At 57.7% G+C, this 57060-nt stretch carries 57 protein-coding genes (2 of these 57 running past the window's edge); 27 read left to right on the top strand and 30 right to left on the bottom strand.

The annotated features are described in order from the left end of the window. On the bottom strand, positions 1 to 219 hold the start of the coding sequence (locus ATO67_RS15275) for a TRAP transporter substrate-binding protein (RefSeq protein ID WP_067650993.1). It extends 888 nt beyond the left edge of the window; 219 of the gene's 1107 nt are visible here — the first part of the coding sequence; it begins with the start codon at positions 217 to 219; the stop codon falls past the left edge of the window. A gap of 223 nt (positions 220 to 442) precedes the next feature. Here ATO67_RS15275 and ATO67_RS15280 point away from each other — a divergent pair, with 223 nt between their 5' ends. Next, positions 443 to 1198 (top strand): gamma-glutamyl-gamma-aminobutyrate hydrolase family protein, encoded by a 756-nt coding sequence (locus tag ATO67_RS15280; RefSeq protein WP_067650995.1) that lies wholly within the window; start codon positions 443 to 445, stop codon positions 1196 to 1198. 73 nt (positions 1199 to 1271) lie between these two features. On the opposite strand, the gene ATO67_RS15285 is transcribed toward ATO67_RS15280, so the two are convergent. From ATO67_RS15285 to ATO67_RS15295, 3 genes are all read right to left on the bottom strand, one after another. After that, complete coding sequence (locus tag ATO67_RS15285) at positions 1272 to 2234, bottom strand: 2-hydroxyacid dehydrogenase (RefSeq protein ID WP_067650999.1); 963 nt, start codon at positions 2232 to 2234, stop codon at positions 1272 to 1274. A 69-nt stretch (positions 2235 to 2303) separates the two neighbouring features. Next, positions 2304 to 3326, bottom strand: a complete 1023-nt coding sequence (locus ATO67_RS15290; RefSeq protein WP_067651002.1) for a LacI family DNA-binding transcriptional regulator — start codon at positions 3324 to 3326, stop codon at positions 2304 to 2306. A 121-nt stretch (positions 3327 to 3447) separates the two neighbouring features. Continuing rightward, a complete protein-coding gene (locus ATO67_RS15295) occupies positions 3448 to 3957 on the bottom strand; it encodes a MarR family winged helix-turn-helix transcriptional regulator (RefSeq protein ID WP_067651005.1) in 510 nt (169 codons plus the stop codon). 78 nt (positions 3958 to 4035) lie between these two features. On the opposite strand from ATO67_RS15295, the gene ATO67_RS15300 reads away from it, so the two are divergent. From ATO67_RS15300 to ATO67_RS15315, 4 genes are all read left to right on the top strand, one after another. Continuing rightward, positions 4036 to 4860 (top strand): creatininase family protein, encoded by an 825-nt coding sequence (locus tag ATO67_RS15300; protein ID WP_067651009.1) that lies wholly within the window; start codon positions 4036 to 4038, stop codon positions 4858 to 4860. Between the two features lie 78 nt (positions 4861 to 4938). After that, entirely contained in the window at positions 4939 to 6033 is a 1095-nt protein-coding gene (locus ATO67_RS15305; RefSeq protein WP_067651012.1) for a CobW family GTP-binding protein, read from the top strand. 222 nt (positions 6034 to 6255) lie between these two features. Continuing rightward, positions 6256 to 7248, top strand: a complete 993-nt coding sequence (locus ATO67_RS15310; RefSeq protein WP_067651015.1) for a WD40 repeat domain-containing protein — start codon at positions 6256 to 6258, stop codon at positions 7246 to 7248. A 78-nt stretch (positions 7249 to 7326) separates the two neighbouring features. Further along, positions 7327 to 7710: a VOC family protein gene (locus ATO67_RS15315; protein ID WP_082760293.1), complete on the top strand. Its 384-nt coding sequence runs from the start codon at positions 7327 to 7329 to the stop codon at positions 7708 to 7710. Positions 7711 to 7757: 47 nt separating this feature from the next. On the opposite strand, the gene ATO67_RS15320 is transcribed toward ATO67_RS15315, so the two are convergent. Beyond that, entirely contained in the window at positions 7758 to 8057 is a 300-nt protein-coding gene (locus tag ATO67_RS15320) for a hypothetical protein (protein WP_067651021.1), read from the bottom strand. A 260-nt stretch (positions 8058 to 8317) separates the two neighbouring features. On the opposite strand from ATO67_RS15320, the gene ATO67_RS15325 reads away from it, so the two are divergent. After that, entirely contained in the window at positions 8318 to 9481 is a 1164-nt protein-coding gene (locus tag ATO67_RS15325; RefSeq protein WP_067651024.1) for a hypothetical protein, read from the top strand. Positions 9482 to 9866: 385 nt separating this feature from the next. Next, positions 9867 to 11684, top strand: coding sequence for a methyl-accepting chemotaxis protein (locus tag ATO67_RS15330; protein WP_067651027.1), 1818 nt, complete (start codon positions 9867 to 9869; stop codon positions 11682 to 11684). A gap of 100 nt (positions 11685 to 11784) precedes the next feature. On the opposite strand, the gene ATO67_RS15335 is transcribed toward ATO67_RS15330, so the two are convergent. Further along, positions 11785 to 12351, bottom strand: a complete 567-nt coding sequence (locus ATO67_RS15335) for a GNAT family N-acetyltransferase (RefSeq protein WP_067651030.1) — start codon at positions 12349 to 12351, stop codon at positions 11785 to 11787. A gap of 252 nt (positions 12352 to 12603) precedes the next feature. After that, entirely contained in the window at positions 12604 to 13737 is a 1134-nt protein-coding gene (gene odc2 / locus ATO67_RS15340; protein ID WP_067651033.1) for an ornithine/lysine decarboxylase, read from the bottom strand. Positions 13738 to 14279: 542 nt separating this feature from the next. Here odc2 and ATO67_RS15345 point away from each other — a divergent pair. From ATO67_RS15345 to ATO67_RS15355, 3 genes are all read left to right on the top strand, one after another. Next, positions 14280 to 15173, top strand: coding sequence for a LysR family transcriptional regulator (locus ATO67_RS15345; protein WP_067651036.1), 894 nt, complete (start codon positions 14280 to 14282; stop codon positions 15171 to 15173). Positions 15174 to 15264: 91 nt separating this feature from the next. Further along, positions 15265 to 15912 carry a DUF1007 family protein gene (locus ATO67_RS15350; RefSeq protein WP_067651039.1) on the top strand — a complete coding sequence of 216 codons (648 nt, stop codon included), beginning with the start codon at positions 15265 to 15267 and terminating at the stop codon, positions 15910 to 15912. A gap of 278 nt (positions 15913 to 16190) precedes the next feature. Next, positions 16191 to 17222 (top strand): nickel/cobalt transporter, encoded by a 1032-nt coding sequence (locus ATO67_RS15355; protein WP_067651386.1) that lies wholly within the window; start codon positions 16191 to 16193, stop codon positions 17220 to 17222. Positions 17223 to 17231: 9 nt separating this feature from the next. On the opposite strand, the gene ATO67_RS15360 is transcribed toward ATO67_RS15355, so the two are convergent. The 5 genes from ATO67_RS15360 to ATO67_RS15380 all read right to left on the bottom strand — a co-directional run bounded on the left by ATO67_RS15360 (position 17232) and on the right by ATO67_RS15380 (position 20686). After that, a complete protein-coding gene (locus ATO67_RS15360) occupies positions 17232 to 18047 on the bottom strand; it encodes a suppressor of fused domain protein (protein WP_067651042.1) in 816 nt (271 codons plus the stop codon). Positions 18048 to 18080: 33 nt separating this feature from the next. Next, on the bottom strand, positions 18081 to 18290 hold the full coding sequence (locus ATO67_RS15365; RefSeq protein ID WP_067651045.1) for a hypothetical protein: 210 nt from the start codon (positions 18288 to 18290) through the stop codon (positions 18081 to 18083). Continuing rightward, on the bottom strand, positions 18287 to 18970 hold the full coding sequence (locus tag ATO67_RS15370) for a GNAT family N-acetyltransferase (protein ID WP_067651049.1): 684 nt from the start codon (positions 18968 to 18970) through the stop codon (positions 18287 to 18289). Before ATO67_RS15370 ends, ATO67_RS15365 begins: the two co-directional genes overlap by 4 nt. A gap of 280 nt (positions 18971 to 19250) precedes the next feature. Next, positions 19251 to 19952: a tellurite resistance TerB family protein gene (locus ATO67_RS15375; RefSeq protein ID WP_067651052.1), complete on the bottom strand. Its 702-nt coding sequence runs from the start codon at positions 19950 to 19952 to the stop codon at positions 19251 to 19253. A 95-nt stretch (positions 19953 to 20047) separates the two neighbouring features. Then, positions 20048 to 20686: a 2-dehydro-3-deoxy-phosphogluconate aldolase gene (locus tag ATO67_RS15380; RefSeq protein ID WP_067651054.1), complete on the bottom strand. Its 639-nt coding sequence runs from the start codon at positions 20684 to 20686 to the stop codon at positions 20048 to 20050. Between the two features lie 151 nt (positions 20687 to 20837). Here ATO67_RS15380 and ATO67_RS15385 point away from each other — a divergent pair, with 151 nt between their 5' ends. The 3 genes from ATO67_RS15385 (at position 20838) to trhO (ending at position 23256) form a co-directional block, all read left to right on the top strand. Further along, positions 20838 to 21326 (top strand): CYTH domain-containing protein, encoded by a 489-nt coding sequence (locus tag ATO67_RS15385; protein ID WP_067651057.1) that lies wholly within the window; start codon positions 20838 to 20840, stop codon positions 21324 to 21326. After that, positions 21310 to 22218, top strand: coding sequence for a CHAD domain-containing protein (locus tag ATO67_RS15390; RefSeq protein WP_067651059.1), 909 nt, complete (start codon positions 21310 to 21312; stop codon positions 22216 to 22218). Before ATO67_RS15385 ends, ATO67_RS15390 begins: the two co-directional genes overlap by 17 nt. A gap of 93 nt (positions 22219 to 22311) precedes the next feature. Beyond that, complete coding sequence (trhO, locus tag ATO67_RS15395; protein ID WP_067651062.1) at positions 22312 to 23256, top strand: oxygen-dependent tRNA uridine(34) hydroxylase TrhO; 945 nt, start codon at positions 22312 to 22314, stop codon at positions 23254 to 23256. A 216-nt stretch (positions 23257 to 23472) separates the two neighbouring features. Here trhO and ATO67_RS15400 read toward each other — a convergent pair whose 3' ends face one another. The 10 genes from ATO67_RS15400 to ATO67_RS15450 all read right to left on the bottom strand — a co-directional run bounded on the left by ATO67_RS15400 (position 23473) and on the right by ATO67_RS15450 (position 37227). Next, complete coding sequence (locus ATO67_RS15400) at positions 23473 to 25662, bottom strand: bifunctional diguanylate cyclase/phosphodiesterase (protein WP_067651065.1); 2190 nt, start codon at positions 25660 to 25662, stop codon at positions 23473 to 23475. Between the two features lie 200 nt (positions 25663 to 25862). Further along, positions 25863 to 26639, bottom strand: coding sequence for a MetQ/NlpA family ABC transporter substrate-binding protein (locus tag ATO67_RS15405; RefSeq protein WP_067651068.1), 777 nt, complete (start codon positions 26637 to 26639; stop codon positions 25863 to 25865). 38 nt (positions 26640 to 26677) lie between these two features. After that, complete coding sequence (locus tag ATO67_RS15410) at positions 26678 to 27346, bottom strand: methionine ABC transporter permease (RefSeq protein ID WP_067651071.1); 669 nt, start codon at positions 27344 to 27346, stop codon at positions 26678 to 26680. Continuing rightward, positions 27336 to 28436, bottom strand: coding sequence for a methionine ABC transporter ATP-binding protein (locus tag ATO67_RS15415; RefSeq protein ID WP_067651074.1), 1101 nt, complete (start codon positions 28434 to 28436; stop codon positions 27336 to 27338). Before ATO67_RS15415 ends, ATO67_RS15410 begins: the two co-directional genes overlap by 11 nt. 244 nt (positions 28437 to 28680) lie before the next feature. Then, positions 28681 to 29313, bottom strand: a complete 633-nt coding sequence (locus ATO67_RS15420) for an NAD(P)H-dependent oxidoreductase (protein ID WP_067651077.1) — start codon at positions 29311 to 29313, stop codon at positions 28681 to 28683. 667 nt (positions 29314 to 29980) lie between these two features. Beyond that, positions 29981 to 31291 (bottom strand): xylose isomerase, encoded by a 1311-nt coding sequence (gene xylA / locus ATO67_RS15430; RefSeq protein WP_067651083.1) that lies wholly within the window; start codon positions 31289 to 31291, stop codon positions 29981 to 29983. A gap of 255 nt (positions 31292 to 31546) precedes the next feature. Beyond that, positions 31547 to 33001: a xylulokinase gene (gene xylB / locus ATO67_RS15435; protein ID WP_067651086.1), complete on the bottom strand. Its 1455-nt coding sequence runs from the start codon at positions 32999 to 33001 to the stop codon at positions 31547 to 31549. A 26-nt stretch (positions 33002 to 33027) separates the two neighbouring features. Beyond that, complete coding sequence (locus ATO67_RS15440; RefSeq protein WP_067651090.1) at positions 33028 to 34053, bottom strand: LacI family DNA-binding transcriptional regulator; 1026 nt, start codon at positions 34051 to 34053, stop codon at positions 33028 to 33030. 369 nt (positions 34054 to 34422) lie between these two features. Then, the gene (locus tag ATO67_RS15445) at positions 34423 to 36006 is read right to left on the bottom strand and encodes a DHA2 family efflux MFS transporter permease subunit (protein WP_067651093.1); all 1584 of its coding nucleotides are present in this window, start codon (positions 36004 to 36006) and stop codon (positions 34423 to 34425) included. Positions 36007 to 36027: 21 nt separating this feature from the next. After that, positions 36028 to 37227: an HlyD family secretion protein gene (locus tag ATO67_RS15450; protein ID WP_067651095.1), complete on the bottom strand. Its 1200-nt coding sequence runs from the start codon at positions 37225 to 37227 to the stop codon at positions 36028 to 36030. 169 nt (positions 37228 to 37396) lie between these two features. On the opposite strand from ATO67_RS15450, the gene ATO67_RS15455 reads away from it, so the two are divergent. The 5 genes from ATO67_RS15455 to lysS all read left to right on the top strand — a co-directional run bounded on the left by ATO67_RS15455 (position 37397) and on the right by lysS (position 44114). Then, on the top strand, positions 37397 to 38050 hold the full coding sequence (locus tag ATO67_RS15455) for a TetR/AcrR family transcriptional regulator (RefSeq protein WP_067651098.1): 654 nt from the start codon (positions 37397 to 37399) through the stop codon (positions 38048 to 38050). 154 nt (positions 38051 to 38204) lie between these two features. Beyond that, the gene (locus ATO67_RS15460) at positions 38205 to 38954 is read left to right on the top strand and encodes a TerC family protein (protein ID WP_067651100.1); all 750 of its coding nucleotides are present in this window, start codon (positions 38205 to 38207) and stop codon (positions 38952 to 38954) included. Positions 38955 to 39138: 184 nt separating this feature from the next. Beyond that, on the top strand, positions 39139 to 40908 hold the full coding sequence (locus ATO67_RS15465) for an SLC13 family permease (protein WP_067651103.1): 1770 nt from the start codon (positions 39139 to 39141) through the stop codon (positions 40906 to 40908). A gap of 196 nt (positions 40909 to 41104) precedes the next feature. Beyond that, positions 41105 to 42559, top strand: a complete 1455-nt coding sequence (gene gltX, locus ATO67_RS15470; RefSeq protein ID WP_067651107.1) for a glutamate--tRNA ligase — start codon at positions 41105 to 41107, stop codon at positions 42557 to 42559. A gap of 64 nt (positions 42560 to 42623) precedes the next feature. Beyond that, positions 42624 to 44114: a lysine--tRNA ligase gene (gene lysS, locus ATO67_RS15475; RefSeq protein ID WP_067651389.1), complete on the top strand. Its 1491-nt coding sequence runs from the start codon at positions 42624 to 42626 to the stop codon at positions 44112 to 44114. 100 nt (positions 44115 to 44214) lie between these two features. Here the strand turns inward: lysS and ATO67_RS15480 are convergent, their stop codons facing one another. After that, on the bottom strand, positions 44215 to 45138 hold the full coding sequence (locus ATO67_RS15480) for a hypothetical protein (protein WP_067651392.1): 924 nt from the start codon (positions 45136 to 45138) through the stop codon (positions 44215 to 44217). A 334-nt stretch (positions 45139 to 45472) separates the two neighbouring features. Between ATO67_RS15480 and ATO67_RS15485 the strand changes: the two genes are divergently transcribed. From ATO67_RS15485 to ATO67_RS22495, 5 genes are all read left to right on the top strand, one after another. Then, on the top strand, positions 45473 to 46363 hold the full coding sequence (locus ATO67_RS15485) for a metal ABC transporter substrate-binding protein (protein ID WP_067651110.1): 891 nt from the start codon (positions 45473 to 45475) through the stop codon (positions 46361 to 46363). Further along, positions 46363 to 47250, top strand: a complete 888-nt coding sequence (locus ATO67_RS15490) for a manganese/iron ABC transporter ATP-binding protein (RefSeq protein ID WP_425352222.1) — start codon at positions 46363 to 46365, stop codon at positions 47248 to 47250. The genes ATO67_RS15485 and ATO67_RS15490 overlap by 1 nt, the downstream gene beginning before the upstream one ends. Further along, positions 47243 to 48103, top strand: a complete 861-nt coding sequence (locus ATO67_RS15495; protein WP_067651116.1) for a metal ABC transporter permease — start codon at positions 47243 to 47245, stop codon at positions 48101 to 48103. Before ATO67_RS15490 ends, ATO67_RS15495 begins: the two co-directional genes overlap by 8 nt. After that, entirely contained in the window at positions 48100 to 48951 is an 852-nt protein-coding gene (locus ATO67_RS15500) for a metal ABC transporter permease (protein WP_067651119.1), read from the top strand. Before ATO67_RS15495 ends, ATO67_RS15500 begins: the two co-directional genes overlap by 4 nt. A gap of 128 nt (positions 48952 to 49079) precedes the next feature. Next, entirely contained in the window at positions 49080 to 49253 is a 174-nt protein-coding gene (locus tag ATO67_RS22495) for a DUF1328 domain-containing protein (RefSeq protein ID WP_077105863.1), read from the top strand. 61 nt (positions 49254 to 49314) lie between these two features. On the opposite strand, the gene ATO67_RS15505 is transcribed toward ATO67_RS22495, so the two are convergent. Next, the gene (locus ATO67_RS15505; protein ID WP_067651122.1) at positions 49315 to 50046 is read right to left on the bottom strand and encodes an SDR family oxidoreductase; all 732 of its coding nucleotides are present in this window, start codon (positions 50044 to 50046) and stop codon (positions 49315 to 49317) included. 136 nt (positions 50047 to 50182) lie between these two features. Here ATO67_RS15505 and ATO67_RS15510 point away from each other — a divergent pair, with 136 nt between their 5' ends. Further along, complete coding sequence (locus ATO67_RS15510) at positions 50183 to 50950, top strand: IclR family transcriptional regulator (RefSeq protein WP_067651125.1); 768 nt, start codon at positions 50183 to 50185, stop codon at positions 50948 to 50950. Between the two features lie 92 nt (positions 50951 to 51042). On the opposite strand, the gene tal is transcribed toward ATO67_RS15510, so the two are convergent. Then, positions 51043 to 51999 carry a transaldolase gene (gene tal / locus ATO67_RS15515; RefSeq protein ID WP_067651129.1) on the bottom strand — a complete coding sequence of 319 codons (957 nt, stop codon included), beginning with the start codon at positions 51997 to 51999 and terminating at the stop codon, positions 51043 to 51045. A 207-nt stretch (positions 52000 to 52206) separates the two neighbouring features. Here tal and ATO67_RS15520 point away from each other — a divergent pair, with 207 nt between their 5' ends. Further along, positions 52207 to 53190 (top strand): sugar-binding transcriptional regulator, encoded by a 984-nt coding sequence (locus ATO67_RS15520; RefSeq protein ID WP_067651132.1) that lies wholly within the window; start codon positions 52207 to 52209, stop codon positions 53188 to 53190. Between the two features lie 6 nt (positions 53191 to 53196). Here ATO67_RS15520 and ATO67_RS15525 read toward each other — a convergent pair whose 3' ends face one another. The 4 genes from ATO67_RS15525 to ATO67_RS15540 all read right to left on the bottom strand — a co-directional run bounded on the left by ATO67_RS15525 (position 53197) and on the right by ATO67_RS15540 (position 55226). Further along, positions 53197 to 53490 (bottom strand): type II toxin-antitoxin system RelE/ParE family toxin, encoded by a 294-nt coding sequence (locus ATO67_RS15525; RefSeq protein WP_067651395.1) that lies wholly within the window; start codon positions 53488 to 53490, stop codon positions 53197 to 53199. A 6-nt stretch (positions 53491 to 53496) separates the two neighbouring features. Continuing rightward, entirely contained in the window at positions 53497 to 53733 is a 237-nt protein-coding gene (locus tag ATO67_RS15530) for a CopG family ribbon-helix-helix protein (RefSeq protein WP_067651135.1), read from the bottom strand. A gap of 68 nt (positions 53734 to 53801) precedes the next feature. Beyond that, positions 53802 to 54674, bottom strand: coding sequence for a methylated-DNA--[protein]-cysteine S-methyltransferase (locus ATO67_RS15535; protein ID WP_067651138.1), 873 nt, complete (start codon positions 54672 to 54674; stop codon positions 53802 to 53804). Between the two features lie 69 nt (positions 54675 to 54743). Beyond that, positions 54744 to 55226, bottom strand: a complete 483-nt coding sequence (locus tag ATO67_RS15540) for a DUF2244 domain-containing protein (protein ID WP_103089148.1) — start codon at positions 55224 to 55226, stop codon at positions 54744 to 54746. A gap of 36 nt (positions 55227 to 55262) precedes the next feature. On the opposite strand from ATO67_RS15540, the gene nth reads away from it, so the two are divergent. Continuing rightward, entirely contained in the window at positions 55263 to 56033 is a 771-nt protein-coding gene (gene nth, locus ATO67_RS15545; protein WP_067651141.1) for an endonuclease III, read from the top strand. Here nth and ATO67_RS15550 read toward each other — a convergent pair. Beyond that, a complete protein-coding gene (locus tag ATO67_RS15550; protein WP_067651144.1) occupies positions 56007 to 56732 on the bottom strand; it encodes a sulfate transporter family protein in 726 nt (241 codons plus the stop codon). The genes nth and ATO67_RS15550 overlap by 27 nt on opposite strands. Positions 56733 to 57047: 315 nt before the next feature. On the opposite strand from ATO67_RS15550, the gene ATO67_RS15555 reads away from it, so the two are divergent. Next, a protein-coding gene (locus ATO67_RS15555; protein WP_173645945.1) for a MurR/RpiR family transcriptional regulator crosses the window boundary here: on the top strand, positions 57048 to 57060 show its start. The gene runs 809 nt beyond the window's last position; 13 of the gene's 822 nt are visible here — the first part of the coding sequence; it begins with the start codon at positions 57048 to 57050; its stop codon lies beyond the right edge, outside the window.

Raw genomic sequence — 57060 nt, forward strand, 5'->3', positions numbered from 1 at the left:
AACCTGAATGTTGAAATTGCCATCCGTCGCTGCCGAAACATGGCTGGCCACGTCCTGCGCCCCGCCGAAAATCGTATCCAGCGATTTCGGAAACGAAGAGGTCAGACGCCATGTGATCTTGGTATTCTGTTGCGCGATGGCAGGTGCTGCCAGAACGGTTGCGGCAGCGGCTCCAGCACCGGAAACGGCACCTTTTTTGATGAATGAACGACGATCCATAAATATCCTCCCAGATACGAATCTTGTGCCTCAGCCGAATTCCCCTCCGCTATCAGGCATATCGGGAGCAAAGCACGGGTCTTTGGCCCTGACAAGCATGTCATCCAAGAATAAGTCGCGCCTTATACTTTAGAATAAAGAGATGGGCGCAAATCACGAACGCAAAGCTTGACGAATCCCCCTGCGGGGCTTCACAAGAAATGACATCGACTTCGGAGCCATCATGTCCAGACCCATCATCGCCATTCCCGCCGACATCAGATTTCTCGATGGTGCGGAGTGGCACGCCGCGCAAACCCAATATCTGTCGTCGGCTCTCAATGTGGCCGACGTCATGTCCTTCATCATCCCCGCTTTCGAGCAGGGAAATGATATCGATGCCATTCTGGACCGCGTCGATGGCCTTCTCGTTTCCGGCTCCGCAACCAACGTTCATCCATCGCTCTATGGCGTCGAAGCCAAAGACAGCGATGGCCCGTTCGATCCCGGTCGCGATGCCACCAGCCTGCCGCTCATCCGCCGCGCGATAGAGCGCGGCATTCCGATGCTGGCCATCTGCCGTGGCATTCAGGAACTGAACGTGGCGCTGGGCGGCACGCTTGCCAGTGAAATTCAGGAACAACCCGGCAATTGGGACCACCGCAAGCCCGCAGACGTCGATCGCGACGCAGCCTTCGCCATCCGCCAGCCCGTCTTCATCCGAGAGGGCTCCTGCATTGCTCAACATCTGGGCTTGGCGGGTGAAGTGCAGATCAACTCCCTCCACCGCCAGGCCATTGCACAGACGGCTCCACTGCTTCAGGTAGAAGCAACGGCGGAAGACGGAACTATCGAGGCGGTATCGGTCATCGATGCCAAGGGCTTCGCCGTCGGCGTTCAGTGGCACCCGGAATACTGGGCGCAGACCGATGCGCCATCGCGGGCGCTGTTTGAGGCGTTTGGTAGGGCAGTGCGGGAGTATCGGGCTGGAAAGGTGTGATTGAGCTAGGAGCGTGCGGCTGGGTACCTCTCCCATAAGGGGAGAGATAATCCCGCGCCCCGTTGTCCCAAACTCACCCCTTAACAGGCGTCTCAGCCACCGGCGTCACCACTTTCCGCTCGCTCAACCATCCCAGCACATTGTCTGCCACCAGATCGGCCATGGCATTGCGCGTTGGCACCGAAGCCGATGCCACATGCGGCAGCAGGGTCACGTTCGGCAGCGACAAGAAGCCTTCCGGCACTTTCGGCTCTTCATAGAACACATCGAGACCCGCAGCACCAAGCGTTCCATCCTGAAGCGCCGTCAGCAGCGCATCTTCATCCACGCTGGAGCCACGCCCGACATTGATGAAAACGCCGTTGGAACCTAGCGCCGCAAGGATATCGGCATTGATGGCCTTATGCGTTGCTGGTGTTCCCGGCACGATGCAGATCAGGACATCGACGGCCTCCGCCATTTCTTTCAGCGAGCCGTAATAGGTGTAGGAAAGCTCCGACTTGCGGCTGCGCGTATGATAGCCGATCTCCACCTTGAACGGCTCCAGACGCTTGGCGATTTCCTGGCCGATGCGGCCCATGCCGAACAGGCCGACCTTGCGGCCGCGCAACGAAAAGGGCGAGAGCGCAAACGGCCCTTCGGACAACCATTTGCCGTCGCGAAGATGCTTTTCCGCCTCGTAGAGGCGCCTGACAGTGTTGATCAGCAGTGCAATCGTCGTGTCTGCCACCTCGTCGTTCAAAACGTCCGGCGTATTGGAGACGATGATGCCGCGAGAGGCCGCATGTTTCACGTCCACGCCATCATAGCCGACACCAAAATTGGCGATGACCTCGAGATTCGGCAGCGCATCCATCCACCTGGCATTAAAGCCACCGGACACGGCAACGGCAGTAATCCGCTGGGCATCATCGGCAGATAACGATGGCTCAGGTCCTGCCGGTGCCTTGATGACCTCCACCTTGCCTTCGAAGCGCTCGAGAACACGTGGGTGGATTTTTCCCGGAACGAGAACGACGGCTTTGCTATCTGACATGCTTGTGTATCCTCCTGCGATGCATGAGGCCAAGCTAGCCGATAGGCTTACAAAGCGGAACCCAAAAAGCTACTTGCGCGGAACGCACGGGCTGGTGGATTGGCGAATGCGCATTTCCGGCTTGATCAGGTGAATACCGTCAGGCTCATGGCTGCCCGCAAGCCTGTCCAGCAGCGCACGGGCCGCCAGTCGCCCGACTTCCGCCTGCCCGTTGGACACCGTCGTCAGCGCAGGCGTGGCAATGGCCGCCTCTTCCAGATCGTCATAACCGGTCACCGAAATATCCTTGCCGGGCACGAAACCAGCGCGGGAAATACCGTTCATAAGGCCGATGGCGACGAGGTCGTTCCAGCACACCGCAGCGGTCGGCTTTTGCGGCAGGGACAGAAAGTTCACCGCCGCCTCAAACCCGCCCTGCTTGGAGCGCGCACCGGGAATGCGCAAATTGGGGTCTACCTCGATCCCCGCCTTGCGCAGCGCATTGACGTAACCCTGATAGCGGTCACGGCCTGTCGAGGTCTGGTCGGTTCCCCCCACCATGGCAATGGTGCGGTGGCCAAGGCTGATCAAGTGGTTGGTGGCAAGCGAGATGCCATAGCTGTCATCGCCACGAAACGTCGGCATATCCACGCCGTCCATGGAACGGGCCACGAGAATGGCGGGCATGCCGTTTTCCTCGGCCAGCGTCATATCCTCCAGCGGTGTGCCGATGGCGGGCGACATGATGATGCCGTCACTGCCCAGTTGCAGCAGCGTCTCGATGAAGGTGCGCTGCTTCTCGACGGAATCATAGTGGTTGGACAGAATGAAGGTCTGGCGGCTGCGGTCCAGCTCACTTTCGATGGCTTTGAGAATTTCCCCGTAAAACGGGTTCATCACATCGTGGAAGACGACGCCGATAATGCCGGAGCGAGAGGTGCGCAGACTGGCTGCACGACGGTTGTAGATGTAGCCCAGAGCGCGGGCTTGGATCTTGATTTTTTCCCGCGTATCCCCTGCCACAAGCGGGCTGTCCCGCAGCGCAAGTGAAATCGTCGCGGTGGAAAGCCCAAGACTTTCAGCAATGGTCGATAATTTGATCTTTTGCGCCACAGTTGCCTCCCCCGGTCACGCAGGCCGCCTCCGCAACCTTTAAATTGTGACTAAACAATTTAAATAAACCGCGCAACAATTTTAAGGGATTCAAAGCGACCGATCAGAGAAATTCAAAATTTTAATCGATTGATTCAAAAGATTGCAAATTCGCATCGATGGCGCGCAGCAATTTGACCACGGTTTTTACCTCTTTGGCAGATAATCCATCCACGGCGCGAGCATTGCAATCCGCCAGTGACGTGTTGATGTGCTCGACGCTTTTCAGACCCGCCTCGGTCAGTTTCACCATGGTCAGTCGCCCGTCGCCGTCATCGGCGCTGCGTTCAACAAACCCCTGCGCCTCCATGCGACCGATGGTGCGCGTCATCGTCGGTGCCTTGACGCCAAGCTTCTGGGCAATCTGCCCCGGCGTCATGCTGCCTTCCTGCGCCAGCGCCAGGATCACGCCATCCTGACCCGCATAGAGACCGCTGGCCGAAAGGTTGTGGCTGAGTGCCGTGCGCATGGAGCGGGCGGCCTGCGTAATGGACTGGGCCAGCTCTTCCGCATTGAACGGCAAATCCTTCTTTTTGCCGGACTTGGCTTTCTTCTCGGACTTGTTCTTTTTAGCCAGCTTATCCTTGCTCATCAGCAAATGCCTTTCCTGAAGTCCCGGACGACGATATGTTCTTGGTAACACTTAACGAATGCAGGCGCAGATCGCCAGATGTCTGACACATATACGCATATTCACGACAATAACGTAACAGCCGCTTTACACGCGCGAAACGAGATCATTGCCGTGCTGCCTTTGGGGGCGCATGAGCAGCATGGACCGCATCTGCCGTTTGAGACGGATACGCTGATCGCACAAGGCATCGTGGACCGGTTGAAACAGGCGCTCGCCCCCAGCGCACCCATTCATTTTCTGCCCACAGAACCAGTCGGCTACTCCATCGAACATATGGATGTATCAGGCACGAAGACCCTTGCTTTCGATGAGGCCGTCAACCGTTGGCTTGAAATCGCCGAGGCCCAGCACATCAAAGGCATCCGAAAATTCGTGATGCTGAATGCCCATGGCGGCAATTCCCCGTTGATGATAGTCGTCGCCACGGAAGCCCGAGTGAGGTTCGGTATGCTGGCCGTCGCCACCAGCTGGACCCGCTTCGGCATGCCGCAAGGCGTGATGTCACCTGAAGAGAAAGCCATCGATATCCACGGTGGCGATATCGAAACCTCTGTCATGCTGGCGCTGCACCCGGAACTGGTACAGATGGAGAAGGCCGAAAACTTCGCGTCGAAACAGTCCCAATTCGCCCAAGACTTTAAACAGCTGCGCGCCTATGGCCCACACGCCTTCGGCTGGCGCATGTCGGATTTGAACACACAGGGCGTTGCGGGCAACGCCGCCAATGCGACCGCCGAAAAGGGCGAGACGATCATCGCCCATGCGGTAGCAGGCTTGCTGGAGCTTTTGGAAGACGTATCGGCCTTTGACATGAATTTGCTTGAAAGCTCGGTTCAAAAAACTTCGGCAAATTCTCTTTGAACTCACTTCGCCACACGCCTATATGAACGGCAACGCTTTCAAAGCCGCGTCGCGGCCCATTACCTTCAGAGGTTTCTCATGACCGAAGCAGCAACAACCATCAAGCCGATCCCCGTTACAGTGTTGACGGGCTATCTGGGCGCGGGCAAAACCACGCTTCTCAACCGCATCCTGTCGGAAAATCACGGCAAGAAATACGCCGTCATCGTCAATGAATTTGGCGAAATCGGCATCGATAACGATCTGATCGTGGAATCGGACGAAGAAATCTACGAAATGAACAATGGCTGCGTCTGCTGCACCGTGCGCGGAGACCTTATTCGCGTGGTGGAAGGCCTGATGCGCCGCCCCGGCCGTTTTGATGGCATCATCGTTGAGACCACCGGCCTTGCCGACCCCGTTCCCGTCGCCCAGACCTTCTTCATGGATGACGATGTGCGCGCCAAGACAGAACTTGATGCCGTCATCGCGCTGGTGGATGCCAAGCACCTGCCGCTGCGCCTGAAGGACAGCCGCGAAGCCGAAGACCAGATTGCCTTTGCCGATGTCATCGTCATCAACAAGACCGACCTCGTGACGCCGCAGGAACTGGCCGTCATCGAAGACGTCGTTCGCGCCATCAACCCGTCCGCCCGCGTCCACAAGACCAGCCGCTCCGGCGTCGATCTCGCCCATGTGCTCAACCAGGGCGCGTTCAACCTGGAACGTGCGCTGGAAAACGACCCGCATTTCCTCGAGCAGGAACATGACGACCACGTCTGTGGCCCCGATTGCGGACATGACCATAGCCATGATCACCATCATCATGACCATGACCATAGCCACGGGCATGATCATGGACACCACCACCACGCCCCCTCGCCTATCCACGACGTGACGGTCCAGTCCGTTTCACTGCGCGGTGGCGAAATGAATGCCGAGCGTTTCTTCCCATGGATTCAGAAGGTCACGCAGACCGACGGCCCGAAAATCCTGCGCCTCAAGGGCATTATCGCCTTCAAGGATGATGCCGAACGTTACGTCGTTCAGGGCGTTCATATGATCATCGAAGGCGATCACCAGCGCCCATGGAAAGACGGCGAAAAGCGCGAAAGCCGCCTCGTCTTCATCGGCCGCGATCTGGACCGCGAAAAGCTGGAAAATAGCTTTAAGGCGTGTATCGCTGCGGCTTGATAGACCGGTCGTCGTAATGCCGCGTACAATCATGCACGGCGACGCGGCCTTAAAATGAAGACCCACCACCACACTCTCCGTCATCCTCGGGCTTGACCCGAGGATTTACTGCCGCAAACTGTGGATGGTCGGGTCAAGCCCGACCATGACGACGGATAGGGAAACAAAATCCCGACGCGGCCATTGTTACCCATAACCCATACACGGAAAGACCCTTTACCCATGCCCACCGTTGCTCCTCTTGACCTTGAAGGCCACGTCGTCGCGACGCATTTTCTGGGCGATATCCCACTTTTTGCCACGGCAGCTGGCAACATCCATCGGCTGGATGGCGGCGAGAAGGTCATCGAGGCGCATCAGGGCCTGCTGACCTGTATCCGCGATCCGCATAGCGCCACACTTCTGACCGGCGGCGAAGACGGCAAGGTGCTGCGCGTCGGCCATGACGGCACGGTGACAGAGCTTGCCCATGTGCCGCGCAAATGGATCAGCGTTGTCGCAGGCGGCCCGCAGAATGCCATTGCCTATGGTGTCGGCAAGTCCAGCTTCGTTCGTCTGGGTGATGGCACTATTAAGGAATTCAAGGAAGAACGCACGGTCGAGGCCATCGCCTTTGCGCCAAAGGGTCTGCGCATCGCCGCGGCCCGCTACAATGGCGTGACGCTGCATTGGGTAGCAACCGCTGGCGACCCCATCGATCTGGACTGGAAGGGCGCCCACACCGGCGTCACTTTCTCCGCAGATGGCAAGTTCCTCGTCACCACCATGCAGGAAAACGCCCTGCATGGCTGGAAGCTGGACGCGGCCAAGGGTGGCACGGATGCGCGCCACATGCGCATGACCGGATATCCCGCCAAGGTCAAATCGATATCATGGTCCGTCAAATGCAAATGGCTGGCCTCTTCAGGCGCACCGGCTGCCATCGTCTGGCCCTTCGCCGGCAAAGATGGCCCGATGGGCAAGGCACCGCTGGAACTCGGCACCCGCTCCGATATCATGGTCACCAACGTCGCGTTCCACCCGCTGGAAGAAGTGCTGGCCATCGGCTTTGCCGACGGCATGATCCTCGGCGTTCGCTTGGCCGACCAGAAGGAAGCCCTGCTGCGCCGCCCCGGAAAAGGCGCCATCACCTCCATGTCCTGGAGCAACACCGGCAAACTTCTGGCCTTCGCCTCCGAAGCCGGTGATTGCGGGATCGTCGATATCACGGCGTAAAGCCACGTGGCAATTTCGTTCGCCATAGTTACGATCTGAAGTTACAGTTATCTCCGGTTGCAGTACCGGAGAACACCAATGAACAGACCGAGATTATGCGTGGAGCTCTTTGTAGCCGATATCGCCACGTCGAAGGGCTTTTATACAAACGTGCTTGAGTTCGTCGCGGGACCACAGGGTCATGGAGGGTATACGCCCCTGTCCCTGGGCGACATTCATCTCTCTCTGAACAACAATAATTCTCTGCCAGAAGACCACCCGACAAAAGTGTTGGCGGGTGAAAGAGCAGGTCGTGGCGTGGAAATCGTCATTGAGGTTGAAGATCTTCAATCCGCCTATGACAGGGCAAGAGCCAGCGGGTGGCCGATCTCAGGTAATCTCACCACACATCCCTGGGGCGTAACCGATTTCCGCATCGTTGATCCCGACGGCTATTATTTGCGGCTGTCGAAGACACGATAAAGGGGGCGCCATGCCCCCTCCATCATGCCTGTTATCGTAGAAAATCCCTAGTGGCGGCGCTTCTTCTTGGAATAACCGCGGTCGTGATCATTGCCGCTCCCGATGGCATCGACCGATGTCTTGTTGCCGTTGAGAATGCCGCTCAAAAGGCCGGTCTTGTTGCCGTTCAGAATACCGTTGCCGGACAGGATGTTGCCGATGCCGAGGTTGATACCGGGCGAGACATTGACAAGACCACCCTTGTTGCTGTTGCCCGAAAGAAGGCCACCCAGCAGTCCACCGGCATGGGCAGGAGCCATGGAAGCAATGGTAAGAGCGATCGTAGCACATGCGATTTTCGTAAGCATTTCTCTCTCCTCTGATCTTTGAAACAACGCCGTCCGGCGTGACCAGACAGTACAATTAGTACGATCTAATGCAAGCATATGCTAATGTTATAATAAACCGTTAATATTAACATTTTTAATTTGAATAAAATTCACATCAAAATCGCCTACATCTCGAATCCCGCCGACAATACTTCGACCGCAGGCCCCGCCTGACATCTGCAAAATATTATTAACCCTCTATCTATAAGATATACCTCAATTAGATATTGAGGATAATCATGATGCGTTGCGTCATCGTTGCGTTGCTCGTCTGCGGTGCTTGCGCGCACAATGCCAGCGCCGAGCCACGCCTCATCTACGACGTGGAAACGACATACGACACGAATTATTTCAGCGATATCAACAAGATCGCCGTTCTCAGCCTGCGGACGAGCATCGGCGTCGAAGGCGAGATCGAGCGAGAGGGAACCAAATTCGGATATTCCTTCAACCATCAGGAGGTCAGCGTCCCGCGCTATGGCTTTGCCAAAGAACACAATAGCTGGGTCAATTTCACGCTATCGCGCACAATCTCCGACAAACTGGAATGGAGCGCTCAGATCCGCGGCACGCGCAGCGATGCGGGCGACATTTTTCTCAAGCTGCCGGATGAGGTGATCGGCTTTCGCCGTCTTGATCATAAGCTCGATGTCTCGACCGCAGCCACGCTCGAGGCCTTCGGCGGCAAGAATACGCTGACAGTCAGTTACACCGGCCTGATGAAGGGCACATCGCATTTTCGCCCCAGCTATTTCCTGCCCGCAAGGCTGGAGGCCAATGAAGCCTTGCTCGGTTTGAAGGCCAATCACATCCGCGCATTGGCAGGCGGTGAAGTTGGCGTAACGGTCGCCTACAACGCCAGCCTTATCCCCGATAACCAGCAGCAAATCTATGAGCGCTTCCCCGCCACCAACCTGCGCGGCTCGCTCGCCTACGGCCGCAAATTCGGTACCAACCTCGCGGTTTTGATGGAAGCAGGTCTGACGACGATCTCGGGAGACGAGGTCAGCAATCAGGTCAAACGTGCCAGACCTTATCTGCGCGCCGAAGCGGAATGGGCCGTGAACGACCGGTTATCCTTTGGCGCAGCCTTCTCGCAGGATTACGCACTCTACGATCTGGACGATCCCCTGGGCGAATTTCAACGTCGCTGGAAGGCCGTGATGAAAACCAAACTCACCAAGTCCCTGGGTTTCGACCTTGCCGTTGAAAGAACCCACAAGGACTGGGTTTATTACGATTACGACAGCAGCGAAAGGCGACTTGTCGCAACGCTAGCGCTCGACACCGGCAAGGACCGCAAGCTGGAACTGGAATTTTCCCGCCTGCTGCACGACGAGGATGACGAAACCGCCGCCTATCGCGGCAGTGCCATTTCCTCCCGCTTCAGTGGTCGTTTCTAACCACACCTCACACATCATCCAGCGTCGAAGGCGTCAGTAACAACAGGCGTCAATAAAGACGTTTGAGCCGGAATGGCAATGACACGCTAACGTGTTCATCCATCTGGAAAGAAACCGGCGACAAAATGTTAGAAAATTCGACAATTATAATAATAATCGATGAAAAATTCTATTAATGGAAAATCAACATATTCAAGTAAAAGATGAGAAAATACAGGTGCAGAAGAACAAAATTAACAACTTTATCGATTATAAATAAGAATACTTTGTTCGGATGTTCACTCAGCCGCCTCTTGCGTCCGGTTTTCCACGGCATGCGATACCAGCCGGTCTCCGGCACATAAGTTTACGACCCTTTCCCTCGTCTCCGTTCCGGACTTTCGCAATGAAGCTGTCGATCTCTGCACTCGTCACCGCAACCGGCGTCGCCTTGGCAACCGGCGTCATCCTCACCCTTCTGACGGGGGCTTACGCGCTCGATACGCTCAAGGTGAATGGCCCGATCTATCAGGAAATCATCGACAGCAAGGATCTGATCGCAGACATCCTGCCGCCGCCGCTCTATCTCATAGAGACCTACGCCCTGACCAACGAGGCGGCCCTTCACCCGGACCGAATGGCGAAAAACATCGAACGGATCGAGGTGCTGAAAGGTCAGTATCAGGAAAGGCGCGAATATTGGAAGACGACGACGCTTCCCGACACCCTGAAGCAGAAGTTGCAGAATGACGTGCTGATCAAGGGCGATGCGTTCTGGACCGTGTTGGAAACCGACACACTGCCCACGCTTGCCGCGGCAGATGCGGCAGATGCGGCAAAGATTACCACATCGCTGGATGTCCTCAGTGCAAAATTCCACGACCATGAAGATGCCGTCAATCAGCTGGTCGACATGGGCACGGTGTATGGCAAAGCCAAGGAAAACGAGGCGGCTTTGCAAACCACCTTCCTGCAGAACACCAATTACACGCTGGGTGGCCTGCTGATCATGCTCAGCATCTCGACAACCATCTTCCTGCGCCGCCGGGCCATCGCGCCCATCAAGCAGATCACCGAGACGATGACCCATATGGCCAAGGGCCATCTGGAAGAAGCGCCGCCACACCTCAAGCGTCACGATGAAATCGGTGCCATGGCGCGCGCGTTGGCAATCTTTCGGGATGCGGGCCTGGCAAAACGCCAGCTTGAAGGCGAGGCCGAGCAATCGCGGTTGGCCACCAATGAAGAGCGCGAAAACCGCGAAAAAGAACGCGTCGCGGAAGCAAACGCCCTGCGTTTTGCCATCGAACAGCTGGGAGGCGGCCTCAACAATCTCTCCAATTGCGACCTGAGTTCAACGCTCGATCGCAGCTTCGATGCCAAGTTCGAAACCCTGCGCGGGGATTTCAATGCCTCGGTCCTCACCCTTCAGTCCACGCTTGGAAAAATCCTCGGCGAGACGGATCACCTGCGCAAGCAGGGCCATGAGATGAACAGCGCGGCCAACGATCTCTCCCGTCGCACCGAACAGCAGGCCGCAGCGCTGGAAGAGACAGCAGCCGCGCTCGAGCAGGTCGCCTCAACCGTCAAGACATCGACTGTCCGCGTCAACGAAACCCGCGATCTGGTCAAGGAAGCACGCCGTTCCGCCACCCAGTCTTCCGGCGTCGTCAATGAAGCGATCTGCGCCATGCAGCGTATCGAAAGCGCATCCGGTGAGATCAAGTCCATCATCAGCGTCATTGATGAAATCGCCTTCCAGACCAACCTCTTGGCGCTGAACGCCGGTGTGGAGGCAGCCCGTGCGGGTGAAGCAGGCAAGGGCTTTGCCGTCGTCGCGCAGGAAGTGCGCGAACTGGCGCAGCGCTCGGCAAAGGCGTCGAAGGAAATTCGAGATCTCATCGGCAAATCCGGAGAGCAGGTCACGAACGGCGTGACGCTGGTTCAATCCACCGGAAGCGCCCTTACCCAGATCGAAGACTTCGTCACCCGCATTGACAGCAACATCGACAGCATCGCCACCGCCGCGCGTGAGCAGTCCGTCGGCCTTCAGGAGATCAGCACCAGCGTCAATACGCTGGACCAGATGACCCAGCAGAACGCCGCCATGGTGGAAGAAACCAACGCCGTCAGCCAAACGATCGCCGAAGCCACCACCGCGCTTTCGGCCATGGTGGGTGCGTTCAAGCTCAATCGCGCCGAAGCTCTGCGGCGCGTTGCCTAGCTGCAATTTTGATGAGTCGTGATGGAGTGTGGGGTGTACCCCCACGCTTCGTTACCTAACGTCTACCAACCGACCGCCTGAAATCCAGGCAACCAGGCTCTCAAGAAAACTTGCGGCCACTCGCGACCAGCATACCGGCGGCACCATCAAGCCAGCCCTTTTTCAGCTCCAGCGCAAGAAAGCGCGAACGCTCGAACGGGCCGGGCATGACAAGGTGCTGGGTATGGCTGGCAAAGAAGCCGAAGCGCTCGTAATAAGGCGCATCACCGACCAGCAGGACAGCGCCGTGATCGCGCTTTCCAGCCTCGGCAATGGCGGCACGCATCAAGGCTGAGCCGATGCCCTTGCCTTCATGGGCGCAATCCACCGCAAGCGGTCCCAACAGGAGGGCAGATATGGGGCCGCCTTCACGGGTTACGCCAGCCTGAACATTCCACAGGCGAACGGTACCGATGACGTGGCCGTCCTGATCACGCGCCACAAGCGCCAGACCTTCGGCAGGCACGCGACCTGCGCGCAGCTTTTCGGAAGACTTGCGACGACGGCCTGCGCCCATGACACGGTCGAGCAGATTTTCACGGGCGACGACATCACCCGGATTTTCAGCGTCGATATGAAATGTCTGCGGTGTGAAAAATGCACGTACAGAATTGAGAACAGCGGCCATCCCGGCCTCCCGTCACCAAGCCGCCCACGAAAGCGGCACCCTAAAATGAAAGCATGTCGCGCAAAAGTGTTGAACGGTTTTGCGAGAACGACATGCGATAATAATGTGAAACCGTTCCGGCCCGCCAGACGACGCCTTATCCTCGGCTTGACAGAGGTGCGGCAAGCAGGGTTTGCGCTTGAGCGCGAATGAGCAAGCCGGAACGGTAGGATCCTAAAGACTGACGTCTGCCCCCAGACAGACGTCAGACATTCAGATCACATAGGACTTCAGCGGCTCGAAACCGTTGAATGCGACCGCCGAATAGGTGGTCGTGTAGGCGCCCGTACCTTCGATAAGAACTTCGTCGCCAATGGTCAGAGAGACCGGCAGCGGGTACATGTTCTTCTCGTACAGCACGTCGGCGCTATCGCAGGTCGGGCCAGCCAGAACGCAAAGCTCCATCGCATCTTCGTCGCGCTCGGTGCGGATCGGGTAGCGAATGGCTTCGTCCATGGTTTCGGCCAGACCGCCGAACTTGCCGATATCGAGGAACACCCAGCGGTGGTTGTCGTTGTCGGACTTGCGCGAAACAAGCACGACTTCCGCCTTGATGACACCGGCATTGCCGACCATGCCGCGACCCGGCTCGATGATGGTCTTCGGAATCTGATTGCCGAAGTGCTTGCGCAGCGCCGTGTCGATGGCATGACCATATTCTTCGGCAGCAGGAACGTCACGCAGATACTTCGTCGGGAAGCCACCGCCCATGTTGACCATCTGCAGGTGGATGCCTTGCTTGGCGAGCGATGCGAAAACGCGCTTTGCATCGCCAAGAGCCGCGTCCCATGCGTCGAGGTTCATCATCTGCGAACCGACGTGGAAGGAAACGCCGTAGGATTCCAGACCCATCTGATGGGCATAGACCAGAACATCGACAGCCATCTGCGGTACGCAGCCGAACTTGCGCGACAGCGGCCATTCGGCGCCTTCACCATCGGTCAGAACGCGGCAGAATACACGGGCGCCGGGGGCGGCGCGGGCAACCTTTTCCACTTCTTCATGGCTATCCACGGCGAAGAGATCGATGCCCAGCGCAAATGCGCGTGCAACATCGCGTTCCTTCTTGATGGTGTTGCCGAAGGAGATACGGTCGGAGGTCGCACCGGCATCAAGCGCCATCTGGATTTCAGCCACGGAGGCGCAATCGAAGTTGGAGCCCATGCCGGCCAGCAGCGTGAGAATTTCAGGAGCAGGATTGGCCTTGACGGCATAATAGATCGCACTGTTTGGCAGAGCGTGCCGGAACGCATGGAAATTATCGCGCACAACATCAAGGTCGACCACCAGGCAAGGGCCTTCTGGGCGGCGGGTCTTGATGAAGTCAATGATGCGTGCAGTCGTCATCGTTGTATTCCCTAAAATGTTCCGACCCCGGTAAATTCCGGAGGACAAAGGGCGCTCAAGATATGCAGAACGATCCGCCGGTGGAGACGCGGAATCAATCGCATACGCTCAAGGCGCAAATGTGAACAACGCCCTGCCAGGAGCATTATTCGGCTTTGTCTGCCATGGGATTGGAGGGAATCATACCCAACCGCACTTACGGCAATGATGGTGTGCCTCTTTAGTACCCCGGCTGATGGAAAGCCGGCAGAGAACCAGAAAGGCCCGCACCGTCGTTGCTTCGTATGTCCTCGCATTTCCCGGTTGGCCGGAATAGCGACTGGAGGGGTTAATTCCAGGTACCTTACCAAACTCCTCACCACATCGAGGGTCCGGCGGACACACATGGGCACGTGCGACTTTGGGCAACCGGGAGATAAGAATATTCGCTGTAACAATCAAGGGAATTTTTCATCATAATGCGGATTTTTTCGGCACCGGATTTTTATTCTTGAACGACAGGGCGCGCGCGTTCAAGAATGTGGAACAAACAGGAGCCATTAATGGACACTCTCACCCGCATCAGGGCCTTTATCGACGTGGTCGAAGCGGAAGGGTTTTCCGCCGCCGCCCGCAAGACCGGGCGCTCCAAGGCGCTTCTGTCCAAATATGTCCGTGAATTGGAAGACGATCTCGGCGCATTGCTTCTCAACCGCACCACCCGCCAGTTTTCCATGACGGAAGCAGGCCATACCTATTACCGCACCGCCGCCGATATCTTGAAGGAAATCGATAATCTCGCCGATCTCGTGCGCGAGAAGAACGCCGATCTGAAAGGCAAGCTGCGCATCTCCGTACCGCGCACTTTCATCGACGCGGAAATCGGCCAGAGCCTGATCGATTTCGCCAAGGAGAACCCGGAACTGGTTCTGGAAATCGTGGCGGAAGACCGGTTCGTGGACCTGATCGAGGAAAGTTTCGACCTGGCTGTGCGAATCACCAAGCTGGAAGATTCCGGCATGATCGCCAAGAAACTGGCAGACTTTCGCGTTTATGCGGTCGCGACCCCTGAATTCGTCGACCGTTACGGCCCGCTGAATTCGCCGCAGGATTTGGCCAAGGTTCCCTGCATCGTGGATACGAACTCCCGCTTCCACAACCACATCCGCTATTTCGAACCCGGCGGCGGCACCAATTCCGTGGCGATTACAGGTCCTATCGAGGTCAACAGCCCGCAGGCTACGCTCCGCGCCGCCCGCACCGGCCTCGGCGTCGCCATCGTGCCGGATTTTATCGCCAAACCGCACATTCTCTCTGGTGAACTCGTGACCCTGTTCGATGACTATATATCCCGCGATCGCGGCATCTACGCCGTCTATCCGCACCGGCGTTATCTGCCCGCCAAGGTGCGTAGCTTCGTGGACTATCTGGCGAACTGGTTCAAGAATTACAGCTGAGTTCGAAGTTCATCTTCAGGCAAGCCGAAATTCGGTCCCATTTGCCGGTAGAATCAAAACCATATTGAAGCGTCGAGACAGACAGGCATCCATGAAAAACGTGATCGTACCGCTGGCTGCATGCCTGTCCGCCTGTCTTGCGCCGTTCAGCGCCATGGCGCACCCGCATATTTTTGCCGAAGCGCGGATGGAAATCATCGAGGGCGCGGATGGAAATATTTCGGAAGTGCGCAACATCTGGCGCTTCGATGAAATGTTTTCCGCAAGCGTCGTCCTGGACTATGACAAGAACAGCGATGCCAAGCTGGACAAGGAAGAACTGGCCGAAATCGGCAAGACAGTCCATGAATCACTCGCCGAGTTTTCCTACTACACCTTCGTCACCGAAAACGGGAAACCGGTCGATCTGGGCAAGCCCGATGCTATCCATGTCGATTATAAGGACAATCAGGTGCTGATGTTCTTTTCCATGAAGCCGCAAAAGCCGCTCCCTGTAAAAGGAACATTGACCTTCGGCGCATGGGACCCGACGCTCTACACGGCAATAGACTTCGCCAAGGACACCGACATCGTCGTCAAGGGTACGCATCTGGCGGTCTGCAAACACAAGGTCGTGCGTCCCGACCCGGATGAGATCATCTCCCAGAACCAGAACAATCTGACAGACGCCTTTTTCAACGACCCGACCGGCACCGACATGACCAAGCTGTTTGCCACGCGACTGGAGCTGAAATGCTGAGGGAAACGAGTTCATCGCGGGCGGAAATGTCTGAGCTTGCCGCTTACCCCCCTCTGCCCTGCCGGGCATCTCCCCCTCAAGGGGGGAGATCAGCAAGACGCCCGCTCTTCGCTTCATCCGCAACGCCTGAGACGGACGAGCGGGTAACCACATGTCAATCTCCCCCCTTGAGGGGGAGATGCCCGGCAGGGCAGAGGGGGGTAAGCGGCACCCTCCACCGCATCATAACTATTGCCCGTCCTCAAAAACAGAAAAACCCTACCGCCACTCGCTTCCTCATTCTTTGCGCCATCTTCCTCGCCACCCTCTCCACTGCCCACGCCCAGTCGCCGCTCGGCATCGGCTCGGCAGAGCCATCCATCTCCATCGGTGGACCGCTCGCCCCCCTCTTCCAGTGGATCAATGTCCATCAGCAATCCTTCTACCGCGCCTTGACCGGCGCGCTGAAAGCCATGCGGGAAGACCCGTGGGCGCTGACCTCGCTGATCGGTCTGTCCTTTGCCTATGGCGTGTTCCACGCCGCCGGCCCCGGCCACGGCAAGGCGGTCATTTCGTCCTATATGATTGCCAACGAGACGCAGCTGAAACGCGGCATCGTCATCTCCTTCATTTCAGCGGTACTGCAAGGCGCAGTCGCCATCGCTCTGGTGGGCGCTGCCTATCTGGTGCTGCGCGGCACCTCGATCACCATGACCAAGGCAACGCAGGCGATGGAAATCGCCAGCTTCGCCATGGTCGCCCTGTTCGGCGCATGGCTTTTGTTTCGCAAGCTCCGCAGCCTCATGGTGAAGGTCGAACCCGCGCCAGCGCTGGCCGTTGCCGGCCCCTCGCCCGTCGCAGTTGGACCCGTAAGAACAGGAATGGGAACCGGCCTTCGCTTCCAAGGCAAACCCGTCTTCGCCGATCATGCCCAGAGCGGCAGCGGCGACCTCTGCACCACCTGCGGCAACGCCCACGCGCCGGACCCATCCATACTGCGCGCAAAAGATTTCAGCCTGCATGAAGCATGGTCGGCCATCATCGCCGTTGGCCTTCGCCCCTGCTCCGGCGCGATCATCGTCATGAGCTTTTCCGTGCTGAACGGCCTGCTGATGGGCGGCGTCCTCTCGGTCCTCGCAATGTCCATCGGCACCGCCATCACCGTCTCGCTCCTGGCCTGCCTCGCCGTCAAAGCAAAAGACATAGCCGTCCGCTTCGCCGGCACCGGCAGCACCAAGGCATCACGCATCACCCATGGCATAGAGATCGCGGGTGCCGTGTTCGTGCTGCTGATGGGGCTTGGCTTGCTGGGTGCATCATTGCAGGTTTGAGGCAAGCCCTTAGATCATATCCGGTCGCATGAAGGCGCTCACGTTTCCGATTCCGCTCTCAGTGAGCTTTTCGGCAAGAGCGATGCGCTCACTGGCACCGTTGGCACGGATATAATTAAGCTCGGCAGCTGTGATGACAGTGAGGGGAATGATCCTTACCGGTGAAAGCGGCATATCGGTTATCTCGGTCGCAAAATCCGGCTGTGGCGCGCCGAGCAGAATGCCGATGCAGTCATCGTCGGTGATGAAGCGTTTCGGCACCTGCATCTGGACGGCATCGGAGTGGCTTACGCCTGGCACTTCAATAGACAGCACCGTGTAGCGGTCCAGCTGCTCATTGATACCACCGGCACCTGCTACCGTCCCTGCAACATTCCGGATGATCTCGAACGCCCAGCTTTTTCCGATGCTGCCGATGTCCCCGGCCTGCCCGGCATGCTCAGGGTCGATATCGGGCGTCTCGATAAACAGTTCCAGCTCGAAACCGTTCTCACCGCCCGACACACCGCGAAAAGGATCTGACAGCCCGTCCGTCGCGATAATGATCGTGTTTTTCCGACGCACCACCCGGTAGGCCTGACGCGTCGTTGGCCAATCCGGGCCACCTGTTAATGAAGGGCTGATGAGATGAGCCAGCACATCGGTTTCGACCTGCCCGACGGCTGCCCAGAACCGATCGCGCTTGAGGCAACTTTCCTGGAAAAAATGCTCGTCCCACTGCTCTTCTTCATCAGCAGTCAGCTCCGCCTCAACGACATCTGGATCAGGCGCTTCGGCGTCTTCTTTCGGACGAAACAAGCCGGTGAGGAATTTGACCAGAGCCATGGTGTCCTTTCGGAAAATCTTGGGACGTGCGCCTCAGCGATGACGTCGCTGATAGCGCGCCCGCAGCCAGAAGATCAGAAAGAACGCCAGCACTGCAACCGTATCGAACGCCGCAGCGGCCCAGACGGAATAGTGGTTTGCCAGCCACAACGTAATTGTCGGCATGATGTAAAACAGCAGGCCGAAGCCGAGGAGGATGGCGATAGCGGCGATCATGGCCGAGCTGTTGGTCTTACCGGTCATGCCGTGATCCCTGCGCGGATATCGTCAAGCTTCTGCTTCTGAACACCCTCGTCACCAAAATTATCCGGTGACAGCCACGTCTCGAAAGCCTGCTTTATCACCGGCCATTCACTATCGATCATCGAGAACCAGGCGGTATCGCGGTTGGCCCCCTTCGAGACCATGTGCTGGCGAAACACGCCTTCGAACACGAAGCCATAACGCTTGGCGGTGGCTTTGGAGGCTTCGTTGTCATTGTGGCACTTCCACTCGTAGCGACGATAGCCAAGATCATCGAAAACATGCCGCGCCATCAGATAATGCGCTTCGGTGGCCAGAGGCGAACGCTTCATCTTCACGCCATGGGCAACGGAGCCAACTTCCACCACGCCGTTTTTCGGGTCCGGCCGCATGTAGCTGGCCATGCCCACGACCTCGCCGCTGGCATTCTCAATGAACACCAGCGTCACCCAGCCGAACCCGGCCTGCGCACCGTCGATCCAGTCGCCAAAGGCCTGTGAATTCAGGAACCCATCCTGCGGAAAATATTTCAGCAGGTCGTTGATGCCAAGCCCGCCCAGCCCATCCCAGAGCTTTTCCAGATGCGCTTCACGATCAAACGGGACAGCAGTGACCAACCGACCTTCGAGCGTCACCGGCTGAGGTGCCGGACATCCTTTGAACTGGCTGAGATCGCGCATTCTTTTCCCCGTAAAATAACGGAAAAGATGTACGGTAGGCGGTTGGGAAAGACAACAGCGGATTGCGTTGAGGTTGGAGGGTGCGGCTTACCCCCCTCTGCCCTGCCGGGCATCTCCCCCTCAGGTGGGGAGATTGGCTGGGCGCGCGCTCATCACCAATCCGCAACGCTTAAGATGGGCGAGGGTTCTCAACGAGTTGATCTCCCCCCTTGAGGGGGAGATGTCCGGCAGGACAGAGGGGGGTAAACCACACCCTCCAACCGCTGACGACCTGACGCCATCAAACCTTGGCGGCAGAAACCGTCGCCTCGATATGCTCCACCAGCGCATCCGGCAAGCCAAGGCGACCCGCCAGCAGATCCAGATACCCACGCTCGGCGCGACTATCCGGCTCGATGGTCAGGCGCGAAGCGGTGTAGAGTTCCACCTTCTGCTCTTCGGTCTTGGCAGCAGCCACAAGTGCGTTGATATCCAGCGGGTCGGCCAGTTCCTTTTCGATGAAGGTACTCGCTTCGCTATCAAGCTCGGAGACCTGCACCTTTTCCATGATGCGCGCACGCTCGGCCTCGTCTATGTGGCCATCGGCTTTCGCGGCGGCAATCATGGCCTGCACCAGCGTCAGCGCGAAATTGTTGGAGAGCGTTTCAGACTGCGGGTGAAAGGGGGAGTCCACCGGTGGCGGCAACAGCTCCTGGGTCGGTTGCGGTTGCTGCACAGCCTCTGGCTTCTGGCCGGACTGGTAATTCTTGTAGGCGAGGTAGCCGAGACCGGCGATGGCTGCGATGCCACCGACTGCCGCGGCGTTACCCGCCAGCTTGCGACCGGTCTTGGTGCCAAAAATGGCGGCGGCGATGGCGCCGGCCTTCATCGGATTGTTCTTCGCGATCTGGGTGGCCTGTCCGGCCCGGTCCCGCACGCTTCCCGACAGGCCCGGTACGTTGGAGCCCAGAAATTGGTCTAGAAGCTTTTTCGCGTCGAACATTCAAATCTCCTGTTTGTTGAATATAAACAGGAGATAGGAAGTTAAGGCCGGAATACAAATGGCTGTTACGTTCACGCCGTCGTGAACGCCAACTCTCAGCCGCGCAGCGCTGCCGCTTCGGCTGCAAGCTTGGTGATACCCGCCCAGTCACCAGCCGCGATGAGTTCCTTCGGCGCGACCCAGGAACCACCAACGCAGACGACGTTCGGCAGAGCAAGATAATCCTTGGCGTTCTTCAGCGATACGCTGCCCGTCGGGCAGAACACGACGTCTGCCAAAGGTGAAGATAGAGCCTTGAGGTAAGGTGCGCCACCGGCCTGTTCGGCAGGGAAAAATTTCAGAACCTTGTAGCCCTTGTCACGCAGATGCATGACTTCGCTGGCGGTTGCCGCACCCGGCAGAAGCGGAACCTTGGAACCCTTGGCTGCCTCAAGCACGCTTTTGTTGACGCCGGGGCTGACGATGAAGGTCGAGCCTGCCTTGACGGCGGCCTCGAAATCCTTGGCATTGAGAATGGTGCCTGCGCCCACATGTGCGCCTTCGACCTCGTTGGCCACGGCGCGGATCGCATCGAGTGCTGCCGGTGTGCGCATGGTGATTTCGATGGCTTTCAGGCCACCTTCAACCAGCGCGCGGGCCAGCGGCACGGCGGATGCCACATCTTCGACGATGAGAACGGGCACGACCGGCTGGAGTTTCAGGATAGAAAGCAGCTTTTCGGAATCCTGGGCCATGACGGTGTCTCCTCTATTGAATCGATTGAATTGCGCATTCAATTACCGCGCAAAGCCAGACCTGTCGAGGCAAAATGAAATATTTCAGTTTCATTGCTTTTTCATGACAGTCGCTTGCGCTACGGTGCCTGAAAATCAGGCAGGGCGTTGAATGGCAAAAGAAATCGAACGCAAGTTTCTGGTGGCAGACGAAAGCTGGCGCGAGGAAATAGTCACACGGACCCGGTTTCGTCAGGGCTATATCGTCTCGCTGGACGACCGCTCGGTTCGGGTGCGGATCAAGGGCGATGACGCCGCAACGCTTACCATCAAGATCGGCGTTGGCGTTCTGGTGCGGGACGAATATGAATATGACATTCCGGTTGCCGACGCCGAAGAATTGTTGAGTTCAGCCCCCGGCTTCATCATCGAAAAAATCCGCTACACCGTCGAGCATGAGGGCTTTGTGTGGGAGGTCGACGTTTTCGATGGTCTCTACAGAGGCCTTGTCGTGGCCGAGGTGGAGTTGAGCGCTGAGACCGACCAGCCAGCGCTACCCGCCTGGATCGGTGAGGAAGTCACCGGCGACCACCGTTATTCCAACCAGCATCTGGCGACAGACGACCTCAGCACCGAGCTATGCTATGTCATTCAGGATTGATCCGAAAAAAACCTTCGCTGAAGAACTGCAACGGGTCGGTGTCGAACTGATCGATGACGCGATCGCCGCCTTGTCGCAGCAGCCCGATGGCCCGCATGCCGCCGTGCATGGTGCCCGCAAAAAATTCAAGCGACTGCGCGCCCTTTACCGCTTCGTGGCACCTGAAGAACCAAAATTCCGCAAAGCTGAAAACATTCGCTTTCGCGATATTGCCCGCTCGCTGTCACAGGCCCGCGAAGCCGCAGCACTTGTGGAAACGATCCACTACCTTCAGCAATTCAGCCGTTCCGAGGCCGAAAACCAGGCACTGGCATCCGCTAATGCCGAGCTGACGGAGCGACGCGATGCGATGACCAGCGAAGATGGCGACCTGTCCGCCCGCATTGCGGACGCCCTGATGGAATGCGAAAAGGGTAAACACGCCCTCATGCAGCTTTCCTTGCCGTCGGGCAAAAAGATTGCAACAAAGCTCGTCAAAAAGACATGGCGCAAGCAGCGTGAGAAGGCGCTCCACGCCCTCGGCCAATGTCACGCGCAGGCCCATGACGAGGACTTTCACGATCTGCGCAAGAGCGGACAGGTGTACTGGATTCATCTGGCGCTGATGCGCAAAATCTGGCCATCCGCCATGCGGGCCAAGAAGGTCGATGCCAAGCGGCTGGTCGATCTGCTGGGCCACGAGCATGACCTTTCGGTGCTGGCAGCCTTTGCCGATCATGAGCCGAAGCGGTTCACCGCTGGTGACACTTTGCCGCTTCTGCTGGAAGCAGTCACCCACCGCCAGCAGGCCTTGCGTCGGGAATGTCTCGATCTGGCCGATCAGGTTTTTGCCGAATCCGCCAAAACCGAGAGCCGCATCGTCGGCCTCCTGTGGGAAGACGCTGCGATTTAAGCGGTTTTGACAAATCTCAAAACTTCACCGCAAGCCGCACGCCTCAGCGAAATATGATTGCGCAAAAGCCGATCTGGCTGTATTTCAGCCGGCATGACCGACACCTCTACCCTACCCCGCCCGGAAGCCGCCGGAGAATTTCTCGTGGCAGCGCTGTATCATTTCGCCCGCTTTGCGCGGTTTGAAAGCGTGCGCGAGCCGCTGTTTACGCTCTGCCAGCAAAACGGCGTCAAAGGCACGCTGCTTCTGGCCGCCGAAGGCATCAACGGCACCATCGCCGGAACAGATGAGGGCGTCGGCAATGTTTTGGCCTATCTTCGCGCCCAGCCGGAATTCACAAACCTGGAGCACAAGGAAAGCCGCGCGTCCAAGATGCCCTTCGTGCGAATGAAGGTGAAGCTGAAGCAGGAAATCGTCACCATGGGCGTGCCGGATATCGATCCGAACCAGATCGTCGGCACCTATGTCGACCCGAAGGACTGGAACGACCTGATCTCCGATCCTGACACCATCCTCATCGATACCCGCAATGACTACGAGACCGCCATCGGCGTCTTCAAGGGCGCGGTCGATCCGCAGACCAAGACCTTCCGCGAGTTTCCAGACTGGATGAAGAACAATCCCGGCCTGCACAACAAGCCCAAGATCGCCATGTATTGCACCGGCGGCATCCGCTGCGAAAAAGCCACCGCCTTCATGAAGGATCAGGGCTTTGACGAGGTCTACCACCTCAAGGGCGGCATTCTGAAATATCTGGAAGAGGTGCCGGAAGAAGAAAGCCTGTGGGAAGGCGCCTGTTTCGTGTTCGATGAGCGCGTGTCCGTGGTTCACGGTCTGGCCGAGGGCGACCACAAACTCTGCCACGCCTGCCGCAACCCGATCACCCCGGACGTCCGCCTGTCGCCAAAGTTCGAAGAAGGCGTCTCCTGCCCCAGCTGCTACGACGATCGCACCGAAGAAGACCGGACCCGCTTCCGCAATCGCCAGAGACAGATCGATCTGGCGAAGAAGCGCGGTGAGAAGCATATTGGACGGTAAGCGATGGGGTTGGGCCTCTTCGCCACCGCGATCTATCCGCCGTCTATAGCAGTTCTGCCGTCTCCCACCCTCTGCGCCATCATCCTCGGGCTTCACCCGAGGATCTGACCACGGTCAATGTTGGGGTTCGTTGGATCCTCGGGTCAAGCCCGAGGATGACGGTGTGTCGTAAGTTGACGTCACAATTTACGTGGACGTCATACAGAACACAAAACCTCAAGAAACCCTGCGCTGCTCCACCGGCGCATCCTGCGCGTCCAGCAACTGCGCAATCTCCTCGGCTGGGACCGGCCTTGAAAACAGATAGCCCTGTAATTCATCGCAGCCGCACAGCTGGAGAATGGCGGCCTGATCTTCGGTTTCGATGCCCTCTGCGGTGACGGGAATGCCGAGCGAACGGGCGAGTGCTACGGTTGCCGTCAGCATTTCCAGCGAGCGACCGCCTTCATCCAGTGCCACGACCAGCGACTTGTCGATCTTCATGCGGTTGAAGCCGAAGCGGCGCAGATAGCCTATGCTGGCGAAGCCGGAGCCGAAATCATCCAGCGCAATGCTGACGCCGATCTGCTTCAGCTTCTCGATGGCTGTGCCTGCCCGTTCTGGATGGTGGATGAAATAGCCCTCGGTCATCTCGAGCATCACACGTGAAGGTGGGATGTCGTTTTCGGCGAGGATGGACATGACTTGGGCGGCGAAGCCGGGGTTTCTGAACTGAACCGGCGAAATGTTGACGGCAAGCTTCACAGCCGACCATTCAGCCGCTTCGTGACAAGCCTTGCGCAGAACCGAAAGGCCAAGCTGGTCGATCAGCCCGCTGCTTTCGGCGGCCGGAATGAAAATGTCGGGCGAAATAGGCCCATAACCGGCGCGGTTCCAGCGTGCCAAGGCTTCCACGCCGGTAATACGGCGGGTCAGCGTATTGACGACGGGTTGGAAGACAACCTTGATCTCGTCGTTCTCGATGGCGTATTTCAAATCCGCTTCAAGCTGGTTCTTTTCTTCACGGCGCGTGTCCATGTGCGGCTCATAGGCCATGTAGCGTCCGCGTCCGCTCCCCTTGGCCTCATACATGGCCATATCGGCACGTCGCAAAAGCTCCTCGCCATCGAGATCGCCCCCCTTCGCTACCGCCGTTCCGATGCTGCATCCAATCGAGGCGACACGGTCGCCGATCATGAAGGGTTCGGAAAACAGCGCCAGCAGATCGTCGCACAGCTTGCGCCCTTCGATACGCGCCTCAGGACCCTGTACCGCAATAGCAAATTCGTCACCGCCCAGACGCGCCACCAACTTGTCGGCAGCCAGCACTTGCAATGCCGCAGCGACACCCTTGATCAACAGATCGCCCACGCCATGACCGAAGGAATCGTTGACCTCCTTGAAGCCATCAAGATCCAGATAGATCAGCTTGACGTAGGAATTATCCTCCTGCGAACAGTCCAGCAGCTGCTTCAGCCCCAGGAAGAGACCGGGGCGGTTGTTCAGCCCGCTCAAACGGTCACGCAGCAATTGGCGGCGGGCCCATGTCTCATCGCTTTTCATCTTTTTCAGCGCCGTACTGCCAATGGCCACAAGCGCCAGGAAAAACATCAGCGTGATCGCAATTGCAACCAGCACCCGCGGGCGAACCTCCGCCAGACTGACATCACCCGGCATCTGCGAGCGCCAGGTCATGTTGGCCAGCACATCGCCTAATGGATTGGTGATGCTGACGAAATAAGCCAGCTGGGCATCTGGGGGCTGGAGAGAAAGACCGTTGACGACATAGGTATGCGCCAGGCTCTCGACTTTGTCGTTCGTAAGGTGACGCGCGAAGATCAGATATCGCCTTGCCGCTTCCGGGACGCTCAACAAGCCGGATTTGTTGCGCACAAGACTAACGCCCACGGCTGCAATGCCATCCTGCGTTTTCAGGAAGCCGGACGCCTCGGGTGGTTCCCCGGAGGGTGCGGAGCGTGCCTTTTTCACCAGCTCCGAAAGCCCATTACCGAAATAGTCGGACAGCGACCATTCGACGGGCGTACCGTCGCGATAAGCCATCAAGATCTGATCATCGATGTCGATGAGGACAGCCGTGTCGAACAGATCACTGTTGACGGTCATGTCACCATAATTGCTGATGAGCCATCCCAGCCCGTCAGGGGCATAGGCAAATCGTGCAGCATCGTCCCAGGCCGAGTAATCGTTGAGCGTTGCGGTCAACTGGTTGAGGAAGGTGGAGAGGGCGCCGGATGTCGTTTCCTGAGAGCGCTGTTCATCGAGAGCGTTGGTGTTCTTGGCGACATCGCCCAGCGCGGAAAGAATGAGAACGGTGACGATGACGACGACGATGGCAAGCGCAGACAAAACCCCTGCCACGGCGGTGCTCCGGCCGACCGACAGTATTCTGGCATGCTTAAGCGACATCTTGCAGCATCTTTTTTCCTCTAAAGGCTGCATATTCGGTCGGAACTCTTCAAAAGGTATTAAAATACCTCGGCGTCTTGTCCCCAATTGTAACGCGCATGAGGCAAACGCCGCAACGTTTCAGTTTAGGGCTAACCGAACGTAAAAAAACCTCCCCCGTCTGGACGGGAGAGGCTGAAAAAGGCCGGTAAAAGTGCTGCTTACCAGGACGGAATGACCGTGCCGTTGTACTTTTCAAGAATGAAGGTCTTCACTTCCGGGCTCTGGTAGGATTCGACCAGAGTCTTGACCCAAGGCTTGTCCTTGTCCTGTGCGCGCACGGCGATGACGTTGGCGTAAGGAGACTTTTCGCTTTCGATGGCGATGGAATCCTTCTTCGGGTTGAGACCAGCGGCTGTCGCATAGTTTGTGTTGATGACCGAGGCGTCGGTATCGTCCAGCGAGCGCGGCAACTGGGCAGCGTCAAGCTCAACGATCTGGATGTTCTTCGGGTTTTCGGTGATGTCGGCAGGCGTGACCTTCAGGCCAACATCCGGATTGACCTTGAGAACGCCCTTGGAGGCCAGAACCAGCAAAGCGCGGCCGCCATTGGTCGGGTCGTTCGGAATGCCGACGGTTGCGCCGTCCTTCAGCTCGTCAAGGCTCTTCACCTTCTTGGAGTAAACGCCCATCGGTGTGGTGATGGTGGTGCCGACGCTGACGAGATCGAACTTGCGGTCTGCGACCTGATTGTCGAGGTACGGCTGGTGCTGGAAGGAATTGGCCTGAAGTTCGCCATCCGCCAGCGCCTGATTGGGCACGACATAGTCGGAGAATTCGAGGATTTCGAGGTCGAGACCCTTGGTGGCTGCAACCTTCTTCACCTGCTCCATGATCTGCGCGTGTTCGGCAGGGGTGACGCCGATCTTGATGGTTTCAGCCAGTGCGCTGCCTGCGAACAGGGCAGCGAGCGAAGCCGCGATAATGAGTTTTTTCATGGGTGTCTCCTGCGTTTGTTATTGTAAAGAAAAGGAAATCAGTTTTTACGGTTGCGCTTGTCGAAGCTGCGGGCCAGCGCATCCCCTGCGCTTTGCACGATCTGAACAAGCACGATGAGAACGACGACGACGACCAGCATCACGTCAGGCATGAAGCGCTGGTAGCCATAGCGAATGCCCAGATCCCCCAGCCCACCGCCACCGACAGCACCGACCATGGCCGAGTAGCCAATGAGGCTGACCAGCGTCAGCGTCAGCGCGAGCGTGATGCCGGGCCTGGCTTCGGCCAGCAGCACCTTGGTGACGATCTGGAGCGGTGTCGCGCCCATGGCACGGGCCGCTTCAATCAATCCCTTGTCCACCTCACGGATTGCCGCTTCCACCAGCCGCGCCACGAAAGGAACGGTTGCCACCGTCAGCGGCACGATGGCGGCAGAAGTGCCGATGGAGGTGCCAGCAACCAGCCGGGTGAACGGGATGATGGCGACCACGAGAATGATGAACGGCGTGGAGCGAGCGGCATTGACGATGAGGCCGATGACGCGGTTGACCATGGGCGCTTCGAACAGCTCACCCTTGCCGCTGGTAGCGAGGAAAATGCCGATGGGCAGGCCAAGCAGCGAACCGACGAGGCCGGAAACCGCGACCATATGGAGCGTCTGGATCAAACCCTTCCAGAGAACAGCAAAGAGCATATCAGGCGACATAACCGAGGACCTCCGTGGTCAGGCCGGTATCGGCATAGAAACTATTGGCACGGGCCGTGACCTCTGGCGTTGCCGGATAGGACACCACCAGCGAGCCGAAGGGCTGGCCGGAGATTTCCTCGATGGTGCCAGCGAGAATGTTCACGTCAGGGCCGATTTCCGCAACCAGCCGCGCCGTGAGCGGCTGAAACGCAGTGTCGCCGAAGAAGACGAGACGCACCAGCACGCGGTCGCCGGGCACTGCATCTGGCTTCAAACCGGACGTGACCCAATGCGGCAGCTTCACGCCGACGGCTGAAGACAGCAGGCTGCGGGTTGTTTCATGACGCGGATTGGTGAAGATGTCGAAAGTGGTGCCTTGCTCGACGATCAGTCCCTTGTCGATGACCGCCACTTGGCTGGCAATGGTTTTCACCACCTCCATCTCATGGGTGATGAGCAGCACGGTAAGGCCGAGTTCGGCATTGATCTTTTTCAGCAGTTCCAGAATGGACTGCGTGGTCTCCGGGTCAAGTGCGGACGTGGCTTCGTCAGACAGCAGCAGCTTCGGCTCGGTGGCCAGCGCACGGGCAATGCCGACGCGTTGCTTCTGACCACCCGAGAGTTCTGCAGGATAACGGTTGGCCTTATCGCCCAGTCCGACCAGATCGAGCAGCGGCCCGACCTTGCGGCTGATCTCGGCGCGCGATACGCCAGCGATTTCCAGCGGCAAAGCGACGTTGTCGTAAGCCGTGCGGGAGGACAAAAGGTTGAAGTGCTGGAAAATCATGCCGACCGAGCGGCGCAGGGTGCGAAGACCCGCCTCATCCAGTGCCCCGACATCCACACCATCGACGGCAACCTTGCCAGAGCTTAAACGCTCCAGCCCGTTGACGAGGCGGATGAGGGTAGACTTGCCCGCACCTGAACGGCCAATGATGCCGGAAATCGAGCCTCTGGGGACAATGTAATCGACACCGGCAAGGGCTGTGAATGATGTCTGTCTCCGAGGATCGCCAAAGGTCTTGGTCACGGCGTCGAACACGACCATCGGGTCGCTACTCCCTGGACCGGCGGGTACGGGACTGGCCGCTAAATTGTGTCGTGTCATAAAATGCTCTTCGAATGGAATCTGTTAGGTCGAGACCCGGCGGCGGGAAAAGCCGCTCTTCATGCTGCCGTGAGGCACATTCGACAACGGAAAATGTTCCGGAGCATTAAATTCAACTTTCCTTGGAAAAGCCGGGGTCGGCTTTGTGTATCGCAAACATGCCTGTCTGCGATACGATTTTATAGGTATGATTTTTCAATTATTAGCGAGCGCTGGAAAAATCGACCCAATTCCTGAAGAAGGGTTACTTCACCTCGGTAACGAACTCTTCCAGCGGGCGGCGAACCTTCTTGAGGTTGACCAGCCAGTCGCCTTCTTCCTGACGATAACCGAGCGGCAGGATGACCGCAGAGCGCAGGCCCTTTTCGCGAAGGCCGAGGATTTCGTCCAGCTTGGCCGGATCGAAGCCTTCCATCGGTGTGGAGTCCACACCCTCGAAAGCAGCCTGTGCGACAGCCATGCCGAACGCAATATAGGCCTGACGCGCAGCATGCTGGAAATTCACTTCGGCATCACGCTGTGGGTAGGACGACAGCAGAGACTGGCGGTACTTTTCCCAGCCTTCGTTCTTGAAGCCACGTTCGTCATTGGTGAGATCGAACATGTGGTTGATGCGGTCTGCGGTGTAGTTATCCCAGGCAGCGAACACCAGAAGATGCGAGCCCTCGGTCACCTGCGCCTGGTTCCAGGAAATCTCCTGAATCTTGGCGCGTGTTTCCGGGTTGGTGACGACGATGATTTCGAAAGGCTGCAAGCCGCTCGATGTCGGGGCCAGACGCGCTGCCTCGATGATGCGGTCGACCTTGTCCTGCGAAACGGACTTGGATGGGTCCATTTTCTTGGTGGCATAACGCCAGTTCAATTTCTCGATCAGCATAAAAATCTCCTTGGGACAGCCACTCATGTCATGGCACGCATGCGCCGCGCCGGGCTCTCCGTAAAACCCACCGAACATAGGTCATGTTGCGCCGCACACAAGAAGGCACAGAGAAGTAACCAAGCAAAATCCGCTCCGGCCCGCTTTATGAAAAAAGCAGGCCGGAGGGATGATGAATGTCCGGCAAATGCGTGTTGCATTGGCAGGTATGGTAAAGGTCTTGGCATTTGCCGGACCCGTTACAACAGCATTGTCACAATACCTATCGGAACGCCCGGTCCCTTGCCTGGCCAATGGCAAGAGGTGGGTCCACGGAAACGACCCTCTTTTGGAGATGCCGCTTGTCGATACCGGCTTTTGAACCGTGGAGGTGCCGCGCGTTGCACCCCTTTGCTTCGAAAGCACGGGGATTATGCTGGAGGGTTGGATGGCGTGGAGAAAAAATAAAAAATATTTTTTGCCGTTTTAGCGACAGCAATGGATTGAAAACGAACGTAGACGCTGGCGATGCAACGAACGGCACCACGCCCCCACCGCCGTCACCCTCGGGCTTGACCCGAGGGTCTATCCACGTCTCGGTTTTGGCAACGTGGTTGGATCCTCGGGACAAGCCCGAGGATGATGTCGAGGGTGACGGAATCGCCTGCCACGAGGGCAGGCGATGCCACTAGACGTAACGGTTGACCACGTTTTCCAGATATTCCTGACGGCCGGACTTTGGCTCTGGATTGATGTTGTCGCGCTCGACCATCGCCGCGATCTCATCCAGCTTCACCTCGCCGCGCAAAAGCTTCTGTGCGTCAGCCGAATCCCACTTGGCGTAGCGGTCCGCCAGCGGCTGCGACAGGGCCTTGTCTTCGACCATCTTGGCCGCAGCCTTGAGGCCACGGGCGCAGCAATCCATGCCGCCGATGTGACCGATCAGTAGATCGGCTGGATCGAGCGACTGACGGCGCAGCTTCGAATCGAAGTTGGTGCCACCATTCTTGAACCCGCCGCCATCAAGCACGTGGTAATAGGCCAGCGCCATTTCCGGCACATTGTTGGGGAACTGGTCGGTATCCCAGCCGGACTGGTAATCGTTGCGGTTCATGTCGATGGAGCCGAAAATGCCGAAGGCATTGGCCATGGCCAGCTCATGCTCGAAGGAGTGACCGGCGAGAATGGCGTGGCCCTGCTCGATATTGACCTTCACTTCTTTGTCCAGCCCGTGCTTCTGCAGGAAGGCGTAGACGGTGGCGACGTCGTAGTCATACTGGTGCTTGGTCGGCTCCTGCGGTTTCGGCTCGATCAGGATCGTGCCTTCGAAACCGATCTTGTATTTGTATTCCACCACCAGATTGAGGAAGCGGCCAAGCTGGTCCAGCTCACGCTTCACATCGGTGTTGAGCAGGGTTTCATAGCCTTCACGACCGCCCCACAACACGTAGTTCGCGCCGCCGAGCTTTTTGGTGGCATCCATGCAGGTTTTGACGGTGGCTGCCGAATAGGCGAATACATCCGGGTCGGGGTTGGTGGCGGCACCGGACATGAAGCGGCGGTTGGAGAACAGGTTTGCCGTACCCCACAGAAGCTTGACGCCTGTGTCGGCCTGCTTCTGGCCGAAGTAATCGACGATCTCGTTGAGATTCTTCGTGTTTTCGGCAAAAGTCTTGCCTTCCGGGCGCACGTCGGCGTCGTGGAAGCAGTAGAAGGGCGAGCCGAGCAGCGAGAAGAATTCGAAAGCAACATCCGCCTTCAGCTTGGCCGCCTGCATCGTGTCTTCAAACCATGGACGCTCGAAAGTCTGACCACCGAACGGGTCGCCGCCCGGCCATGTGAAGGTGTGCCAGTAGGCCACGGCAAAGCGCAAATGATCTTCCATGCGCTTGCCGCCGACGATTTCATCGGGGTTGTAGTGACGGAAGGCCAGCGGGTTGGTGCTATCTGGGCCTTCATATTTGATTTTCTGGATGTCGCCGAAAAAGCCTGTGGTCATGGTTTTCTCCCTAGTTTGGATAGTGGTAAAATGGTGAAAGTGTTCCTGGGTATATTCGCTTGTGTTGGTGGGTGGGGCTTACCCCCCTCTGCCCTGCCGGGCATCTCCCCCACAGGTGGGGAGATCGGTTCGTTGAAACCTCTCGCCCATCTTGAAAGCTGCGGATAGAGCAAGGAGCAAGCGTCTAGCCGATCTCCCTCCTTGTGGGGGAGATGTCCGGCAGGACAGAGGGGGGTGAACCCCACCCGCTGACCATCAATGCGACAACCCTCTGATCGCCGGATAAAGCGCCCGATACCGCCCATAAGCCTCCTCATAGGCATCACCCAGCGCCGCCACCGGCTCGATGGTCTCTTCCGTGTCTGGCTGAGAACACACCGCAACCGGGTCCGCTCCAGTCGCAGCTATCAGCCCCAAGCGCGCCGCGCCGAACGCTGCGCCGAAATCGCCTTCCGCCGGAATATCCACGGGAACACCAAGCGACGTGGCGATCGAAGCCAGCCAGTAGCGCGAGCGCGAGCCGCCGCCGATGGCGGTAACGCGGGAGATGGATGTGCCTGCGGATTTCAGAGCTTCGAGATTGTCTCTGATGGCGAAAGTGACGCCTTCCATGACGGCTTGCGTCAGCGCCTTGCGGTCGCTTTCGTGAGACAGGCCAATGAAGGAACCGCGAATGGCGGCATCATTGTGCGGGGTGCGTTCGCCCGAGAGATAGGGTGCGAAGGTGACGCCTGTCGGTGCCTTCAGCTCATCGCCGAGTTCCGTCGACAGATCGGCAGCGGATTTGGCCGTAATGCCGGAATACCAGTTCAGCGCATCGGTGGCCGACAGGATGACGCCCATCTGGTGCCATGTGTTGGGCAGCGCGTGGCAGAAGGCGTGAACGGCGCTTTCGGGCTTCGGCAGATAGGATGCGTTGGCGGCAAACAGAACACCTGAAGTGCCGAGCGAAACGAAGGCATGGCCTTCCGAGACCGTGCCCATGCCGCAGGCGGACGCGGCATTGTCCCCTGCTCCACCGGCGACGACAACCTTGCCGGAAATGCCCCAGGCGGAGGCAAGTTCCGTGCGCAGCGTTCCGGCCTCATCCGTGCCTTCCACCAGCGACGGCATGTGCTTTTCATCAAGACCGGTGGCTTCGAGAAGTTCGGATGACCATTTGCGCGCGCCGGTATCCAGCCATGATGTGCCAGCCGAGTCCGACATTTCGGAGATGTATTCCCCCGTCAGCCACAGCCGCAGATAATCCTTCGGAAGCAGGACCTTGGCGACCCTGGCAAAAATTTCCGGTTCGTTATTGGCGACCCAGGCCAGTTTCGGCGCGGTAAAGCCGGGGAAAACGATATTGCCGGTGATCTGGCGGAAGCGCGGATCGGCGTCCAGCTTTGCCGCCTCGGCGTAGGAGCGGGTGTCGTTCCACAGAATACAGGGGCGCAGCACATCGCCTGCCGCATCCACCAGCGTTGCGCCGTGCATGTGGCCTGACAGGCCAATGCCTTTGACGGCGGCCAGCTCCTTGGGGTGCTTCGCCTTCAGACCGGCAATCGCCGTTTCCGTGGCGGTGATCCAGTCTGCCGGGTTCTGCTCAGACCATCCATGATGGAGGCGCGAAACATCCAGCGAACCATTGGCCGAACCGATGACGTTTTGATCACCATCGATCAGCAGCGCCTTGACGCCGGATGTTCCCAAATCGAGACCGAGATACATGCTCTTCTCCACTTTCTAAATTGTCATCAGGGAAGATTATCCCTCAAGAATATGTCGATACGGATGCGCTCCTGTGCGTCGATGACGGCAAGCCCATCGGCCCTCGCCTTCAACACCCTGATAGCGCTGCGCACCTCGTGACCTGCGTTCTGGTTCAGCACAGCGTCAAAGATGCCTTCACGCAGGGCATTGGCCGTGTTTTCGTTGAGCTCATGGGCGATGACGCGCGGCGATGACGGCTGGCGCGACGATTTCAGCGCCTTGATGAGCCCGCGATTGCCAGCACCCAGACTGTAAAGTCCCAAAAGCTGCGGATTGGCCTCGAGGCATTGTGCTACCAGTTGCTCCACCGTTTCAGGGTCGTCACGTCCTTCCAGAACCGGCAGCAGGCGCAGATCAGGAAATTCCTCTTCCATGACGGACTGAAACCCGGCCAGCCGCTCACGGTGGTCCTTGACCAGCATGGAGCCTGCGAGAACAGCGACATCGCCACCTTTTTCCGGCAGAAAGCGGCCGATCAGGCTGGCAGCCGTGCGGCCTGCGGCGACGTTATCCACACCGGCAAAATGGTCTCGTCGGGAGCCAGTGATATCGGACACCAGCGTCACGGCCGCAATGCCGCTATCGGCAAGCCGGTCCACCGCCTCCACCACATCCTGCGCATCGATGGCGACGAAGGCGACGCCGGAGGGCTTTTCCAGCCGCGCGACATCAAGCGCCTGGGCGAGTGCCGCCGCATCGAAAGGCGGCACTTCGATGATGCGGATGGATGTGCGCTCGACATAAGACCGCGAGGCCGCAGCCCTCACCTCGGCACGAAGCCCGGCCATGAAGGAATTGTCGTTGTTCGGTAAAATGAAGACCAGCGCATAGCTACGGCCCTTGGCCAGATTGGCAGCGGCGATATCGCGCACGTAACCCAGCTCCAGGATCGCCGTCTCGACCTTGGCACGCGTGACAGCATGCACTCCCGGACGCAGGTTGATCACCCGGTCAACGGTGGCAAGACTAACGCCTGCCTTCGATGCAATATCGTGAACTGTCGGCTTCATGTTTCCTCCCGGAAGATTCCTTAGAGGAGTTTTTGAGGTACGTAAATCAGAAAATGACGTACGTACCTCAGAAATGGGATCGGGTGGGAGTTTTGTTGGCTAATGTTGAGGCTGTGGCTTACCCCCCTCTGCCCTGCCGGGCATCTCCCCCTCAGGTGGGGAGATCGACTCGTGGCAACCTCTTGGCCACCTTTAGCGGTGCGGATGGGTGATGAGCGCGCGTCTAGCCGATCTCCCCCCTTGAGGGGGAGATGCCTGGCAAGGCAGAGGTGGGTAGGCGACACCTTCGACGCTCAATAAACCACCCTAGACAAACGAAAGGGGCCGCCATTTCTGGCGACCCCTCAGCGCTGCGGTGGATGGGTGGAATTAGTGCCCGGCACCCGGTGGAGGCGCGGCTTTGGGTTTCTTGATGAGAACTGTCAGAAAGATCAGGCAGCTGAAAAGAACTGTCAGCGCCAGGAACACATCGGCGAAGGCCTGAAGCCATGCCTGTTGCGAGACGACGCCGACGAGTTTCTTGACGGCGACGGAGGCACCGTCCAGCCCGTAGGAATCGTAGTTGGCGCCGACGCTGTTCAGCCATTCCAACGCTGCGGGATTGCCGTAGTTCACATGCTCGGCGATGCGCACATAGTGGTCATCGGTGCGCTGGCTGAGCAGGGTGTTGATGACCGCGAGGCCAACCGCGCCACCGAGGTTACGGGTAAGGTTGAAGAGACCCGAGGCATTCTTCATGCGTGCTGGTGGCAAGGTGCCAAGCGCGATGTTGTTGATCGGCACCATACACATCATCAGCCCGAAACCGCGCAGGATTTGCGGGATCAGCAGCTCGTAGAAATCCCAATCGGCCGTCACCGACGTCATGATCCACGTACCCGAACCGAAGCTGATGAAGCCGATGGCCATCATGACGCGGGGATCGAGCTTGGTGGAGAGCTTGCCCGCAACCGGAGCGGTGAAGAACATGGCCATGCCTGAGACGAACATCGTCTCGCCGATCATCAGCGCATCGTAACCGCGAATGCGCCCGAGATAGAGCGGGTACATATAGGTCAAGCCGTAAAGTCCGATGCCCATGACGAAAGAAAACAGCGAGCCGATGGAGAAATTCCGGTCCGCAAAGGCTTTCAAATCCACCACGGGGAAATCGACATTGAAGGCGCGCCAGAAGAACACGACGCCGCCGATCGTCATCGCCACTGCACCGATGACGATGTGGGTGTCGTTGAACCAATCGTTGTTGTTGCCCTCTTCCAGGATATATTCCATCGAGCCCAGGAACACGCCCATGGATAAGAGGCCCCACCAGTCGAACTTTTTCCACAGCGGCAGTTCCGGCTTGTCGAAATCGATGAAATTCCACGTCACCAGAGTGACGATGATGCCGGGGATGATGTTGACGAGGAACAGCCAGTGCCAGGAGAAGGCATTCGACAGATAACCACCGACCGTTGGGCCGATGGTGGGGGCCAGCGTTGCCACGAGACCGATGATGGGGGACACCACCGAGCGTTTAGAAGCCGGGAAAATCGTAAAGGCGGCGGCAAATACAGATGGGATCATGCCGCCGCCTATGAAGCCCTGAATGCAGCGGTAGACGATCATCTGATCGATGTTCGTTGCCGTCGCACACAGGGCGCTGGAAATGGTGAAACCTGCGGCACAGGTGGCAAACAGCACCCGTGTCGATAATATTCTGGCAAGGGTACCCGACAGCGGAATCATGATGACTTCCGCAATCAGATAGGATGTCTGCACCCACGCGATCTCATCCGAACCGGCACCGAGACCGGCCTGAATTTCCGCAAGCGATGCCGACACGATCTGAATGTCGAGGATCGACATGAACATGCCGAACACCATCGCGAAGAAGGCGATGAGGCGTCTGCGATCCATCGGAGGATCGATCGCCGCGACGTTTCCGCCTGCCATATTGGCTGTTGCCGCCATGATCTTGGTCCTTATCGAAGATTACTTCGACTGATTTTCTGCCGTGCGCGTATTATCCGGTGCGGTGCGGGTATCGACGTCGACCACCACGCTCAAACCAGCGCGCAACTTGTGCTTGGCGAGATCTTCCTTCGAAAAGACGACCCGAACCGGCACGCGCTGAATGACCTTGGTGAAGTTACCCGTGGCGTTTTCCGGTGGCAGCATCGAAAAGACCGAACCCGACGCTGGCGAGATGGACTGAACGGTGGCTTCGATGTCGTGATCGCCGAAGGCATCCACGTGCACACGCACCTTGGAGCCGGGCGCGATCTTGGCCAACTGCGTTTCCTTGAAATTGGCATCGATATAAAGGTCATCCATCGGCACCAGCGAGGCAAGGCGCTTACCGACCGACAAAAGATCACCGGTCTGAACCGAAAGATTGCCAATCACGCCATCATAAGGCGCGCGCAGCACGGTGAAGGAGAGGTCACGAGCGGCCTTGTCGCGGGAAATTTCAAGCGACTTGACCGAACCTTCGGCTTCCTTGCGCTGCGCCCTCAAGAGATCGATATTCGCCTGAGCGGAAACGACGCCAGCCTGACCGGCAACCAGATTGGCCTTGGCCTGTTCCATGGCGATCTGTGCATTATCCGACGATGCAGCCGTGCCGACATCCTTGGCCTGAAGTTCACTGGCGCGTTTCAGGTTGATATCGGCACCCCGCAATGCGGCGTCCAGAGAGCCCTTCTGGGCAATCGCCTGTGCAAGCGAGGCTTCGGCACCGGCGATCTGCGCATCGATACGATTGAGCGAAAGCTGCTGCGTCTCAAGCTGGGCTTGCGCCTGCTCCAGCGCGTTGCGATAATCGCCGTCATCAAGCGTCACCAGCTCATCGCCAGCCTTGACTTCCTGGTTGGCGACGACATCGACCTTCGTGACATAGCCGGAAACCTTCGGAGAGATAACCGCGATATCGCCCTTCACATAGGCGTCATCCGTCGAAATGAGGAAGCGTCCATCCGTCCAGTACTGGTAGCCATACCAGCCACCGGCAGCCAGAACGGCAATGGCGATAATCGGCAGGACTAGGGATTTGCGCTTCTTCTTTTCCGGCACCGCGTGCTGCACGGGAGCAGCGGTATCCTCTGCCGTCACCGGCTGGCCCTCGTCGGCGAGCACCTTGGTTTCATCTGACGAATTGACTGCACGGACTGCACCGCTCTTTTGGGCCGACATCGGTAACACCATTCACATCTAGAAAAAGAATAAAGTCGAACTGAACCGTTCGGTTCGATTGACTTAATCTTTTTCCTGACACATATCAAGTGCTATCGAACTGGCTGGTTCGATATATTGAATCGAATCTAAACTATTGGGGGATCGAAGCGTGACCGAAGAGAAAAGCATGGACCATATTTGTCCCGCCTCCCCTGCTGGACGCTTTGCCGCGGGTGAAGACCCGGCAAAGCGCGAGCAAATCCTGCACGGCGCATGGCGCGTGTTCAAGGCCAAGGGCTTCGATGCCGCCAGCATGAACGATATTACCCGGGAAGCAGGCGTTTCCAAGGGGACGATCTATGTCTACTTCCAGAACAAGGACGAGCTGTTCGCAGCGTTGATCGACTGGCACCGTGCGGAATTTGCGCTGTCCATGCGTGATATTCTGGCTGGCACGGAAGAGGTGCGTGACGGTCTCTGGCAGTTCGGGGATGCTTTTATTCACAAGGTGACATGCACTGACATGATACCTGCCATGCGCTCAGCGCTTGGCGTCATCGACCGCATGCCCAAGCTTTCGCAACGGTTCTTCGTGGCGGCACCGAACAATGTCCGCGTCGTGCTGCGTGATTTTCTCCAGCATCATGTCGATCAGGGAACGCTGGTTGCTGATGATGTGGACCTTGCAGCCCGCCAGTTCATAGAGCTTGCGACCGGTACATTCTTCAAGATGCGGCTGTTCGGTGAGCTCAACGGAGACGTGCCACCCGAAGACGCCAACCGTGTCCTTTCCAGCGCAATCACCGTATTTATGGCAGCCTATGGAACCAAGAAGGCCTAACCACATTCAGCTTCCGCGTTTCTCGCAATGCGCGCAATATCAAGAAAAAATGGCACGACACATCTGTCACACGCTTGTTTCTCGCGCATTCGAATATAAAACTGTGGTGTTTCGAATTGTCGAAGCCGGATAGCTGAGAAGGAAAACAGGCCCGATGGACTCCATTGTCCCTCTATTGACAGACCCCGCCGCATGGGTGGCGCTCGTCACTCTTATCGTCATGGAGGTCGTGCTTGGCATCGACAACCTGATTTTCATCTCCATCCTGACCAACAAGCTGCCGGAAAACCAGCGTGAAAAGGCCCGCAAGATCGGTATCGGTCTGGCGCTGGTCATGCGTCTCGGATTGCTAGGCACCGTCGCATGGATCGTCCAGCTGACCGAGCCCGTCTTTGAACTCTTCGGTCACGGCTTCTCCTGGAAAGACATCATCCTCATCGTCGGCGGTCTCTTCCTCGTCTGGAAAGCAACCAAGGAAATCCACCACAATGTGGACCCTGAAGACCACAAGGAAGACATGGTTGGCGGCGGTGCTGCCATCAACAGCTTCTCCTCCGCTATCGTGCAAATCCTCATGCTCGACCTGGTCTTCTCCGTCGACAGCATCATCACTGCCGTTGGCATGACCCCACATGTTCCCATCATGGTCGTGGCCGTCGTCTTCGCTGTTACCGTCATGCTGGTAGCTGCGACGCCACTGGCCAACTTCATCGAGAAGAACCCGACCATCGTCATGCTGGCGCTGGCCTTCCTGTTGATGATCGGTACCACGCTGATTGCCGAAGGCATGGGCTTCCACGTGCCGAAGGGCTACGTCTACGCTGCCATGGCATTCTCGGCGCTGGTCGAGGTGCTGAACATGGTCTCGCGAAATGCGCGCAAGAAAAAGAAAGCGCTGCATTAATTTTTTTTCGAACAACGATCTGCCAAAGGCCCGCCCCGTGCGGGCCTTTTCGGTTTTTGAAAGGGCAGAAGAGTTCTTTCCCGGCGTGCAGGAACTGACGGAACGGGCTTGCGTTGTTGCAGACACATCATGCAAGGAAAATCAGCCGCTTCGATTTTTCCGATTCCGAAAGTAAATCCGCCACATGACCATCGAGCAGATCTTAGCCTTCAGCGTGATCGCCGGAATGATGGTCGCCTTCATCATCGACAAGTTCAGATATGACGTCGTGGCGTGCAGCGCGCTGCTGATTGCAGTTGCGCTGGGTGTCGTGCCATTCGACAAGGCGTTTTCCGGTTTCTCCGACGATATCGTCATCATCGTTGCCAGCGCGCTGATCGTCAGCACCTCGGTGGCACGGTCCGGCATCGTCGATACGACAATCAAGAAATACTTCCCGGAGATGCGCTCCAAACATCTGCAACTGGCATTTCTCATGATCGTTGTGGCCGTGATGTCCGCCTTCATCAAGAATATCGGCGCGCTGGCGATCATGATCCCGGTGGCCTTCCAGTTTGCCCGCAAGTCGGGCAGCCCGGTATCCTATTATCTGATGCCGATGGCATTCGCTGCTTTGCTTGGCGGGTTGATGACGCAGATCGGCACCTCGCCAAACATCGTGGTGTCACGCCTGCGCGAGGAAATGACCGGGCAGAGCTTTTCCATGTTCGATTTCACGCCGGTGGGCGCGACGCTTGCCGTGGTCGGAATCGCCTTTCTGACCTTCGGTTACAAGCTGCTTCCGGCCCGCGCCAAGGATAGCACCTCCGTTGAGGACATTTTGGAAGGCGCGAGCTACGCTGCCGAGGCAACGCTTCCCGCCGACAGCCTGATGATCGGCAAGCCGCTGGCGGACCTTTTGAAACAGGCCGATGGCGACGTGATTGCCAACACCATCATTCGCGGTCACCGCCGTGTCTCGCCCTTCCCCGATGTGGTGCTAAAAGCTGGCGATACCATTCTTCTGGAGGGTACATCCGAAGGTCTCGACCGCATTGTTTCCAATGCCAAACTGACGCTTTCCGGCAAGCCCATTACCGAAAATGGCCAGAAAACCGTCGATCTGATTGCCATGGAAGCGGTGATCAGCAATGAATCCCTCTTGAGCGGTCTTTCCGCCCGAGACCTCGCACTCTCCTACACACGCGGCGTCAACCTGATTGCGGTAAGCCGCCGTGGCCACCGGGTGAATGAGCGTCTTGCCGACCTGACGCTGAAGGCTGGCGACGTGATCGTGCTCCAGGGATCACGCAAGAACCTGCCGGGCGTGTTGCGGGAGTTTTCGCTGCTTCCGCTGGCGCAACGGGAAATTCTTCTCGGTACGCAGCGCCGCGCCTTCATCACCGTGCTTATTCTGGCAGCAGCCATGCTTGCCGCCGCCACTGGCGTTGCACCCGTGGCCGTTGCCTTCTTTGCCGCCGCCTTTGCGATGATCCTGCTCGGTGCGATACCGCTCACCGAGGTCTACAAATCCATCGACGGGCCGATCCTCGTCATGCTGGCGGCCCTCATTCCGGTCAGTGACTCCCTGCGCTCCACTGGCGCCAGCGACCTGATTGCCGGATGGCTGGGAACGGCGGCGCAGGGGCTTCCACCCTATGCGGCGCTGGGCATGATCCTGTTGACGGCGATGGCCGTGACGCCCTTCCTCAACAATGCCGCAACGGTGCTGGTGATGGGGCCGATTGCCGCCGGATTTGCAACGACGCTCGGTTTTCGTCCCGAAGCCTTCCTGATGGCGGTGGCTATCGGTGCCGGTTGCGACTTCCTCACCCCCATCGGCCACCAGTGCAACACGCTGGTCATGGGACCGGGCGGTTACAAGTTCAGCGACTATCCGCGTCTTGGGGCTCCGCTTTCCATCATGATCGTCATCGTCTCCATTCCCATGCTGCTCTATGTCTGGCCAGTCTAAAGACCAGTCTAGGAGAGGCCGAAACAACCTAATTTTCTTGACGCCTGCGGCTGAATGTGGCCTAAGCCATGCCAACGGAAACTGTGGAATGGCACCGGATATCGGCGTATTTCTGCTTTTTCTTCGACATTCAACAACACATCCGTGACACGTGGCTCGCGCTCCGTATCACCTTGCGTCAGCACGAGTGAATTCAATGACCACTTCCGGCGTCCGCGTCCGCATTGCACCTTCCCCCACCGGCGAGCCGCATGTCGGCACAGCCTATATCGCGCTTTTCAACTACCTCTTTGCCAAGAAACATGGCGGCGAGTTCATTTTGCGCATCGAAGATACCGATGCCACGCGCTCTACGCGCGAATATGAAGAAAAGGTGCTGGAGGCGCTGAAATGGACCGGCCTGACATGGTCCGAAGGCCCTGACGTTGGTGGTCCTTACGGCCCGTACCGCCAGTCCGACCGCAAGGACATGTACCAGCCATTTGCCGACGAGTTGCTGGAAAAAGGCCATGCCTTCCGCTGTTTCTGCACGGCCGAGCGCCTGACGGAAATGCGCGAGGCCCAGCGCGCCGCCGGCAAGCCGCCGAAATATGACGGTCTCTGCCTGCATCTCAAAGCTGAAGAAGTCACCAGCCGCATGGCCTCCGGTGAAGCCTCCGTCGTGCGCATGAAAATTCCGACCGAAGGATCCTGCGATTTCACCGACGGCGTTTACGGCGATGTATCGATCCCCTGGGACAGCGTTGACATGCAGGTTCTGATGAAGGCCGATGGCATGCCGACCTACCACATGGCCAATGTCATCGACGACCATCTGATGAAGATCACGCATGTGGCGCGCGGCGAAGAATGGCTGGCATCCGTGCCCAAGCACATTCTGCTCTATCGTTATTTCGGTTGGGAACAGCCGACTTTCATGCATCTTTCGCTGATGCGCAATGCCGACAAATCCAAGCTGTCGAAGCGCAAGAACCCGACCTCGATTTCCTATTACTCAGCACTCGGCTATCTGCCGGAAGCGCTGATGAACTTCCTCGGCCTGTTTTTCATCCAGATCGGCGAAGGCGAAGAGCTTTTGACCATGGACGAGCTGGCGGGCAAGTTCGACCCCGAAGCGCTGTCCAAGGCCGGTGCTATCTTCGACATTCAGAAGCTGGACTGGCTGAACGGCCGCTGGCTGCGTGAAAAGCTGACCCAGGACGAGTTCATTGCCCGCACGCTGGAATGGGCGATGGAAAATGCGCGTCTTACGGAAGGTTTGAAGCTTTCGCAGAGCCGCATTTCGAAGCTCGGCGATTTGCCGAACCTTGCAGGCTTCCTGCTATCAAGCGATGTGGGCCTGACGCCCGCATCCTTCGCTGGTCTGAAGAGCAAGCCGGAAGAGATGCACGAAATCCTGACCACAGTTGCTGCCGATCTGGAGAAGATGCCGGACTGGACGCTGGAATCCATCGAACAGGAACTACGCGATGTGGCCGAACGCACCGGCAAGAAGCTGCGCGTGGTAACGCCACCGCTCTTCGTTGCCATGTCCGGCTCATCCCGTTCGCTGCCGCTGTTCGATAGCATGGCGGTGCTGGGTCGCTCGGTCGTGCGCCAGCGTTTGAAGGTGGCGATTGCGGTTGCGGCGTCCATGGTTGGCACAGCCTGATTTTTTAGGAACGAAAATGTCTGAAACAGAAAACAACTCCGCAACGCTGGTTGCAACAGCCCCCATGGGAGCGGCAACCACCGCCCTCTCCTCCGACGTGACCGAAGTGCGCCGCCAGAAGCTGGCGATGCTGCGCGAGAAGGTTGGCGATGTTTACCCCGCGCATTTTCACCGCACGCTGACCAATGCCGAGCTGGCCGAAAAATATGCCGAGATCGAGCCTGACGTCGAAACCGGCGATACGGTGACGGTGGCTGGTCGCGTCTATTCCTCACGCAATTCCGGCATGTTCATGGATATCCATGACGCATCCGGCAAGGTGCAGATTTTCAGCCACAAGGACACGACGCCGCAAGAGGCCCGCGATCTGCTGCCGATGATCGATATTGGCGACATCATTGGCGTGACCGGCAAGGTGCGCCGCACCAAGCGCGGAGAGCTGACGATCAACGCCGAAGAGATCACCATGCTGACCAAGTCTCTGCTGCCGATGCCAGAGAAGTGGAGCGGTATTTCCGACATCGAAATCCGTTATCGCAAGCGCCATCTGGATATTCTCTCCAACGAGGAATCCAAGCTGCGCTTCCAGCAGCGCTCCAAGATCATTTCCGGCATTCGCCGCTTCATGGAAGAGGAAGCTTTCCTCGAAGTGGAAACGCCGATGTTGCAGACCGTCTATGGCGGCGCGACGGCTGACCCGTTCAAGACCTTCCACAACACGCTGAAGCAGGACATGTATCTGCGCATTGCGCCGGAACTGTTCCTGAAGCGCACGCTGGTATCGGGCCTCTCCGACAAGGTGTTCGAGATCAACCGCAATTTCCGCAATGAAGGTGTTTCCACCCGGCACAATCCGGAATTCACCATGCTGGAATGCTACTGGGCCTATGCCGACTACGAAGACATTATGGGTCTGGTCGAGCGCATGTTCGAAACGCTGGCCATTGCCATTCACGGCACGACGGAACTGGAGTTTCAAGGCAAGACGATTTCCTTCAAGGGACCGTTCAAGCGCGTGCCGATGCCCGATGCTGTGAAGGAAGCGACGGGCATCGACTTCCTGGCCATCAAGACCGACGAAGAAGCCCGCGCTGCCGCCAAGGCTGCCGGTTTCGAGGTCGAGAAGGACTGGACATGGGGCGAATGTCTGGCCTTCATCTTTGAAGAAAAGGTCGAGGCCACACTGATCCAGCCAAGCCACGTCACGCATTTCCCCAAGGACATCTCTCCCTTCGCCAAGGAAGTCCCGGGCGAGCCGCGTCTGGTGGAGCGTTTCGAGAGCTATTGCAACGCCTGGGAAGTGGGTAATGCCTTCTCCGAACTCAACGACCCGGAAGAACAGCGCCGCCGGATGGTGGAGCAGCTGGAACAGGCGCATGCCCGTGGCGAAAAGGACAAGCAGCTGGACGACGAATTCCTCGACGCCATCGACCAGGGCATGCCACCTGCCGGTGGCCTCGGCATCGGCGTGGACCGTCTGGTCATGCTGCTGACCAATGCACCGTCGATCCGCGACGTTATTCTGTTTCCGGCGCGCCGCCAGAAGACTGATTGATACAGGCTGTTATCGATAAGAATGAGAAGCCGAAGGCCACAACGCCTTCGGCTTTTTTGTTTCTGCGGTGCGGATGGTGGGCTAGCGGGTCAAGTCCAGATCAATGAGCAGGCTTGGAAGCCTCTTCCACCTTCTCGGACGCGGCCTCATCGTGTGCGGCAGGTTCTTCGGCAACAGGTGCCTGGCCGTGTTCCGGTTCCGCTGCGACAGCGGTGGACTGGCCTTTACCGAAGATCAGTGACTTTAAATAAGCAAAACTGAATATGCTAACGCTGTCATGCTCAGGCGTTGAGGTCAGAAGTGCCGGGTCGTCCACGGCTGCATGGCCCGCCGCTGCGGGTGCAGTTTCGTGGGATGCGCCCTCGGCGGATTCTGGCGCATGGTCAGCGCCTGCCGGTGCTGCTTCCCCGTGGCCGCCCTCTGGCTTGTCATGGCCCTTGGCGGGGGCATCGTGTCCGGACGGAGTTTCCTTCGCGGCGAGATCGATACAATCGGTGAACTCGTTCAGGCCTGTTGCCAGTTTCTCGGTGTCTTCGAGCGGCAGATCGACCCGCAATCCGTAGAAAACGCCTTCATCGCTAGGCGCGCCATCGTAATAATAGGCGGAATAGGGTTTGGCACTCGCATCATCAGGGAGCTTTTTGACGTCGGGAATGAAAACGACCTGAGCGGCAACCGCTCGCCCACGCATGTCCGAGCGCATGGTTGGACCATTCTGGTCCAGAACGGAAACCTGCACGAGATCTGGTTTTTGCTGGTTATAGATGGCTTTGGCGACCCGAAGCGCTGTCTTTACGCGTTCGGAACCATCGCCACCCTGTGTGCGGATGAACTTGCGGACCCAGACCGAGCCGTTTTTCTTGATACTGACGGATTGCACCAACGTACATTCGAGACCGTTGATCGATGCACTGGAGGCGCCGAACAGGCGTTCTTTGCCGACGAAAACGGCGGCCATGCCGGATGCTCCCCCGAGAAGGAGGACAGCACCGCCAATCAATACGAACTTGCGAGAAAACCGTATTCTCTTGAACACTGCTTTCACGTCGAACGTTCCGACATCAACTACCCCGTTTCATGCCCATAAACCGAAAATCGCCACACCAGCCAAATTGCCAAGCGATAACGAGTGCAGAAGCAGCAGAACTGCAGACTTGCAGGGATCAATTCTGACGTGTTGTTGTTGAAGAAGATTTAACTCAGGCAAGAATCCGGGCCGACGAGTGGACCATTTTTGGACTCCGCGAAAATCATCACAATTTTATTTTTTGCGAATGATTTGCAATAGCGTTGACAAGTGCCACTTTTCCTCCCAAATTGATATTGCGAATTAATCGCATTAGGAGTTTGATCGGGCGATGACAGTATCCACACTTCGCAACGTCTTGGCCGCCGCGGCGCTTTTCCTACCTTTTTCAGTGATGGCCGCCGAAAAACCGAAGGTCGTGACGACCTTCACCATCATCGCAGACATGGCGCGCAACGTGGCCGGTGACGCAGCCGAGGTGGACAGCATCACCAAAGCGGGTGCGGAAATTCACAACTACCAGCCTACCCCGCGCGACATTCTCAAGGCCCGTAATGCCGACCTTGTTTTGTGGAACGGGCTCAATCTGGAATTGTGGTTCCAGAAATTTCTGGCAAACCTTGCCGACGTGCCGAATGTGACCGTGAGCGACGGCGTACAGCCGATGTCGATCAGCGGCGGTGCCTATCAGGGCAAGCCCAACCCGCATGCCTGGATGTCTCCAGACAATGCTCTCATCTATGTCGAGAACATCCGTAAGGCTTTGGCGCAGATCGATCCTGATCATGCAGATATCTATGCCGCCAATGCCAAGGCCTATTCCGACAAGATCAAACAAGAGATACAGCCGATGCGCGATGCCATCGCCGCTTTGCCGGAAGACAAGCGCTGGCTGGTGACGAGCGAAGGTGCATTTTCCTATCTGGCCCGTGATTTCGGGCTGAAAGAACTGTTCCTGTGGCCTGTCAATGCCGATAGCCAAGGCACTCCGCAGCAGGTGCGCGGCGTGATCGATGCGATGCGCGCGCACAATATTCAGGTCATTTTCAGCGAAAGCACGGTCTCTCCCGACCCGGCCAAGCAGGTGGCCAAGGAAACCGGGGCTGCCTACGGCGGCATTCTCTATGTGGATTCGCTGAGCGAAGCCGACGGGCCCGTGCCGACCTATCTCGATCTTTTGCGCGTGACCACGGAAACGATCGTGAAAGGCCTTTCCAAATGATGATGGGGAAGCGAAAGGGCGCTGAGACAGGACTGAGCGTCGATGATGTAACCGTGACCTACCGAAACGGCCACACGGCGCTGCGCAGCGCCAGCTTTTCCATCCCCCGCGGCACGATAACCGCCCTTGTCGGCGTCAATGGCGCTGGCAAATCCACCATCTTCAAGGCCATTATGGGCTTCGTGCCGCTGGCGGCAGGCGCGGTTTCCATCTTCGACCTGCCGGCTCGCGATGCGCTGAAGAAGAACCTCGTCGCCTATGTACCGCAGGCCGAAGAAGTGGACTGGAGCTTTCCGGTTCTGGTGGAAGACGTGGTGATGATGGGCCGTTACGGCCATATGAATTTTCTGCGCATTCCCTCCAAGCGCGATCACCAGATGGTCGATGAAGCGCTGGCCCGCGTCAACATGGTGGAGTACCGAAAGCGCCAGATCGGTGAACTCTCCGGCGGGCAGAAGAAGCGGGTGTTTCTGGCGCGCGCGCTGGCGCAGGAAGGCCAGGTTATTCTGCTGGACGAGCCCTTTACCGGCGTGGATGTGAACACCGAAGAGCAGATCGTGACGCTGTTGAAGGCGCTGCGTGACGAAGGCCGCATCATGCTGGTTTCCACCCACAATCTGGGCAGCGTACCGGAGTTTTGCGACCGGGCCGTCTTCGTCAAGGGAACGGTCATTGCCTCCGGCAAGACGGAAGACACGTTCACCGAAGAAAACCTGCAAAAGGCCTTTGGCGGCAGCCTGCGTCACTTCATTCTCGGCGGTGCCGATCTGCATGACGATGCCGACACACGCCGCGTCAAGGTCATAACGGACGACGAGCGTCCTTTCGTGATTTACAGCAAGGACGGAACGGCGACCCCGACGGCGAAAGCGAAGAGCCATGATTGAGACTCTTCTGGAACCCTTCACCTATTCCTACATGCTGAACGCCATCTGGGTCAGCGCTCTCGTGGGCGGCGTCTGCGGTTTTCTGTCGTCCTATCTGATGCTGAAGGGCTGGTCGCTGATCGGCGATGCGCTGTCTCACGCCATCGTCCCCGGTGTTGCCGGTGCCTATATGCTGGGCCTGCCCTTTTCCCTCGGCGCATTTCTGTCCGGCGGGCTTGCAGCGGGTGCCATGCTGTTTCTGAACCAGAAAACCCGACTGAAGGAAGACGCGATCATAGGCCTGATCTTCACGTCCTTTTTCGGCCTTGGTCTGTTCATGGTGTCGCTGTCGCCGACATCGATTAATATCCAGACCATCGTGCTGGGTAATATCCTCGCGATCACACCCGAAGACACGATTCAGTTGGCACTGATTGGCGGCATCAGCTTGTTGGTGCTGGCGGTGAAGTGGCGGGATTTCATGGTGGTGTTTTTCGATGAAAACCATGCCCGCACCGTGGGTCTCAACCCCGAACTGCTGAAAATTATCTTCTTTACCCTTCTCGCCGCCTCCACGGTTGCTGCCTTGCAGACGGTTGGCGCGTTTCTGGTGGTCGCCATGGTCGTCACGCCGGGTGCCACGGCCTATCTGCTGACAGATAGGTTCGAGCGGCTGATCGGCATGAGCTTCGGCATCGGTGCAGCCACCAGCTTCGTCGGCGCTTATCTCAGCTATTTCCTCGATGGCGCGACCGGCGGCATCATCGTGGTGCTGCAAACGCTGATCTTCCTGACAGCCTTTGTTTTTGCCCCCAAACACGGCTATCTCGCCTCCCGTGCGAAAGCGAAATCCGCATTGGAAACAGCGCCATGAGCGAAAACCTGCAACTGGCAATTCTGCCGTTCCAACTGCCCTTCATGCAATATGCCTTCGTGATCACGCTGATGATTGCCGTGCCGATGGCCATGCTCTCGTGCATTCTGGTGCTGAAAGGTTGGTCGTTGATGGGGGATGCGGTTTCTCACGCCGTTCTTCCCGGCGTTGTTATCGCCTACATCGTCGGCATTCCCTTTTCGATTGGCGCCTTCGTCGCGGGCATGATCTGCGCGCTCGGCACGGGCTTCCTCAAGGAAAACAGCCGGATCAAGGAAGACACCGTTCTCGGCATCGTCTTTTCCGGCATGTTCGGGTTGGGGCTGGTGCTTTATGTGAAAGTGCAGAGCGACGTGCATCTTGATCACATCCTGTTTGGCGACATGCTGGGCGTTACCATGCGCGACATCATCGAGACCGGCCTGATCGCGCTGGCGGCGACGCTGTTTCTGGTGCTGCTGCGCAAGGATCTGCTGGTGCATGCCTTCGATGCGCAGCACGCCAAAGCCATCGGCCTACCGGTGCGCCTGCTGCATTACGGATTGCTGGCGGTTCTTTCGCTGACGGTTGTTGGCGCGCTGCAGGCCATCGGCATCATTCTCTCGGTCGCCATGCTGGTCGCGCCCGGTGCCATCGCCTTCCTGATCACGCGGCGCTTTTCCAGCATGCTGATGGCAGCCGTTATCATCGCCGTTTTCTCGTCGATTACTGGCATCTGGGCCAGTTTCCTCATCGACAGCGCGCCCGCCCCGACCATCGTTCTGGTCATGACGGCACTGTTCATTCTGGCGTTTCTCCGCACGACAATGCAGGCGCGCGCCACAAACCGGGTGGAAACTGCAATTTAAAAGACAATTGTGCGCAATTGAAAAGATTATTTCAGAATCCGCGGAACTTCATAGCTGGATTTGCGTCAATATAGGCAGGTCGTTGGCGTGTGCGTTCGACCGCATCAATTGACGCAAGAGGAACGGCCATGCTGAAGTGGGCTCTTATATTTTTCGTAGTTTCGCTGATTGCCGGTGTATTCGGCTTTACCGGAATTTCAGCGGCGACGGCGGGCATCGCTCGCATCCTGTTCTTTATCGCCGTGGTGGTCTTCGTGATCTTCCTGGTGCTGGCACTGATGGCTGGACAGGCAATCCTCTAAGCTGAAGACTATGACGGAAAACGGCGGGCCCCACGGTCCGCCTTTTTTTGTCGCGCTGCGTTTACGCCGTCCAGCCGCCATCGATCACATGTGCCTGTCCGGTGGTAAAACCAGCCTCATCCGAAGCCAGATACGTCACCAGCGCTGCGATCTCTTCCGCTTTGGCGATGCGGCCCATGGGTTGGCGGGCGATGAAGTCTGCAAGGGCCTGTTCGTAGTTGCCTGTTGCGCGCAGACGTTCATGCAGAGACGGGCTGTCCACCGTGCCGGGGCAGATGGCGTTGCAGCGAACGCCCTTGGTGACGAAATCCGAGGCGATGGATTTGGTCAGGCCGATAACCGCCGCCTTGGATGCGGTGTAGGCGAAACGGTTCGGCACGCCTTTTACGCTGGATGCCACGGACGACATGTTGACGATGGCACCCTTGCCGTGGTCCAGCATGGCGGGAAGAAATGCCCGGCAGGTGCGATACATGGCCTTGACGTTGAGGTCGAAGGAAAAGTCCCAGTCTTTCTCATCGCAGTCGAGAATGGTGCCGGAATGGACGAAGCCAGCGCAATTGAACAGCACATCGGCGCGGCCGATCTCTGTTGCCAGAGCCTTGACAGCATCGGCATCGAGAACGTTGAGGACGCGGATTTCGGCATGTGTCAGAGTGGCAAGTGCCGCCTCGTTGATATCCGTCGCGATGACGCGCGCGCCAAGTTCGATGAACCTTTCCGCCGTGGCACGGCCGATGCCCTGCCCCGCAGCGGTAATGACGACTGTCTGGCCAGTGAAATCCTGCGCCATATGTTTGCTCCTCCCACCCTTAAGGGCATGTATCCAGTCGAATACGGATCGACAATTCATATGTAAACAGTGTATTTATATGGCGTCAAGTCAACTCGGTGGCGGTCGTTGTTCATCCGCACCATGCAGGAACCAGATGATCGAAGACGATAGCGATAAATACCGCGCGCCTGCCCTGGACAAGGGACTGGATATTCTGGAGCTTCTGGCCAGCACCGATGGCGGGCTGACGCAAGTGGAAATCGCAAAGGCCATTGGCAAAAGTCCCAACGAGTTCTACCGCATGCTGGACCGCCTTGTTCGCCGGGGTTATGTGGAGCGGCAGGATGGCGACCGGTTTTTCCTGACCTTGAAACTGTTCGGCCTTGCCCATTTTCATGCGCCGCTGCGCAGGCTTGTGTCCTTTGCGGCCCCTGTGATGCGCGACTTCTCCAACCGGGCGAGACAGGCCTGCCATCTGGCCGTTTATGATCGCGGCGTCGTAGCAGTGATCGCCCAACAGGATTCCTCGACTTACTGGGCGCTGTCGATCCGGGTCGGGGCCCAGATGAGCCTGTTCAACACCGGCTCCGGCCATGTGCTCCTCGCTTTCCAGACGGAGGCGCAGCGCGACATCATGATTGCCGAGCAGATACGCGGCGGTGACGAGATATCCGTGCCGGAAGGGCTGCTTGAGCGTTTGGCGCAGATCAGGACCGATGGCTACGAGAGCATGAACAGCCTTCAAACCGCTGGCGTTCGCAATATTTCCGCACCCATATTGACGCTTGATGGCACGGCGCTTGCGGTCGTCACCTGCCCCTACATCACGCCATTGAACAGCGATGCGCCGAGTGCTGAGGATTGTGTGGAGCTCATTTGCGATGCTGCCCGCAAAATCTCGGAAGTGGCTGCCGGACAATAAAAAACGCGACCGGCAGGGGACCGATCGCGTTTTCTTGACTGGAGGTATTATACTTCAATAACGAGCAACTATCGCGAAGGTTCCAGAATTATTTAAGCGGCCAGTTGCTTGCGAATGATACCACGCAGGGATTCGAGATCCTTGGCGAACTGGCGAATACCTTCCGACAGCTTTTCTGTTGCCATGGCATCTTCATTGAGGTGCCAGCGGAAGGCCTTCTCGTCGAGAGACTGCAAGGGCTCAGCCTTGGCATCATCAGCAGAAAGCTTGCGCTCCAGAGTGCCGGTGTCCTTTTCCAGCTCTTCCAGCAGCGCCGGGCTGATGGTCAGGCGGTCGCAACCGGCCAAGGCTTCGATCTCGCCGACATTGCGGAAGGAAGCGCCCATGACGACGGTGGCAATGCCGTTGGCCTTGTAATAATTGTAGATCTTGCGAACGGAAACGACGCCCGGATCGGTCTCAGCCGTGTAGTCCTCACCGGTGGACTTCTTGTACCAGTCAAGAATGCGCCCGACGAAAGGCGAGATCAGGAATGCTTTTGCTTCCGCGCAGGCAATGGCCTGTGCCTGCGAGAACAGCAGAGTCAAATTGCAATCGATGCCTTCGGCCTGAAGCACTTCGGCCGCCTTGATGCCTTCCCAGGTCGAGGCGAGCTTGATGAGAATGCGATCCCGCTCGATGCCGCGCTCCTTGTAACCGGCAATGATCTGATGTGCCTTGGCGATGGACGCCTTGGTATCGAAAGACAGGTCGGCGTCTACTTCGGTCGAAACGCGACCTGGAACGAGTTCGACAAGCTTTGCACCGACGGAAATCGCCAGCCGGTCCGCAATCGCGCTGACCACTGCATCGGAATCACCACCCTGCTTCTTACCCCAGGAAACGGCTTCTTTCACGGTATCGGCAAACATCGGGGTGCCAAGTGCCTTGAGAATGATCGATGGATTGGTGGTGCAATCCACCGGCTTCAGTCGAGCGACCGCCTCGATATCGCCGGTATCGGCGACAACCGTCGTGATTTTACGGAGCTGGTCAAGTTTGGATGTCATGCTGATTGATCCTCGTAATCTCTGGAAAACCGTTTCAGCCGGGTTTCGTTCCTGCCGCTCGCCTGTGTGCGATACCGGAACCAAGCTGTTTTCTCATTGTTAAGTATCGCGCAGCGCCAATCACAAAGTCAAGACATTTGCGCAATGCAATTGACATAAGTTTCACGCCTGCCATAGTGACGGCTTCCTCCAAGCATGGCGAAAACAGTGGCGAAACTGCGAAGAGACACCCACACAGCCTATTCGGAAGCCGCATCTTTGCGGCTGCGGGCGGCGTGGCTCTATTACAATCAGGGCATGACACAGAAGGACGTGGCGGAAAAACTCGGCATCAGCCGCTCCACCGTCATCCGCCTTTTGGACGAAGCCATGAAGCGATCCGAGGTGCAGATCTGGATCAATGAAGGCATCGAGGACTACGTCGAACTCGCCATCAAGCTGGAGGCCGCCTACGGACTGGATGAGGCGATCATCATCCCCTCTGCTTCTGCCAAAGCAGAAGACATCGCCAAGGCCGTCGGTCTGGCACTCGGCCAGTTCCTGTCGGAAGCCGTGCCTGACAATGCCACTATCGGCGTCGGCTGGGGCCGCACCATGACCGCATCGCTCTCCAGCTTCCGCCCGCCGCGCCGCGAAAACTGCAAGGTCGTATCGCTGTTAGGTGGCATCGTCGCCGTGCACCAGACCAATCCGCTGGATTACACGTGGCGTCTGGCAAGCGCGCTCGGGGCGGAATGCTACATGTTCCTTGCGCCGTTGCTGGTGGACTCGGAAGAGACGCGCCGCGCTCTGATCGAAAAATGCGGGTTGAACACGCTGTTCGAACTGGCAGAAAATCTCGACCTCGCCATTGTCAGCTGCGGCGATATCGGACCGCATTCCACATCGCTTTCGGAAGGCTTCATTTCCAAACAGACCCATGATGAGCTGGTGGCAGCAGGCTGCGTCTGCGACACCATGTTCAACTTCATCGATGCGCAGGGACGCTCGGTCGATCACCCCATCAACCAGCGCGCCATGGCGATTGGTTTGGACACGCTGAAGAAGGCAAAACACATCGTGCTGGCCTCCGGCGGCGCCCACCGCGCCACCGCCATCCGCGCCACCATCAATCGCATCGGCTGCAACACGCTGATTACGGATGAGGCGGCGGCAAGGGCGTTGCTGGAGTTGGGAGAAACGACCCCGTGACCGACATCAGTCAGAAAGAGCAGTGGGCCATTCGCACGCGCCGTGTTGCACGAACAGAACCTGGATGTCATCGCCCAAAATGGCATAGGCAATAATGTAGGGCGTGCCCGATATGACGAGTTCTCGCGTGCCCTCGATCTCCCCTCTCCGTCCGATGAACGGATTGGATGAGAGAAGGTCTCTGGTCGTCTTGTGAATGAGGCGGACGATGCGGGCCGCCGCCCGAGGGTTCTGTTCGGCAATATAGTCGCCGATGGTGGCGAGTTCTCTCAGATATCGCTTTGTCCAAACGAGGCGCACAAACAATCAAGCCTGATCGTAACGGTTCAAAACCTCGGCAATATCCTCTTCGCTGGCGAAATTTCCTTTTACGGCGTCGTCCAAACCCTCTTTCACGCCAGTGATCCACTGCTCCTGCCAAGCGATCGATCGACCGTGGGCAAGAGCTTCCTCAACGATTTGGCTTCGTGTCAAGCTGCTCTTCGCCGCAACCAGATCGATACGGCGGTCAATGTCGTCGGAAAGTTGGATCGTGCTTTTCATATGCTTTCCATGGGTTTCACACGGCAGATGTGAGTTTCATATCCTATATCACATGCGCCGCGACCGGATCAAACCTTACCCGTTTCCCAGCCCAGCATAGCGCGTTTGCGGGTTAGCCCCCAGTGGTACCCCGTCAGCGCGCCACTTTTGCCCACCGCCCGGTGGCAGGGGACGACGAAGGAGATGGGGTTGGCGCCGATGGCGGCACCGACGGCGCGGGATGCCGTGGGCTGGCCTATATCGTTGGCGACGTGGGAATAGGTGACGGCTTTGCCCAGCGGAATTTTCAGGAGGCTCTGCCAGACCCGGACCTGAAAATCTGTGCCAAGCAGAACCACCCGCAGAGGCTGTTCGCTTTTCCATTTGGCAGGATCGAAGATGCGGGATGCGTAGGGGGCGGTGGCGGTACTGTCTTCTATATAATCGGCATTGGGCCAGCGGCGCGACATGTCCTCGAAGCAGGCTTTTTCTTCACCCGCATCAGCAAAGGCGCATCCGGCCAGCCCGCGATCTGTGCTCATGATGAGCGCCAGACCGAAGGGAGACGGATGGAAACCGTAACGGATTTGCAGGCCTGCACCCTTGGCTTTCCATTCCCCCGGCGACATGGCTTCGTGGGTCACGAACAGGTCATGCAGGCGTCCGGGCCCGGACATGCCGACCTCGATGGAGGCTTCCAGCAGCGGCAACCGCTCTTGCCCCAGCAGCCGCTTGGCATGATCAAGCGTTACCGCTTGCAGAAACGCTTTTGGAGAAAGTCCGGCCCAGCGGGTGAAGGTTTTCTGCAATTGCGTAGGGGATTGCGAAAGCTTCGCCGCGATGGTTTCCAGTGATGGCTGATCGCGGTATTCCACCGTCAGAATTTCAATCACCTGCCGCACCGTCTCATAGTCAGAGCCAACGGGCGTGATGTCTTCCTTCAGCATGATATTGGCGTTCATGGCGTATCTCCTTGGTAGACACAAAACCACGGGGCTTCACCTATCTCCACCCGTTTCTTGCTCGACCAGCTAGATTTTCAACCGAACCGTCGCGAGCGCACCGCGAAACGCCTTGGCAAAACTTTCGCGATCATCCGGATTGAGGAAGGAGCCGATGTCGGTCACCCGCCCCTCACCTGAAACATGCATGGAGGTTATGCCGATATCATCACGGCGCTGAACCTGAAAACGAGCCCAGAACGGGTTGAAGCGGTGTTCTACCATGCGGCCTGCCGGGGAGAACTTGCGGATGGAGAGATTGGTGCGCGACACGACCACTTCTTCGCGTGCTTTGGCAGCCCTGTAGTTCGCGCGGAAGGCAACATAGAGCAGGAGAAAATCGAGACCCAGAAACAGCCCGATCGGCCATGCGCCTGTGACCATGAAGAAGACGCCGTAGAGAAGGCAGACGGCGCCTGTCAGAACGAGAAGAATGCGAAAACCCTTGCGCCCGAGGGAGCGATGAGGAACAAGTTCCGCTGCAAAAACCGGCTGCTCGTTTACCCTGTCCACGTTGCCGTCCTCAATAGCGCGAAACCACAGCTGACCATGACAATTGCCAAGAAGAAATCCAGCACCCAAATCCTGAAAAAGTCAAATACGACATCTCGTCGCAAGCCGGCGCGCGTCAAGACACTCTATTCGCAGGATGAACTCAAAGAGATTTTCCGCCGCTTCTCGATTCAGCGACCGGAGCCGAAGGGGGAGCTGGAACATTCCAACCCGTTCACGCTGGTGGTGGCCGTCGCGCTTTCGGCGCAGGCAACCGATGTTGGCGTCAACCGGGCAACGCGCGGCCTATTTGAGGTGGCGGATACGCCGGAAAAGATGCTGGAACTGGGTGAAGAACGGCTGATCGGCTACATCAAGACCATCGGTCTTTATCGCAACAAGGCAAAGAACGTCATCGCGCTCTCGCAGATGCTGATAGACGATTTCGGTGGCGAGGTGCCGCGCACCCGTGAAGAGCTGATCCTGCTGCCGGGTGTTGGGCGCAAAACCGCAAATGTCGTGATGTCGATGGCCTTCGGCGTTCCGACACTGGCGGTGGACACGCATGTGTTTCGCATCGCAAACCGGCTCTGTCTCGCGCCGGGGAAAACCCCGGATGAGGTCGAAGACCGCTTGGTGCGAATCATTCCAGATGAGTATCTTTTCCACGCTCATCACTGGCTGATTCTGCACGGGCGCTACTGTTGCAAGGCGCGAAAGCCGGAATGCGAGCGTTGCGTGATTGCAGATTTGTGCAAATCACCGGAAAAAACCTGTGATATTCCAGCCCCGCTGGTCGAACTACCGGCCCAGTTGACGGGTGAATGACGGATCGCGGCGGCTGATGGATTTGTGCAGATGCACCATCAGCGACGCGGCAAAAAGCGGCGTCAAAAGGTTGAGAAACGGCACGGCGAGGAAGGCCGCAATCACCAGACCGGCCATGAAAACCGTCGTGCCGTGCTTCGAGCGGAAGGCGCGCGCATCCGCAGGTGTGCGGAAGCGCATGGCCGCAAATTCGAAGAATTCCCGACCCAGCAAATAGCCGTTGACCAGAAAAAACGCGACGAGATTGACGCCGGGAACCAGAAGCAACATGAGCGCAATCAGGTTGCCTAGAATGACGATGCCGAAGAACTTCAGGGACGACGGAATGGCCTGTGACAGCGGCATGGCCGTGCCTTGCGGATCGTTGGGATAATCTTTCTTTTCAATGACTTCGGCTACATCATCCAGAAACAGACCGGCAATCACGGCGGTGACCGGCGAGATCAGCAAAGCCAGGGCGAGCGCAAGCCCGATGCCCGCAATGATGGCCAGAATAAAGCTCATCCAGCCCGCCCATTCCGGCATGCTGGGAACGAGCGAATCAAGCCATGGCAATGCAAGCCAAATGAAGATGCCACGGATGGCAAACCAGAGGCCAACAAGCACCAAAATCGTCAGCCCGAGGCACTTCCAGAACACCGACCGTGTCTCTGGAGCAAAAAGATTCCTGAAAGCATCTCGCGCTGCATCAAAAATCATTCGTTGCCTCCCTTTTGGCTGATTTACAGGCGACGCGGAATCGCTCGCAGGTGGATGTGGACATAGGGACCTACAGGATCTCCGACAAGAATCCACCGGTCTCCTGCAAAGAAAAATTTCAACCCGCCATTTTGCACTTGAAGGAAAGCAACTACTAAACTATAAAAACAAACAGGCAAAAAGTGGTATATTCTCGTCGGAGTGGGGATCAACGGGATAACACTTGGCCTTTTGTACAACCTAGTCGTCACGAATGGCAGCGGGAAATCTCGCTTGAGTACCATCGTCCGCTAAAGACAAGAAAAAGAGGCGTCGTTGGAAAAATTGC

The sequence above is a fragment of the Agrobacterium bohemicum genome, assembly GCF_001562555.1.
Lineage (GTDB): Bacteria > Pseudomonadota > Alphaproteobacteria > Rhizobiales > Rhizobiaceae > Agrobacterium > Agrobacterium bohemicum.

Bases quoted from the DNA above. Each gene is read 5' to 3' on its own strand.
- ATO67_RS15280 (WP_067650995.1), top strand. From the start codon at position 443: ATGTCCAGACCCATCATCGCCATTCCCGCCGACATCAGATTTCTCGAT.
- ATO67_RS15285 (WP_067650999.1), bottom strand. From the start codon at position 2,234: ATGTCAGATAGCAAAGCCGTCGTTCTCGTTCCGGGAAAAATCCACCCA.
- ATO67_RS15295 (WP_067651005.1), bottom strand. From the start codon at position 3,957: ATGAGCAAGGATAAGCTGGCTAAAAAGAACAAGTCCGAGAAGAAAGCC.
- ATO67_RS15300 (WP_067651009.1), top strand. From the start codon at position 4,036: ATGTCTGACACATATACGCATATTCACGACAATAACGTAACAGCCGCT.
- ATO67_RS15305 (WP_067651012.1), top strand. From the start codon at position 4,939: ATGACCGAAGCAGCAACAACCATCAAGCCGATCCCCGTTACAGTGTTG.
- ATO67_RS15310 (WP_067651015.1), top strand. From the start codon at position 6,256: ATGCCCACCGTTGCTCCTCTTGACCTTGAAGGCCACGTCGTCGCGACG.
- ATO67_RS15315 (WP_082760293.1), top strand. From the start codon at position 7,327: ATGAACAGACCGAGATTATGCGTGGAGCTCTTTGTAGCCGATATCGCC.
- ATO67_RS15320 (WP_067651021.1), bottom strand. From the start codon at position 8,057: ATGCTTACGAAAATCGCATGTGCTACGATCGCTCTTACCATTGCTTCC.
- ATO67_RS15325 (WP_067651024.1), top strand. From the start codon at position 8,318: ATGATGCGTTGCGTCATCGTTGCGTTGCTCGTCTGCGGTGCTTGCGCG.
- ATO67_RS15330 (WP_067651027.1), top strand. From the start codon at position 9,867: ATGAAGCTGTCGATCTCTGCACTCGTCACCGCAACCGGCGTCGCCTTG.
- ATO67_RS15335 (WP_067651030.1), bottom strand. From the start codon at position 12,351: ATGGCCGCTGTTCTCAATTCTGTACGTGCATTTTTCACACCGCAGACA.
- odc2 (WP_067651033.1), bottom strand. From the start codon at position 13,737: ATGACGACTGCACGCATCATTGACTTCATCAAGACCCGCCGCCCAGAA.
- ATO67_RS15345 (WP_067651036.1), top strand. From the start codon at position 14,280: ATGGACACTCTCACCCGCATCAGGGCCTTTATCGACGTGGTCGAAGCG.
- ATO67_RS15350 (WP_067651039.1), top strand. From the start codon at position 15,265: ATGAAAAACGTGATCGTACCGCTGGCTGCATGCCTGTCCGCCTGTCTT.
- ATO67_RS15360 (WP_067651042.1), bottom strand. From the start codon at position 18,047: ATGGCTCTGGTCAAATTCCTCACCGGCTTGTTTCGTCCGAAAGAAGAC.
- ATO67_RS15365 (WP_067651045.1), bottom strand. From the start codon at position 18,290: ATGACCGGTAAGACCAACAGCTCGGCCATGATCGCCGCTATCGCCATC.
- ATO67_RS15370 (WP_067651049.1), bottom strand. From the start codon at position 18,970: ATGCGCGATCTCAGCCAGTTCAAAGGATGTCCGGCACCTCAGCCGGTG.
- ATO67_RS15375 (WP_067651052.1), bottom strand. From the start codon at position 19,952: ATGTTCGACGCGAAAAAGCTTCTAGACCAATTTCTGGGCTCCAACGTA.
- ATO67_RS15380 (WP_067651054.1), bottom strand. From the start codon at position 20,686: ATGGCCCAGGATTCCGAAAAGCTGCTTTCTATCCTGAAACTCCAGCCG.
- ATO67_RS15385 (WP_067651057.1), top strand. From the start codon at position 20,838: ATGGCAAAAGAAATCGAACGCAAGTTTCTGGTGGCAGACGAAAGCTGG.
- ATO67_RS15390 (WP_067651059.1), top strand. From the start codon at position 21,310: ATGTCATTCAGGATTGATCCGAAAAAAACCTTCGCTGAAGAACTGCAA.
- trhO (WP_067651062.1), top strand. From the start codon at position 22,312: ATGACCGACACCTCTACCCTACCCCGCCCGGAAGCCGCCGGAGAATTT.
- ATO67_RS15400 (WP_067651065.1), bottom strand. From the start codon at position 25,662: ATGTCGCTTAAGCATGCCAGAATACTGTCGGTCGGCCGGAGCACCGCC.
- ATO67_RS15405 (WP_067651068.1), bottom strand. From the start codon at position 26,639: ATGAAAAAACTCATTATCGCGGCTTCGCTCGCTGCCCTGTTCGCAGGC.
- ATO67_RS15410 (WP_067651071.1), bottom strand. From the start codon at position 27,346: ATGTCGCCTGATATGCTCTTTGCTGTTCTCTGGAAGGGTTTGATCCAG.
- ATO67_RS15415 (WP_067651074.1), bottom strand. From the start codon at position 28,436: ATGACACGACACAATTTAGCGGCCAGTCCCGTACCCGCCGGTCCAGGG.
- ATO67_RS15420 (WP_067651077.1), bottom strand. From the start codon at position 29,313: ATGCTGATCGAGAAATTGAACTGGCGTTATGCCACCAAGAAAATGGAC.
- xylA (WP_067651083.1), bottom strand. From the start codon at position 31,291: ATGACCACAGGCTTTTTCGGCGACATCCAGAAAATCAAATATGAAGGC.
- xylB (WP_067651086.1), bottom strand. From the start codon at position 33,001: ATGTATCTCGGTCTCGATTTGGGAACATCCGGCGTCAAGGCGCTGCTG.
- ATO67_RS15440 (WP_067651090.1), bottom strand. From the start codon at position 34,053: ATGAAGCCGACAGTTCACGATATTGCATCGAAGGCAGGCGTTAGTCTT.
- ATO67_RS15445 (WP_067651093.1), bottom strand. From the start codon at position 36,006: ATGGCGGCAACAGCCAATATGGCAGGCGGAAACGTCGCGGCGATCGAT.
- ATO67_RS15450 (WP_067651095.1), bottom strand. From the start codon at position 37,227: ATGTCGGCCCAAAAGAGCGGTGCAGTCCGTGCAGTCAATTCGTCAGAT.
- ATO67_RS15455 (WP_067651098.1), top strand. From the start codon at position 37,397: ATGGACCATATTTGTCCCGCCTCCCCTGCTGGACGCTTTGCCGCGGGT.
- ATO67_RS15460 (WP_067651100.1), top strand. From the start codon at position 38,205: ATGGACTCCATTGTCCCTCTATTGACAGACCCCGCCGCATGGGTGGCG.
- ATO67_RS15465 (WP_067651103.1), top strand. From the start codon at position 39,139: ATGACCATCGAGCAGATCTTAGCCTTCAGCGTGATCGCCGGAATGATG.
- gltX (WP_067651107.1), top strand. From the start codon at position 41,105: ATGACCACTTCCGGCGTCCGCGTCCGCATTGCACCTTCCCCCACCGGC.
- lysS (WP_067651389.1), top strand. From the start codon at position 42,624: ATGGGAGCGGCAACCACCGCCCTCTCCTCCGACGTGACCGAAGTGCGC.
- ATO67_RS15485 (WP_067651110.1), top strand. From the start codon at position 45,473: ATGACAGTATCCACACTTCGCAACGTCTTGGCCGCCGCGGCGCTTTTC.
- ATO67_RS15490 (WP_425352222.1), top strand. From the start codon at position 46,363: ATGATGGGGAAGCGAAAGGGCGCTGAGACAGGACTGAGCGTCGATGAT.
- ATO67_RS15495 (WP_067651116.1), top strand. From the start codon at position 47,243: ATGATTGAGACTCTTCTGGAACCCTTCACCTATTCCTACATGCTGAAC.
- ATO67_RS15500 (WP_067651119.1), top strand. From the start codon at position 48,100: ATGAGCGAAAACCTGCAACTGGCAATTCTGCCGTTCCAACTGCCCTTC.
- ATO67_RS22495 (WP_077105863.1), top strand. From the start codon at position 49,080: ATGCTGAAGTGGGCTCTTATATTTTTCGTAGTTTCGCTGATTGCCGGT.
- ATO67_RS15505 (WP_067651122.1), bottom strand. From the start codon at position 50,046: ATGGCGCAGGATTTCACTGGCCAGACAGTCGTCATTACCGCTGCGGGG.
- ATO67_RS15510 (WP_067651125.1), top strand. From the start codon at position 50,183: ATGATCGAAGACGATAGCGATAAATACCGCGCGCCTGCCCTGGACAAG.
- tal (WP_067651129.1), bottom strand. From the start codon at position 51,999: ATGACATCCAAACTTGACCAGCTCCGTAAAATCACGACGGTTGTCGCC.
- ATO67_RS15530 (WP_067651135.1), bottom strand. From the start codon at position 53,733: ATGAAAAGCACGATCCAACTTTCCGACGACATTGACCGCCGTATCGAT.
- ATO67_RS15535 (WP_067651138.1), bottom strand. From the start codon at position 54,674: ATGAACGCCAATATCATGCTGAAGGAAGACATCACGCCCGTTGGCTCT.
- nth (WP_067651141.1), top strand. From the start codon at position 55,263: ATGACAATTGCCAAGAAGAAATCCAGCACCCAAATCCTGAAAAAGTCA.
- ATO67_RS15550 (WP_067651144.1), bottom strand. From the start codon at position 56,732: ATGATTTTTGATGCAGCGCGAGATGCTTTCAGGAATCTTTTTGCTCCA.